Source organism: Marinagarivorans cellulosilyticus (assembly GCF_021655555.1).
GTDB lineage: Bacteria > Pseudomonadota > Gammaproteobacteria > Pseudomonadales > Cellvibrionaceae > Marinagarivorans > Marinagarivorans cellulosilyticus.
In genome coordinates this window covers 3,048,257-3,105,927 of record NZ_AP023086.1, presented here as the reverse complement: position 1 = coordinate 3,105,927, position 57,671 = coordinate 3,048,257, and the positions used below count along the sequence as shown (strand labels likewise).

Sequence of the window (57,671 nt, the reverse complement as noted above, 5' to 3'; positions counted from 1 at the left end):
TAAACGGGTTTTTTACGTAAGTTTTCGGGCAACGCCATCAAACCTATATCGTGTAATAAGCCTGCCGTTTGCGTTAGCTCGACATCGTCTTCGCTCAGTTTCATGGCTGTAGCTGTTTTTTGCGCTAACTCGGCGACAAAACGACAATGATTATTCGCCCGGCCTTCGTTCCAATCTAATAACTGGGTTACCACACTCAACGCATCGTGAAAGCTTTTTTTAGAACGCTCGTGCGTCATTTGCAATAATGTTAAAGCTTGCTCAATTTCAATTGTCCGTTCTTTGACAGTTTTATCTAAACTTAAAGCTAAACGCCCTAACTGACGGTTTTGCTTTCTCGTTAAATCTTCTAAACGTTTACGCTCGCGCTCTGACTCTTGAAAACGTAAAGCACCTTGAATGACCTCGCCTAGCAAGTGATCGTCCCAGGGTTTATTAATATAGTTATAAATACCCGCATGGTTAATGGCGTTTTCCAACGCTTTAACATCCGCGTGGCCGGTTAATAAAATCCGAATAACATCGGGGTATTGCTGTTTAATTTTGGCAAGGAAGATGTCACCGGTCATGCCGGGCATCCGCATGTCGGATACCACCACATCCACTTGTTGATCTGCCAGTAATGCTAGCCCCTCTTGCCCACTGAGTGCAGTTAAGACATTCCAGCCTCGGCCACGCGAAAACCGCGTCATGGCCTTTAATACGGGGGCTTCGTCATCCACAAACAAGACTGTCGGCTCTGAAGCCGGCGTGGCCATGCTATGGTTATTGTCGTCCTCGTCGTTTTTCAAGCGTGCTGCCACCATTATTAATTACCTTTATAAGTAATAGTACATATTGACTTTTCCAGCTGTATTTATGCATACAAGATTCAATAATTGCGCCTCTTATGCCTAATGGCATGGCGCCGACTCGTAACGGCATGTCATAGCTAGCTAACATTTTGACAACAGCAAAAAGCGAACCACTCCTTAAATTTAATTTTACAGTTCCAAATCCATCAATTAGGGAGTTTCAGCCTTGGCGCTTCCTAGAATGAAAATATAATTCTCATTCTGCAAAACAAATGTAAAAACATTAATTGCAAAATGCGAAAAAGATAAAATCATAGAAGCCAGCAGGGTGAATTTACGGTATATAACCGTTAAATCAGCGCACAAAATCCTTAAACCTGATAGAAATATTGAAATACTTTTGGCGCGATTCTAGCTAGGACGCACATATCATCAATAAAACAAGTTCACTCCTATGTTATATATAGAATCGACAAAAGCTTGGCTGAAAAATAGCGATCATCCACTGGCTAGTACTTTGCGCCCTTACATTAAAGGTATGCGAACGCTCAATGTACCGCTGCCACTTATGCCTTATCGCGTGATGGCACCTGTTTTTTTTCTGTTAAGTAATGGCATTAAAGAAGTCATCCGCATTTTTTGGTGGACGCCTCTTTTTAAAGCACTCGTCGATAAAGCACCGCGCCATCTTTACTTATACACCGGCATGCCATTTTTAGCGGGCCGCTTAGCCATAACATTAGGAGAAAACTGCAGAATTTCTGGCCAAACTACATTTAGCGGACGCAGCCAAAATAGTGACTGCGCACAACTGTTAATTGGCCACAACGTTGGTATTAGCTGGCAAACCACTATTGCCGTGGGTAAAAAAGTGATTATTGGTAATAACGTAAGAATCGCGGGGCGCTGCTTTTTAGCCGGCTACCCAGGCCACCCCATAAACCCCGTAGCTCGCGCCAATGGCGATGCTGAATTAGAAAACCAAGTAGGCGATATCGTACTTGAAGACAACGTTTGGCTTGGCACCGGCTGCACCGTGCTACCCAAAGTACGCATTGGCGAAAACAGCATAATAGGTACAGGCAGTGTTGTTACAAAAGATATACCCGCCAACGTTATTGCCGCTGGCAACCCAGCCAAAGTTATACGCCCTCTTAGCGAACAAGAGCTTGGCTTAACACGCGACAATGCTAAATGCGCTAACCACATTAGTAAGGAGCTTAGTCATGTTGCGTGATTTAATCGTTTTTGGTGAAGACTGGCATGGGCTTCCCAGTAGCACCCAGCATTTAATTAAGGCAATGGCTCACAACCGGCGAGTACTGTGGATTAACTCGATTGGCTTGCGCCAACCCAAGCTAAATAGCAACGATGTGCAGCGCGCGTGGAACAAACTATTTCCAAGTGCAATGCGCGCAAAAACCTACGACGAACCGAATAATTCTAAGCATTGTGAAAATACCTCTGGCAATATAACGGTTGCCAATATTAAAACTTGGCCAGCCCCACGCAACGCTGTAGTGCGAACACTGTGCGCTAAGACCATTGCAAAACAAGTTAATGCACTGTGCCAAAAACTGAAATTTGATAAGCCATTAATATGGACATCGCTTCCAACCGCCGTCGATAGCTTTGCGTATATCCCCCATTATGCCAGCATCTATTACTGCTGCGATGACTTTTCTGGGCTGGCAGGGGTTGACCATAACACCGTTACCGAGCACGAGAACAAACTGATCGACACGGCCAATTTAGTGGTTGTTAGCCAAAAAGAACTACAAAAAAAGTGGCCCGCACGTAAAATAAAGCTACTGCCACACGGGGTTGATATCACGCTATTTAAGCAAACAACGAAACCTGCGGCCGACTTACCCCGCAATAATAAACCTATAGCAGGCTTTTATGGCAGTATAGAATCTTGGTTAGATATTCCACTATTAATAAAAACTGCACAAGAAAACCCTAGTTGGGATTTCGTATTTATTGGCCAAGAAAAAATTAACGTAGAAGCCCTAAAAAAACTTAAAAACACCTATTTTTTAGGTCCTAAAGCACACCAGCAGCTACCATCCTATAGCCAACACTGGCAAGCATCCTTACTGCCGTTTGTTAATTGCGCACAAATACAACACTGCAACCCTTTAAAGCTACGTGAATATATGGCCATAGGAAAACCCATTATTAGCACGCAGTTCCCTGCTGTTGAGGAATACCGAAGCTTCGTTAATATTGCCAGCAACAGCGCGCACTTTAGTCAGATCCTATCGAGCATCGATACCCATCAAGCAGCCAACAACGCCCAGCAATACGCCGTGCAACACCAGAGCTGGCAAGTAAAAGCACAGGAATTAGACCTGTGGATGGGAGCACTATAATGGACATTTGGCAGCGCACCGTATGGCTTTTAGGTGTTATGTGGCGCTACCGCTACAGCATTGTATTGCCTATGCTCATTTTGCCTGTCTTGGGTTTAATTATTGGCCTTAAAATGCCAAAAAATTACGCCACGCATACTTCTATGCTCATTCAAGAAACAGCGAAGATGAATCCCTTTTTGGAAGATTTTTCGGTATCCCCGCTACTAGAGGAGCGCATTGGCGCGTTAAATACTCTACTCCATAGCCGACACATTTTAACCGCCGTTGCATTAGAGCTACAACTTATTAGTGAGCAAACCCCCGCCCCCGAAAAAGACAGGGCGATCGGCCAATTGTCAAGCAAACTTAAAATGCGCATTGTGAGTAAAGATGTCTATCGCCTAGAATATAAAGACAGCTCGCCACACAATATGGAGCAAGTACTAAATATTGTGAGCCGTTACTTTATTGATGAATTGCTAACACCCGAACGCTCTTCTATTTCGGGTTCGGCTAGCTTTTTATCGACTGAAATCGAAAAAAACCTCACCGAATTAAATATCGCAGAACAAAAACTGGCCCATTTTAAAAACCGCTACCCTAATGAATTACCCGAGCATCGCACAGCGCACATTGCACGCTTAGAACAGCTAAAGCACGACTATGCCGAAAAAAGTGCCCTACTTGCCGGCGAAAAGAAACGGCTCGGCAGTTTGGCCGAACAGCTTTCTTCAACCAACCCTATCATTAGCGGTATTGAAGACAAAATCATTCAAACAAAAGGTGATTTATCGGCTAAACGCGCACGCTACACAGAAGAACATAGCGCAGTGAAGCAGCTGGTTTTTCAACTAGAGCGCCTAGAAACCGAGCGCCAAAAAATACTCGAAACCACTGATAATATCGATAATTTAAAAAATCTTTGGGTCATGGCCAGCAACTATGTTGCCGCAGACAGCGGTGAGCTGACACTATTAATGACACAACTACAGGCTTTGCAAAAAAACCAGGGCGACGTTGCGCACCTAGAGGAGCAAACCCAGCATTTAAAGAAAAGCCTAGCGCAACTCGAAGCGAAACTTCAAGATATGGGTAGCCGAGAACAAGAGCTAACCACTCTTATTCGCGATATTGATATTAAACGCGCACTGCATAACGATTTACAAAAGCGGCATGAGATGGCCAAAATCACCGGATCACTTAGCGCTTTTGAAAGCCAAGATCGCGTCAAGATTATTGATAAGCCATATACCCCTACACAACCCACCAACCCTCCGGCATTTTTATTTGTGATTGCCGGCATTTTTGGCGGCCTAACCTTAGGTATTGGTTTAGCCATTATTGGCGAAGCAACCGACAGCACCATTCGCCGTGGCGACCAAGTGCTAGCCCTTACGCAATTAAGCATTGCAGCTAACATACCGCCACTCAATCACTCCAGTATGCGTAGTGCGCCATAAAACCAAATAATAGAATTTTTGATTATCACCAAAAAATAAATTCTAAGATAACGAAAAAAAGCAACAAAGCTGGGCCACAGATTGCAATAACACGAGTAATTACGCAAATGCAGTATTGATATTTTCAATTTTTTGCATTTTGCAAATAGATTCGCAATTTAATAAACGAGGCCATCATGACCAGCGCACAAATTGTACAGCACCTACAGCCCGGCGGCATTGAAGCCCTAGCGCTTACACTAATGGAGCAGCAACAAGGCAGTATTATTATTAGCCTAGAGGGCGCGCCACAACAAGCAATAACACAGTGGCCTCGTTTAGCGCCCTTCCGGGATCGTATTTTTTTCTTAGGTAAGCCCAGCGGTTTTTCCATAGGCACCATAAAAAAATTAAAAGAGATTTTGCTCAGCCATAAAGTTAACGCCATACACACTCACCACATTGGCCCATTTATATACGGTGGTATTGCAGCCGCCTTAAATGGCATTAGAAAGCATGTACATACGGAACATGATGGCTGGCACTTGCAAAATGCAAAGCACTCTGGCATTCAACGCTGCCTAAATGTATTGCTGCAACCAACACTGGTAGCCGACGCCAAGCAAGTTGCCCAAGCCATCAAAGCATCCACTGGCGCTAAAAGTCAAATTATCTATAACGGTATAGATACAGAAAAATTTCACCCCTGTGAAAGTGAAATCAATAAATACACCTTGCGTCTAAACTGGGGGCTAGAAAGCACACAGTACCTTTTAGGCTCCGCAGGACGATTAGAAACCGTTAAAGGCCACGAACACCTTATTCGCGCCGTGCAGCATCTGCCCGATACTATATCGCTGGCACTGGCAGGCACTGGTAGCTGCGAACAGGCCTTAAAAAAGCTAGCAACATCGCTCAATTTGCAACACCGCATTCACTTTTTAGGGCACATCGACCATACCGAAAATTTCTACCGCATGCTTGATGGCTTTTGCCTTCCATCGTTAAACGAAGGCTTCCCTCTGGCGCCCTTAGAGGCGCAGGCTTGTAACATTCCGAGCATTGTTAGCAATGTAGGTGGCGCCGCGGAAACGCTATGCCCATCCTCGGGCATCGCCGTGGAGCCTGCCAACCCTCGTGCACTGGCCGATGCAATTCTTAAACAAAGTAGAGCCCCAAAACACGCATCACCCCGCCCTTTTATCTGCCAGAATTTTTCGATCGATGCGATGACAAATGCTTACCAACAACTGCTTAGCGCTTAGGAAAAAACCATGACTCACTATTTATTACAACTTGCCGGATTCCTAACGCTGTTGAGTATTCTCTTAGTAATTTATCACCATGCCTTCTACCCGCTGCTACTTAAGCGTTTGGCACAAAGAAAAAGCCGAGACATACATCCTAACAATGTACAGTCTCAAGCTAAGTTAGAAAGCTATCCTTTTATTGATGTTATTATTCCTGCATTTAACGAAGAAAAAACCATCAAAGAAAAACTCTATAACTTAGCTTGCATCGATTACCCTGAAAACAAAATAGCGTTTCACATTGTTTTAGATGGTTGCACCGACAACACCGAAACCATTGCACAAAAAACATTAAACGACCCACTGTTTGAAAGCTGGCAATTTCATATCCATGCACATAAAGATAACGCAGGAAAAGTTGCCCGTTTGAACACTTACGCCACCAAAAGTAAAGCGGACCTCATTGCTTTTAGCGATGTATCTGCTTTGATTTCTTGCGATGCATTTAGCCTTTGCGCCAAGCACTTTGCAGATAAAAAAGTTGGCGTAGTCACTGGCTATTACCGATTACTCTCACCTGCCACCCAAGGTGAAAAAGCCTATTGGGATTTTCAGTGCCAGCAGCAACTTGCCGAATCGGCTATGGGCGCAGTACAAGGCGCGCACGGTGCATTTTATGCCATACGCTCGGAGCTATACACACCTCTTCCAGCTGATACCATCAATGACGATTTCATTATTCCAATGCAAATTGTCGCTGCGGGGTTTCAGGCGATTATGGAACCCAACATTAATGCCCTTGAGTTAGAACAAACCACAAGTGAGCTTGAGAGCCACCGCCGTATTAGAATTGCAGCGGGCAATACCCAACAGCTGTTTCGCTTGCATCATTTATTGCACCCTCGCTACCGCAACATCGCATTTATGTTTGCATCCGGTAAAACGCTTCGCGTCCTTATGCCGTATTTAATGCTTATTGCGCTGCTAGGCTCTGCCCTACTTGCGCCCTTAAGCGCATTATTTTTATTAGCCTTTGCCGGCCAAGTTAGTGGTTATATTATGGGGATTTTAAGTTTATGCAATTTCCCCTACACCCGAAAATTGTCCCCACTGGGGTATTTAGTGCGCGGGCATTACTGCAGCTTATTAGGTAGCAGCCGCTACCTTTGGGATGCACTACACGGCAAACACCGCGCGGTATTGCGCCACAAGGCCCGTAATAATGATAACGATACATTCTTTGGGATTGATCGCACGACGGCAAAAGCCAAACGTATCTTTGATATTGTCATTGCTGGCAGCGCGCTAGTCATCCTCTCACCATTACTGCCATTACTGGTGCTAGCGATTAAACTGGAATCGCGCGGACCCGCTATTTTTAGCCAAGTGCGCATTGGCTTGTGCACCCCCACCCAAACGCAATATTTTACAATGTATAAATTTCGCAGCATGGTACAAGATGCCGAAAAAGCCACTGGTGCTACTTTGGCGCAAAAGAATGATGCCAGAATCACCCGAGTTGGGCTTTTCCTACGAAAAACTCGGCTTGATGAAATTCCACAATTAATTAATGTTCTACGCGGTGATATGTCAATTGTAGGCCCTCGCCCAGAACGCCCCGATTTTTACGGCAAGCTCGAAAAAGCAATTCCATTTTTTGCTGAACGCACTTACGGTGTTATGCCTGGCATTACCGGCTTAGCGCAGGTTCACCAAGGCTACGATACATGCATAGAAGATGTGCGCAGCAAAGTGGGATACGATCACGGCTACGCACTTTCACTGCACAACGTGAGTACTTGGCTGCGAATGGATTTATGGATTATGTTTAAAACGATTGAAGTTATGATTATGGGGCGCGGACAATAACAGCCCGATATTTAGGCGAAAAAAAACCGGCAGCCGCCGGTTTTTTCGTAATGCCTTATTTTAACTTTAAAACCTACGCATCCGATTGGTATCATCTTCCTGAATAGACAACTCATCGGCGGCATTCGACAAGTACTCCGCATCCGATTCAGAGCCCAATTTAATAAGCAGGCGTAAATCGTTGGCAGAGTCAGCGTGCGCCAATGCATCCTCGTAGGTGATTTCACCGGCGTCATATAAATCGTATAACGCTTGGTCAAAAGTCTGCATGCCCAGCTCGGTTGATTTTTTCATTAACTCTTTCAGCTCGTGTACTTCGCCCTTACGGATAGTATCTGCTGCTAATGGCGTATTAAGCATAATTTCTAAACACGCGCGGCGACCATTGCCGTCGGGCGTGGGAATTAACTGCTGCGCCACAATGGCTTTTAAGTTTAGCGACAAATCCATCCACAGTTGCGTATGACGATCGGCGGGGAAAAAGTGAATAATGCGATCCAATGCTTGGTTAGCGTTGTTAGCGTGCAGTGTACACAAACATAAGTGGCCGGTTTCAGCAAAGGCAATGGCGTTTTCCATTGTTTCGCGCGAACGAACCTCACCAATCAAAATCACATCGGGTGCTTGACGCAATGTGTTTTTCAAAGCTACATCAAAAGATTCAGTATCAATGCCCACCTCACGCTGCGTAATAACGCAACCTTGGTGCTGGTGAACAAATTCAATAGGATCTTCAATGGAAATAATATGGCCTTTCGAGTTGCGGTTGCGGTGCCCAATCATCGCCGCGAGCGATGTGGATTTACCCGTACCGGTAGCGCCCACAAAAATAATTAGGCCGCGCTTTGTCATAGCTAGGTCTTTAATGATTTCAGGCAAGCCCAATTCATCAACCTTTGGAATTTTGGTTTCAATGCGACGCAAAACCATACCAGCAAGGTTGCGCTGATAAAAAGCACTCACACGGAAACGGCCAACACCACGGGCGCTGATGGCAAAGTTTAGCTCTTTTTTATCAACGAACTCTTCGCGCTGTTTTTCGTTCATGGTGCTAAGCACCGTTTCACGCGACTTTTCGGGCGATAAAGGCGTTGTTGTGACTGGGGTAATTTTACCGTTTACCTTCATTGATGGCGGTACACCGGCAGTAATAAATAAGTCGGACGCTTGTTTTTCCACCATTAAGCGGAGGAGTCGATCAATTTCCATCGTAGCTCTCTTACTATCGTTGTTCGTCTCAAGGCTTGCGCGGCTGCGCTAAGCAATAAACCGGCGCACAGCGCCGGCACCGGCCAATCTTAGAAATTTTCTGGCATTTTCGCTTTTTCGCGCGCTATATCGCGACTAATAATGCGACGCTCGACGAGGTCTGCCAAGCATTGATCCATCGTCTGCATGCCCACAGCCGAGCCCGTTTGAATCGATGAATACATTTGTGCAACTTTATCTTCACGAATCAAGTTACGGATCGCGGGCGTACCGCGCATAATTTCATGTGCTGCAATACGGCCGCCGCCAACACGCTTCATAAGGGTTTGCGAAATTACAGCCTGTAACGATTCCGACAGCATCGAACGCACCATGGCTTTCTCGTTAGCGGGGAATACATCTACAATACGGTCGATGGTTTTAGCAGCTGAGGTAGTGTGCAAGGTGCCGAAAACTAAGTGGCCCGTTTCAGCAGCTGTTAGCGCCAAGCGAATGGTTTCTAGGTCTCGCATCTCACCAACAAGAATGATATCGGGATCTTCCCGCAGCGCCGAGCGAAGCGCTTCAGCAAAGCCGTGAGTATCGCGGTGTACTTCGCGCTGGTTAACCAAGCATTTTTTCGACTCGTGAACGAATTCGATAGGGTCTTCGATGGTAAGGATGTGTTCGTACTTACTTTCGTTGATAAAGTCGACCATCGCTGCCAGCGTTGTAGACTTACCCGAACCAGTAGGCCCTGTTACCAATACTAGACCCCGTGGCACAGAGCAAATATCACGAAACACCTGCCCCATACCGAGCTCTTCCATCGTCAGTACTTTCGATGGAATGGTACGGAAAACCGCACCGGCACCGCGGTTGTGGTTAAAAGCGTTGACACGAAAACGCGCCACGCCGGGCACTTCGAAAGAGAAATCGGTTTCTAGGAACTCTTCGAAATCTTTGCGCTGCTTGTCGTTCATGATCTCGTAGATCAACGCATGCACCGATTTGTGATCCATCGGCGGCAAGTTAATGCGACGCACATCGCCATCGACACGAATCATTGGCGGTAAGCCTGCCGAGAGGTGTAAGTCGGAAGCACCCTGCTTGGCAGAAAACGCCAACAGTTCAGTAATATCCATAGTGAAAACCTTTGCTGTTCTTATCTCGTTCAAATCAATTGTTTATACACCGTTGTAAGCCTAGCTGAACGGCTTGAACAAACAAACTGATCTGTCTTTACGTTATTGTTATATCTTAACCACGCAACACATGGGGCGTGGGGTTTAGCCAAGCAACTTGATAAACTAGCTTGTACCACCACTATTTATCAAGCCTTTGTATTGTGAGGCCTAAAGCGTGCAGCCTGTACTCTAAGGCGACGCGCGCCACTAAAATACCGAGTGTACCCCACTCGAGAGAGACTAAACAGCCAGTATATGACGAACATTTCACACAACCTAGCGCAAATCCACCAGCTTATTGAGCAAGCCGCACATAAGCATCACCGAGCATCAAGTGATATTCTTTTGCTTGCGGTGTCTAAGGTGCAACCAATTAGTGCGCTAGAAGAGGCTTACAACGCCGGCCAGCGCCACTTTGGCGAGAATTATGTACAAGAGTTAGAACAAAAAGCGACAGCGCTCGGCAACCTCGGTATTATTTGGCACTTCATCGGCCCTATTCAGTCCAACAAAACACGCATAGTGGCCGAGCACTGCCACTGGGTACACTCCCTAGATCGCGAAAAAGTGGCTAAAAGGCTGAGCGATCAACGCCCAGCCCACCTGCCACCGCTGCAAGTGTGTATTCAAGTGAATATTGATAATGAAGAAACAAAATCTGGCGTTAGCACATGCGAATTACCGGCCTTGGTTTCGGCTATAGAGCAACTACCGAATTTAAAGCTTAGAGGCTTCATGGCGATCCCGAGCAAAGCCGCCCCTAAGGCGGCATTCCAAGCCATGCAAGCTTTAGCACAACAATACCAACTGCAGACACTATCCATGGGAATGTCTGCCGATATGGAGGACGCCATTGCCGCCGGCAGCACAATCGTGCGCATTGGCACAGCATTGTTTGGCCCTAGGCAGGCCGCGGCACAGTCGTCTCAATAACCCAAACACTAGACTAACCTAAGGGCTTACGCGCCGTACCCTTGACCTAACGAGATAATAGCGATTATGAGTAATATCTGTTTTATTGGTGCCGGCAACATGGCACAAAGCATTATTGGCGGCCTGCTCAAATCAGGCTCACGCAAAGAGTCCATTTGGGCAACGGCACGCAGCGAAGACAAGCGCACTAACCTTGCAGATAACTTTGGCGTAAACACCACAGACAATAACGTCGCCGCCGTAGAGGCCTGCCGTATTATCATTCTCGCAGTAAAGCCACAGATGATGTTTGGCGTATGCGAAGAAATAGCCCCCTACATCCAAGGCAAATTAGTGATTTCTGTCGCCGCTGGCATCAGCTGCGAATCACTAGAAAAATGGCTGGGTAAGAACGCAGCCATCGTAAGGTGCATGCCAAATACCCCTTCACTGATAGGCCAAGGTGCCTGCGGTTTATACGCAAATGCAAATACAAATACCTTACAAAAACAAGCTGCCCAAGCCATTTTAGAAGCAACAGGCAAAGCGGTATGGGTCGACGATGAAGCGCTGATGCACACAGTAACCGCCGTATCGGGCAGTGGCCCTGCCTACTTCTTCCTCTTTTTAGAAGCCATGACACAAGCTGCAGTAGAACAAGGGCTAGACCAACACACAGCGCAATCACTGGCTATCCAAACGGCTAAAGGCGCCGCGCTATTGGCAGAACAAAGCGATGACAACCTCGAAACACTGCGCAAAAAAGTGACCTCCCCTGGTGGCACAACCGAGCAAGCCATCTTAAGCTTCGAACACAGCGGCCTGCGCGGCACTATTAATAAAGCCATGGCAGCATGCGCTGAGCGCTCAAAAGTTATGGCAGAAGAACTTTCTTAACACTTCACTTTTAACACGTACCGAATTTAAGGGTTTCTTATGCAAGGCACGTTCGTACAAATCGCTATATTTATCATAAACACCTTAGCCACACTCTACGTCGGCGCCGTACTGTTGCGGTTTTTACTGCAAATTGTGCGGGCAGATTTCTACAATCCGTTATCTCAGCTTATCGTAAAAGTTACCAACCCTTTGTTAAAGCCACTGCGAAAAGTAATTCCCGGGATGGGCGGGTTTGATATTGCCGCGCTTGTACTTGCCTTTATCGCGCAAATCATTTTTATTTGGTTAATACAGCTAGTCGCAGGTGGCGCTGTAGGCTTATACGGCGGTTTGATCTTTATCTGGGCTTTGCTCGCGCTACTGATGCTAATACTTGGCATTTATATGATTAGTATGTTTATTGTTGCAATCGCCAGCTTTATAGCGCCTTACAGTAGTAACTTTGCCTTACTGTTGATGCGGCAAATAATCGAGCCTATTTGTGTTCCTGTACGCAAGCTAATCCCCCCGATGGGAGGTTTTGATTTCTCCTTTATGGCAGTGGCTATGGGCATTTATATTTTGCGCATGCTTGTGATGGGCGTCGCTCATAGCTACGGCATCCCGCTTTAACGAACACAACCCTCTATTTGATTTACCGCAAAAAACCCCTTGCCTGCTATTGCGGTAAATCAAACCCTTCTCTCCTCCTCCGTGTAATCCTGTAAACAGAAATATTGACCGCAATATTATTTTGTAACAGACGGAGAATTGCCATGATCCAAGCTACCATTGCCACCCTTGCTGTATTCGGCGTTTTATTAGTTTTAGCCGCCGCGACCACAGGCCTTGCATTTATTGACCGATACGCTGATAAACAACGAGAGCATTAATAGTCTGCTTCTTATACTTTTTTGCTAGAAGGCTGCCATTTCGTGCCTGTTTCTTACAATACCGTGCCTATACTCAAATAAGACCAGAAATCTGGAAGCAAACTGGAGGCAGTGTGAGGAAGGCGGTACGTACAGGTGGCAGCTTTGATAATCAAAAGCTCTCATTCTCCGGCTTGGCACTGCAGCCATTGCAATTAAGCAGCCTTGGCGGAGATTTTTATTGAAGTTTTCAGCCGTTAAATCCCGCTTATTCACAACCGCTTTGTGCCTGCTTGCAACGGCAGCACCATTAAGCGCGTTGTTAATGGTGTTATTCGACAGTGCAACGGCGCCGGTGTGGCTAATACTGTTAGCGCTTGGGGCACTGGCATCACTTGCCATAAGCGGCATGTTCTATACGTTGCATTTAAAACATCGACGCACAGAGCAACAACTTAACCTGTACCGCGAAGCGGTTGCGGCGACACCTTATGCGCTATCTATTTTTGATCACAACGATCAATTTATTGACTGCAATGAGGCCTACCGAAAGATACACCAAGCCGCCTTCGAGCAATACGCGGACGACCTAACCTACGAACAACTGATGCGCGCCACTGCTAAGCAATTCACCGCAACAGATAACATCGAGCAATGGGTTAATCGCCGTTTAACTCTTCATAGAGCAGGCTCAGGAGAGCACAAAGACGAATACTGCCCCGACGGCCGCTGGCTAAGAGTTTCTAAGCACCGCACAAATAGTGGCGCCACCGTGAGCTACGGCATTGATATAAGCGACCTAAAACACCGCGAATTGCAGCTTAGCGATAGTGAAAAACGCTATACGGCACTAACCCAAGTAGCCCCTGTGGGCATTTGGCAAATAGCTAATTCAGGCAGCACCCTATTCCACAATAATGCCCTTATTGGTATTTTGGACTGCAGTGATGAAACCCAACTACTCGATAACAGCGCGCTAAAAACCCTACAAATTTACCAAAACGATAAGCTTCTTAGTCATAAGGAGTCGCAAGCGCGCCTATTGCGCGGCAAACACCCTCTGTACGTTGAAGCCACTGTAGATAAACACCCCGAAAAAACGCTTTATATTGCACGCAGCAAAAACATCGAAAGTGTCGATGGTGAGCAATCGTACATGATGGTGATACTCGATGTTAGCCAGCGCAAACAGGCCGAACGGGATATTCGGTATTTAGCGGAACACGACCCTTTAACTGGGCTATCTAACCGCAACATGCTCAATTTAAAGCTGCACTATTTACTGCAAGAAAAGAAAGACTTCGCCATAGTACTACTCGATTTAGACCACTTTAAAGACGTGAATGATAGCTTAGGTCACCAAATAGGCGACCGCCTTATTAAAGAGTCTGCCGAGCGCATAAAAAAAACATTACGCACTAACGACTTTGCCAGCCGGTTAGGCGGTGACGAATTTGCAATTGTGCTACCCAATGTCACTGATTTAGCCAGTGCCCACGCCATTATTAAGCGCATATATTCGGGCTTTAAAGAGCCCGTTATTATCGAGAACAACATCATCCCCATTAGCGCCAGTGCAGGCATTGCGCTTTATCCTGAACACGGCAATAGTGAGCAAGAGCTTATTCAACACGCCGATATTGCGCTGTACCACCAAAAGAATTTAGGCCGAGGATCTTTTACCCTTTTTGAAACTGCGCTAGCCAACGACATACAAGCCCGCAAAGAAATCGAACAAGATCTGCGCCGTGCGTTACATAACCAGCAAGAGCTATCCGTTAATTATCAACCACAATTTAATATTCAAACATCGGAATTAACCGGGGTAGAAGCCCTTGTACGCTGGAAAAACCAACGCACCGATCAATGGGTATCCCCTGCCGACTTTATTCCCATTGCAGAACAAAGCGGTTTAATTTACTTATTGGATAAATGGGTCTTAACTACCGCGGCAACCCAAATACATAAATGGCATCACATGGGCTTTGGTCACATCGTCTTAGCCAGCAATTTATCGACGGTGCATTTTCGTGGCGATACATTAACAACAATGATTAACGATGTGATTAAAACAACCAGTATTAACCCCGCCAGTTTAGAACTAGAAATTACCGAAGGGCTTTTTTTGGAGGAGCAATCACACGCAACCGATCAGCTGGATCTATTGCGCAGCCAAGGTATTCGTGTAGCCGTAGACGACTTTGGTACGGGTTATTCAAATTTGGGTTATTTGAATAACCTGCCAGTAGATAGCCTCAAAATAGATCGCTCGTTTATTGATAACTTTGATAAAAATAACTATTACCGCTCAATTGTTAATTTCATTATTGAGCTGGGTAATAATTTAGGGCTCGACATTATTGCTGAAGGCATCGAAACGCAAAACCAGCTAGACGCCTTAGTCGACCTAAAATGCTCCCACGGCCAAGGCTATTTCCTTGCGCGGCCACAACCGGCAGAAGTTATCGAAAAACTGTTGATCGATACCGTATCACCTATGGAACCGCCAGCCTTCGCGGAAGACCCTATTGCCTCTCACTCACAGCACTCAAGCTAAGCGGGCAGCTCGGTTATTAAGTGCTATAAGCGTTCAACATTAGCATTAAGCATGCTCGGGTTTTATCTCATCATTTGGCGCAAGCACACCCGTTTCACCTTCCGCTTTTGCCATAATCACAGCGCAGCAACTATCACTAAAGACATTCACAGCAGTCCGCATCATATCCAACACTCTATCGGTAACCAATAACAAACCAATGCCTTCTAAGGGCAAACCTATAGCCCCCAAAATAATAGCAATTGCCACTAAACTCGCCGATGGAATCCCCGCCACCCCTACAGAGGTTAATAATGCAATTAATACCACCATAAACTGCTGCGCAATGGATAAATCCAAACCGTAGGCTTGCGCGATAAACATTGCCGCAACACATTCGTACAGGGCCGTACCGTCCATGTTTACCGTTGCCCCTAAAGGGATAACGAAGGATGACGTCTTATTGGAAACACCTGCCTTTTTTTGCAAGCAATCCATCGTTACCGGTAATGTTGCCGACGAACTTGCCGTTGAAAAAGCCGTTAACATAGCAGGAAACATTGCTCGATAATGCAATATTGGATTTACCCCACCCAAGGTTTTTAATAATAACGCGAGCGTAATGAACATATGAAAAGCTAAAGCAAACACAACGGTTAAAAAGAATACCGCCAAAGGTATAAAACTTTGCACTCCTGTTGCCATCGCTGTTTTTGCCACCAAGCCAAAAACACCTATTGGCGCAAACTTCATAATAAACATTGTTATGTGCATCATGGTATCGAAAACACCTTGCCAAAAATTGGCCAAGGTTTCCCGACCTTTGGCGCCAGCCTTATTCATAAACAGGCCAAATAAAACGCCAAAAATAATGACTGCCAACAACTGATTACTATCACCAGCAGCATCGACTATGTTTGTAGGTAACATGCGTAAAAAGACACCAGCGATGTCTTCAGTGCTCTTGCCGCTGACTTTATCCAATGCGCCATCTAACTCTTCAGGAGCACTTAAATTCAGCTGCTCGCGAGCTGGCTCACCATCAACAATACCCGGCTGAGAAATATTAACGGCAGCCAAGCCTATGCAAATAGCCAACAAGCTAGATAGCATATAAAAGCCAAGCGTCTTGCCCCCCAAGCGCCCAACATGTTCGCCAGAACCCAAGCCATACACACCGCAAATAATCGAGGCTAACACCAAGGGAACAACCACCATTTTCAAGCCACGTAGAAATAGCGTGCCAACAAAATCAAATACCGCATACAGTGATATCCCAAACACCTCTGCACTAACAGACAGCGGTAGGCTAATCAACAATGCAGCCGCTATGGCTATCAATATTTGCCAGTGTAATTGCAACTTAAACATTGCCCTGCCCCCCATTAATAGCGACCTTAAGTGCACTACCGGCTTTAAAACCGGGCGAGTTATGCGCCGCGATAGTGATCGCCTCACCGCTTTGAGGATTGCGCCCAGCCCGCGCAGCAACATGTTTAATGGCGAAACTGCCAAAGCCTATCAAGCTAACCTTTTCTCCTCTGGCCAAAGCGTTGGTTATTTGCTCAATAAAGCTCGCAACGCATTCGCTGGCTTGGCGTGATGTTAGGCCTGCATTTTCAGCAACTAAGGCCACCAACTCTGTTTTTAGCATGGGGAAATATCCTCTTTTCGGGAAATTAAGCGGGAATTATCAACAACAGGCTAATTGCCAACTCGACTATTAGCAAGGTAAAGGCATATGCACCGTGCGTGAACGCGCCAGATTAATACCCTCGCACCACTCAATACACCAAGATGTGCAATGGCTTTAGCATTCGCGAGCTGTTGCGGGCTATAATCGCTCTTTTCGCTATACCATTCACAATGATAAAGACGCGCTTACACATGATAAAAACACATATCGCCATGGCAGCTGCGCGCGTCAAAGTTCCGCCCTTACTGGCGCACCCTGCCCTTAAGGCCAGCATTCAATTGATGCGCTTAGACCGCCCTATTGGTATCTATTTAGTCCTGTGGCCAACACTGTGGGCACTGTGGATTGCCTCTGAAGGCGTACCCCGTTGGCCAGAGCTGTTTATTTTCGTTTTGGGCGCAGTCGTTATGCGCTCGGCCGGCTGTGTGATTAACGACTATGCCGATAAAGCGATAGACGGTCACGTGCAGCGCACCAAGAACCGCCCGCTCGCCACAGGGGAGCTAGACCCTCGCTTCGCACTTTACCTTTTTGTAGGCTTGCTGTTTATTGCACTATGTCTAGTGCTGATGACAAATACCACAACGGTAATCACCGGGCTCGGCGCGGTTGCACTGACGACTATTTACCCCTACATGAAGCGCCACACCTATTTACCACAAGTGGTTTTGGGCGCTGCTTTTGCTTGGGCCATCCCCATGGCTTTCGCTGCCGTGACAGAAAACTTGCCCAAACCTATGTGGACGCTCTACATCGCTGTGCTACTTTGGACAATTATTTACGATACTTTTTACGCCATGGTCGATCGAGAGGATGATCTCAAAATTGGGGTTAAGTCCACCGCCATTCTCTTTGCTGAAAACGACCGCCTCATCACCGCTGCACTTCAAGCTTTTACCTTGATTATTCTGCTCACTGTGGGCAGCAGCTTTAGCTTGCACTGGCCCTACTACCTAAGCTTGATGGGCACTGCGGGGCTATTTGGTTATCAGCAATTTTTAATTCGCGGGCGTAAACCTGCCCGCTGTTTCGAAGCTTTTCTCAACAACAACTGGGTTGGAATGCTGATTTTTATCGGCATTGTTTTGAGTTATAGCGTCGCTCCCAACTAAAGTGCTCGTGGCCAATATGCACGCAAAATGGTCGTTTACGGTGCTCAGTGGCAACAGTAATCTGGGCGCTGTCATAAAACAGCAACAAAAGATTTATTTAATCTTCACCTTAATTGAAAACCTAACAGCAGTTACAGGTGGTTAAAAATGGTATCAAAAACGATTTTGATCGTTGACGACGAAGCTCCAATCCGCGACATGTTGCGAGTGGCTTTAGAAATGGCAGAGTACAGTTGCCTAGAGGCGGGCGACGCGCAAAGTGCACACGCGATCATTGTGGATCAAAAACCCGACCTTATTATTCTAGATTGGATGATGCCCGGCACTAGCGGCATGGAGCTAGCTCGCCGCCTAAAACGCGACCAGCTGACCTCTGAAACACCCATTATCATGCTTACCGCCAAAGGCGAAGAAGACAACAAAATTCAGGGCTTGGAAGCCGGCGCCGATGATTACATCACCAAGCCCTTCTCTCCGAGAGAGCTTGTGGCACGCCTGAAGGCCGTTTTGCGCCGCACCGACTCATTATCGACTGGCGACCCCATAGTGGTAGACGCGTTGCGCCTAGACCCTTCTAGCCACCGCGTCACCATTGGCGAGACCCCCGTGCAAATGGGGCCAACCGAATACCGCTTACTGGAATTCTTTTTAACTCACCAAGAGCGCGTTTACACCCGCAACCAACTGCTAGACCATGTATGGGGGGGGAATGTGTATGTTGAAGAGCGCACAGTTGATGTCCACATTCGACGCCTTCGCAAGGCTTTAACACTTGAAGGGCACGACCGTTTTATTCAAACTGTGCGCGGCGCTGGCTACCGCTTTTCGCCCAAGATATCAGCCTAAGCAACAAAAAAATGATAGGTACCTATGTTACGTAGAGGGTTAAAAGCCGAATTTCGGTGGTTTTGTATTTGGCTTTGTGTTTTTTCGCTTATGGGTTTTTTGACAGGTCACACTGTAATGGCCCTGCTAGCGTTTAGCTTTGGCTACATTGCCTGGCAGTTTACCCGCTTGTATCAACTAGAAGCTTGGGTTAATCAAGCGCGGCGCAACGAACCGCCCAATGAAGAACTCCAAGGTGCATGGGCAGATATCGCTGACGATGTGCAGCTGATGTACAACCGCCACGAAAAAGAAAAACTGCGTTTAGAGGCAGTGGTACACCGCGTACAAGAAATGACAACCGCCCTCAATGATGGCGTTATTCTTGTTGACGGGCGCGGTAATATTGAATGGTGGAATCGCGCTGCCGGCGAGTTATTTAACTTTCAAGCAATCGATTTAGGGCAAAAAATAACCAACCTTATTCGGTTCCCCAAATTTACCCGCTACTACGAAACTGGCGACTTTAGCGAGCCTCTTGATCATACTTTAACGCAAAAAAATTCTATGGAAGTGGAGTTTCTGGTACATAAATTTGGCCAGAACGAGCGCTTAATTGTAGTGCGCGATATTTCGCGCTTAAGTAAACTGGAGCAAATGCGTAAAGATTTTGTTGCTAACGTTTCCCACGAATTGCGCACCCCTTTAACCGTGCTTCGCGGCTACCTAGAAACACTAGAAGATGCCGACAACATTCCGCCGGTGTGGAACAAAGCCCTTTCCCATATGCAAAGCCAAGCGGGGCGAATGACCTCGCTTATTAACGACCTCATCACCTTAAGCCGGCTTGAAACCGATGAAAAAGAGCACGGCCAAGAGGTTGTATCACTAGTCACACTTGCGGATATGGTCGCTGAAGACGCAAGACAGATAAGCACAGAAAGTAAACACTTGATTAGCGTTAACGGGCCAAAAGAAGCCTTTATTTATGGCCGAGAGCAAGAGCTACGCAGCGCAATATCCAACCTTGTGTTTAATGCCATAAACTACACACCTAGCGAGGGCATTATTCTTATAGATATTGCACAAGGCCCCGATGGCACCACCGTGAGCGTCAGCGATAACGGCGATGGCATAGACCCTAAACACATCCCCCGCTTAACCGAGCGTTTTTATCGTGTGGACCCGGGTCGCTCGGTAAACTCTGGTGGCACAGGGCTTGGGCTTGCCATCGTAAAACACGTACTACTTCGCCATAACGCAGAGCTTACTATTAAAAGTACGCCTGGCCGCGGTAGCGAATTTATTTGTTATTTCCCACCTGCGCGCTCCGCTGCCAAACCGTTAAAACATAGCGCATAGCACGCCACTGCGTACCCTTAATGAAAAAAATAAAAACGATTATCTTTTTGGTCTTCGTGTTGTGCGCTGTTTTTGCAATAAACACTGGGTTATTTCAAGGTCAACTTAATCGCTTTGGCATTATGCCACGCGAACTAAACGGCTTAGCCGGTATTGTCTTCAGCCCTTTTTTACACGGGAGTGTTAGCCATTTATTAAATAATATTGTTGGCTTAAGCATTTTTGCGCTGATTACCATGGCGCACGGTATACGCTACTTTTGGCGTGTGAGTTTTTTAATTATTGTGCTTGGTGGATTTGGAGTTTGGCTGTTTGGCCGCAACAATATTCACATTGGCGCAAGCGGCTGGATTTTTGGATTATGGGCGTTAGGCATTGCTAACGCTTGGTATAATCGCAGCCTAAAGACCTTCCTTATCGCCATTGTAGTTATCCTATTGTGGGGCGGTATGATTCTAGGCGTATTACCTTCGCAACCACAGATATCCTTTGAAGCGCACTTGTTCGGAGCGCTAGCCGGCGTTTTAATCGCCGCCAAACTGCCAAGGCAGTGGCGACGTAAATAAACGTTACCTAAGCTTCATCACCCCCAAGCTCTTCAAATTCATCGCTGTCTTTCTTTTTACCTAATCGTTCTGTAGAAAAAGCCCGCAACTCTGCCGATAACTTTGTTATACGTTTAACGATCGTGATATCAAAATCAATGGACTTTTCAACGGCTGAGGTTAACTTGTCAGCCGCGCTTTCCAACACATCAGCAACGCGGCCCAATTGATCACCTTGGCCATTCGCTAAGTGGCCAGTATCAATCTTAATGCCTTGATCGCCAACAACGGATTCTAAGGCACCAAATTTATTCGCTATAAGCTCAAGAGGTTCAAGCCATGCAGGTGCCTCTCCCACCGCCTTTTGTGAAGACTGGCTAATAGCCGCGCCAGATTGCTCAATAGCCGACGCAATGGCATTGAGCGCTTGCTGGGGCGGCTCTTGCAATTCTATACGCAAAGGGTCCGATGATAATTGCCCTTGTAAACTGTGCAACTGCTGACCGATAGCTGCCAAAGGCGCCACCACGGCAGACTCCTGCGAAAATACAGCACCAACACCTTGCAGGGCTTCTGTTACCTCAGCAATTTTTAGCGCAATGCGCTGAGCGCCGTCTGCATCGCTATCGGCATCTTTGTTTTTAAGGAAGTCGGCTTTAATTGCTGTCCACCGCTGCTGTTGCTCGGGTGTCATGTTGCCGCGAAGCTCGGCTAACTTAAGCAGGTTATCTTCTGAGCCACTGGTTAAAAGCTGCGATTCCCCCTGGTAATGATCATCGATCATCGCCATTAACTCATCGCGAGTCATCACAGCAGAGATTTTCTCAGCCATTTTATTCATGTTCCGATAACTACCTTGCAACTTAAAGGGTGGCTCGACTCGGTATTTATCATTTTGCGCAGCTGAGGCAATGTACTGTTGATTTATTTTAAGAATCACATCGCGTACGACAAACATCTTTTTTAACACATCACAAATTTCAGCAATTTCAGCACCACTGTACGCATGGCTTAAATCTGTTGCCGCTATATTTTCGCCTTCCGCTTTGGCGATCAGTTTGTAAACATCATCCAAAGAACGCAAAGCCAGAGGGGCCAACACCGAATTGGATGTCAAACTATTTTCGATGTAACTCATGGCAAACTGCTGATCCATACCACCTAAGATATCACCCAAGTTATAAATATCGGCGCGGTTTGCCAGCATATCTGGCACTTTAAAGACTTCACCCGACTCTGTGTACGGGTTACCCGCCATAACCACACAAAACTTTCGACCACGCATATCGTATGTCTTTGTTTTACCCTTCCACACACCATCGACGCGACGAGTTCCATCGCATAAAGAAATAAACTTCTGCAAAAATTCGGGATGGGTATGCTGAATATCATCGAGGTATAACATAACGTTATTGCCCATTTCCAGGCCTAGATTCAGCTTAATTAACTCTTGTCTCGCTGTGGCATTGGGCGCATGCTCTGGGTCTAACGACATCACATCGTGCCCAAGCGACGGGCAGTTGATCTTCATAAAGATCAGCCCCAAACGGCTTGCAACATATTCCATTAAAGTTGTTTTACCGTAACCCGGTGGCGATATCATCATCAATAAGCCCATCAGGTCAGTACGCTTACTATCCCCCACGGTACCCATTTGTTTGGCTAGGTTATCGCCAATAATCGGCAAATACGATTCATTGATTAAGAGGTTGCGAACAAATGAGCTTAATGGGCGAGGCTTGAACTCCTCCAAGCGAAGCTTATCCCTTTCTTGCTGCATAACTTCTGCGCGCAATACTAAATAGCGATGATAACTTGGAACATAAACTTCTACATGATGACGCAAAGTTTTAAGAAAGCGATTAAGGGATAGCTTTAGTGTTTGTTGATCTAACTTTTGATGATCACCCAATAAGCCGTCAATTTTAACATCGAGATCTACCACAACATTCCTGCGCGGCACATCCACACCAGCATTCATTTTATCGGTAGCGAGAATAACAGCGGCTTCATCGATATAGGCTGCAATATCGGGCAAGGCTTTACTTTCGGTTAAGGCCTTTAGCCAAGCTTGGCTTAGCGCATAGGCCGCAGCGGGCTCGGCCGCTAAATGCTTTAAATTACTTTGGTAATTATCCCAAACACCGATATCAACTGCAGAACGCAAATGCTCAATAAGTTTTTGTGCATAGGATGTTGTCGCAAATGCAAGATCGTCTTTAGCAAGCTCTGCAACACAGTATTGCGCCGCCACTTTACAATCGCCATCAGCAAAGGACAGCGAATAATCCCCAACAAATTCTTTGATTGCGGCAGTCACTTCACGCTCTAAAAGCGTCGTCGCTTCAAGGCTGCCGAATAACGCACTCAACTTTGCAGCCGATTGCGCACGCGAGGCCCAAACCTTCCATTGAAACTTTTCTTTCTTTGCTACCTCAGCACCATTCACCATAGGCTGCGAGTAACACCAAAACAATTGAGCCAGCGCTCTTACATTGGGCTCGTACGTTAGCGTATCCGCCTTTTGCATAGAGGGCACAATTTTTTGCAATATACGTACAGCATCATGGTCGTGAACACCTTTTTCGTAGGCTTCTTTGTAGCGTGGGCCAGCAAATTCCCGCACCAGTTGAGTCAACGCGTCGACATCTGTTATAGCGCCATACAGCACTTTATTCGACAGGGATCCTTCATTATTTCTCGCCGCTTGGATAATTAAATAAGCTAAATATTCCGAGCGATAAACCGCTTCGCTTTCTGACTCCAACGATACAGACCAATAAGGCTTAAGCGCTGTAAGGCCATCGTGCTCGATTTGCTCATAAAAATCGGTACCGCTTAAATGTATATTGAGCACATCGTTGCGGGGTAAAAGGGTTAAATCTAAATCCTGCTGATTAACACTGAATTTATGGCGAGGGCCCAATTTAATAACTTTTCCGCCATCTTCAAAAATATCCGTTTTATCCCGAAGTGAACGCACCGCTTGTTCTTTAATCGCTTTAAACTTTGCATCAATATCGTCTGCTTGAACCGCAGCATTCAGCTCGCGCAAACGCTCTACCATGTCTCGCACTTTAGAAACCAGCACGTCAGATGCAAAGTACGTATTAAGATCATTAGCCTCCGTGAATTTGAGCGATCGCTTTTCAATACTGCTCAATATACGAGAGGCTGCATCAACCACTGAGCCCGCTTTGCGTTGCTGTTCATCCAATAACTTTTGCTTTTGCGCCTCAAAAGCTTCTTGCACCTCTTCTCGCTTAGCCATAATATCGGCTAAAAATTCGTCCACCTCGCTAAACTGGCTTTCAAATTCCTCTAACTGAACCAACAGCCGAGCATGTTGCTCTTCGCATTTTTCTGGCGTTGTAGACTGGCCCAAAGCGTTGTTAATTGTCTGCGAAAACAATTTAAACTGAGCCGAGAATTGAGCCCGCGTTTCTTTAGAGCCAACATTCTTTTGCTTGTTTTTTATTCGCGCTTTAGTTTGATTTAAACTTGAGTAAACCGTGGATATCGCATCAATAATTTGTGTTCGAACATTAGCATCGGCAATATTTAATGTCGCCATCAACTCAGATAACAAATCTAAGTTCTCGGCCAATGCAGAAACCCGCTCTAAAAGTGGCTCTAGCTCTAGGCTAGTAGCTACTTTTTCAGCTTGCTCATCGAGTTGAGATATTTTTTGCGCATAAGGTTTTAGTGCATCAGCACCAGATAAAAACGAGACTGTCTTATCGCTTAATTCCTCGCTAACTTCAACGATTTCACGGTCAAGTTCTTCCAGCTTAACGAGATCGATATAGCGATAATCTTTTAATGTTACCAATAAACCACGATGTTTACGCAGCTTACCAATGGTTTCAATGTAGCCCTCTACGGTATCCCATTCGTTATACTTAGCCACCGACAATAAACTTTCTTGCTGGGCTTGTGCATCCTGCATAGCTTTAGAGGACTGCTGACGAATACTTTCAACCTTCTCGAATTCATCAATAACCAATTCAGATGTTTTCTCAATCTGCTTTAGCGTGTCCCCTATTTCAGATAACTTTTCTTCAGCTAACCAATAGTGGTTATCGAACATCTTATGTGCCGTACGGCTAAGCTCTTCGTATAGCTTAAGGGACACAGATTGATTCTGAATAATGCGGTGAATACTATAAAGATCGGACACACCACGAACCAATTCGGCATTACCGATACGACCATAAAAGCTCTGGCTCACCGGCTGCTTACTTGCGTACTCTGGCGAGGCAAATGGACTTTGCCAAATTTGCATGGGGTGTACCCGCGCAGGCTCTTCTTCGGCCGTAAATATAACAATTCGGCCATCCTCGAATAGCGCATAGCCATGCCCCAATATAGGGTTTTTCAAGCTTTTATCGATAAGGTTATAACTTAGCAGCGCCACAACACCCTCAACGGGCTCATAAAAAACATATAGCGCATCTTCACCATTAGGTGAACGAATCATACGTTTGAAGCGCAAACCCTCAACAGGATCATCAAATGACTTATGTTCCCCAGTTTGTAAATAGAAACCACCAGGGAAAATAACACCGTGATCTTCTGGCAACTGCAAACAACTTTCACCAATCGCATCGATGCGCAATGCACTTTCTGTTAGTGTGTTATAAATAAAATAACGCCATTGCTGCTCACGATAAGGCAATATTTTAATTAAAATTAAAGCACCCACTTTGGCGTAGTGAACAGAGGCATCATCTAAAGATTGGGTCTTATCTTCAACACTTTCCCGGTATATCCCCAATCCATCTTCGGTATTATTTTCTATTTTAATCGTGAGATCGCCGCCAATGGTATCGACAAACACCGTATCGGCAATATTGATGTGCGCATGGCGGCCATGTACAACATCTTCACGGCGTGTTTCAATCCATTCAAAGTCATAGGCATTTGGCAGTTGAATATCGCGTTCGCCACGATTATCTATATAGGTGAGTGTCTTACCATCGGCCGATATAGCCCAGCGAAAAACTCGCACGTCCTCTAGCCGCTCGCCAATTTGAAAAGCTGCTAGCAGACGTTCATTTTTAACTGTCAGCTGGGTTAACTTGGTATTTTTGTAATAACGGTACAGCTCTTCAAAATCATTTTTGAAGCTACTTTCAAACAGAAAGTTATCACTTTGTGCAACAGGCTCTAGGTTATATTCACCATCGGCCTCACTAAAACAAAATAAAGATAATACGTCTTCAACTTTAGTTTCTTTTTTTAAACCAATAAAAACGTTATAGCCGAATAATAAATACTCACCAACCTGGACAATATCCCTCGCCACTGAATTATTTTCGGTACGCACACGAACACGGGCAACAACATCCATATCTGTACTGCCAAACTCTTCTAAACGCTCGGCATTAATCGCATCTGTCGACTTCTTTAGAGCCTTGCCCTGCTCAAGCAGACGCTGACGGATAATTTCATAAGCCCCTCCTTCTGCAACAGCAGAATCAACAAGAGCATTTTTTTCGTCAACAGACTCAAGCGTAGACATGGCGCATTCCTTTTTCTAACAGACAAAAAAACCTAATTCAGGCTATATATAACGAACTAAAATTTTCAGACAGGAGGGCAAGCGCAAAAATAGCGCCCGCCCTTGATATGACAAGTATTAAACAGTTTCAGCGTCATCCGCTTTAGCGACTGGAGCATTTGGCGCACTGCCTTGACCATGGGTCGGTATTGGCAGCTTAATGCCCGCAAATCGTTCTAACAAACCCGCAATGGTGTCACTTTTACCGGCCAAGCCATCGATGGCTTTCCCCATAGATAATGCTTTACCGAAGTTGTTAAACAGGTGATCTTCGCCACCAACAATATCAATCTTGGCATTTTGCAGGGCTGTGGCCAATACTTCGGCATTTTCTTTCGCGATTTCTTTGCCTGCATCAATTGACGCTAAGGCCTCTTTCAAGGCCGTTTCTAACGTCATGCGGAACTCTTCGTGCGAACGCGCATCGGCACTCATCTTACTCATGGCATCGAATTTCTCGACTAAACCATCAGCCTCTGCACGGAATTGTTCACGGGTAACATTAGCGCCCGCTAAACCAATTTCACGATCAGATGTTGCTGTTGACTCACCTTTCGCAGAAATAACTTCAGCTTCTGCTTTACCAGATTGCAATAGAGCACTGGCTTGGGCGTCACCTTTAGACTGAATAACTATCGCCTCTGAATCACCTTTTGCTCTAATAACAGATGCTTGCGCAAGACCTTCTTTTTCCAAAGATTCCGCTTTAGCTGCCTGCACACTTGCCTCAGCAAGCCCTGGCGCCGCGCGTTCGACACGTAAAGCTTCAGCCATTTTCTTTTTCGCCTCTGCCTGTTTAGAAGCGGCTTCCAACTCGGCCTCTGCCATTGTCGTCACTTCTATAGCCTTGTGCTTAGCTGATATTTCTTCAGCTTCAGCCGCTTTTACTTGCTTGACTTTATCTTCTTCCGCATCAGCTTCAGCAGCCAACACTTTAACTTGCTTAAGGCGATCCGCCTCCGAAACTTCACGCACCTCATTAATGCGCTCTTCTTCAATAGCTACCGTTTTATCGACAGCAACACGCTCACGAATCACATTAGCAATTTCTTTACGCTCAACTTCAATGGCCTTCTCAGCTTCAATTTTTTGTATTTCAACTTCGCGCTCACGGGAAACAACTTCCAAAGCACGTGCGCGCGTCACTTTTTCTTCTTCAATAGCCACTGCACGCAAGCGATTTTGCTCCGCCACTTCTATTTCTCGGCGCTGGTTTTCAGTTTGCACTTGAAGATCTTGCTCCACTTGAATAGTGGTCGAGTCGGCACGGCGGCGCTCTTCTTCTTGTACCTTTTTAGTTTCTGCTTCCTCTCGAGCTTTTAAGGTCGCTATTTCGCGTTCTTGACGCGCCTCGGCATCGGCTTGTTGACGTTGGAGCTCCAACATTGCCTCTGTGGTCTCAACGTTCTTTTTCTTGATCGCCAACTCTTCATCGCGCTCAAGATTGTTGGTAAATACATTTTGGCTTGCGGTAAGTTCGGTAATTTTACGAATACCTTCGGCATCCAGAATATTATTCGGGTCTAGCGATACTTTGGGCGTTTGTTCAAGGTAGTCAATTGCAACATCTTCTAGTACATAACCATTGAGGTCATTGCCGATTACCTCAACAATTTTGTCTCGAAACTCCTGCCTGTCTTCAAACAACTTAACGAAATCAAGCTGCTTACCAACCGTTTTTAGCGCCTCCGAAAATTTTGCATTAAAAAGTTCATTCACCGCCGCCTTATCACTAGCGCGCGCAGAGCCAAGAGATTTTGCAACCTTAAGAACATCTTGCTCGGTTTCGTTAACGCGCAGGTAAAAAGCAACTGTGATATCGGCGCGCATATTATCGCGACAAATCAACCCTTCTTTGCCTCGGCGATCGACTTCTAAGGTAATCAGCGATATACGCATCAATTCCTTTTTGTAGATCAACGGATAAACAATGGCTCCGGTAAAATGCACTCGAGGCACCGCCCCAAGGCCGTTGACTATTAACGCCGTCCCCTGCTCGACCTTCACATAAAGCTTAATAAGCGAGATAAGCCCCATGATAATGAAAAAGACAACAACAGCCCCAACGAGGAGCCCTCCCATACCAGAAAAATCAGCCATATTAGTTCTCCATTGTAGAATTGGCTTTAAAACACATTAAATATTTATTGGAAATAAATTACTGAGCAGCTCCGCCAAGCGAGAATTCGGATTCTGCAATAACTTTATAAAAATTTTGCTCGGCAACGTATTCAAGCAAAATAACACGATCGTTACGCTTAAACACCGCACCATCAAAAGATCGGACTTTAAGAATTAGGCCTGCACCACCATCATTAAATTCTGCTTCGCCAAACTTTTCGTCCACCCGCGAAGTACGCACAACGGCGGCCTGCCCTAGGATTTTCTTTTGTATATCATTAGACATACTTTTAAATAACGAGCGCAACGGCTTAATCACCTGAGACGTTATGAGAATGGCAACGTAAAGCGATGCAGCAAAAATAGCGACGTTAGCGACCCAACGGATAGGCGCCATCAAATCAGATATCTGAAAAAAATAGACGCTATAAAAACTAACAAACCAGCCGAACAAGGCTATTAGCGTAATAATAATAGTGATAGGGACGCCATTTAAACCCAGCTTAAGCAGCACGGTGGAAACACCGTTTACCATACCCTCTTCGCCGCCGGTTTCTGCTTCGGGCAGATCGAGGATTTCGATATCAATCATTCCCATGATTGATATCGCCCAAAAAAGACAAGATACGATAAGAAAAAAACTAAAAAAGACAGTCGGAAAGCTACTGACATTTTGATAAAAGGGCGTCATGCCTTCGCTAAATAAGATGGCAAACATAATAACGAGACTCCTTGTACACGCCCTTTATTACAAGGGCTTTATTGTTGTTTGTTTTTCAGCCTAGCAAGCACGCTCTGTGCGCTATTGCCTGCCGGCGTTATACCTGCATCCTTAAGCTTCGCTTCAAGCCCATCACCCGATGTATCTCGCGCTAACTCGGCAGCGACTTTCATTTGAGCTGACTTCAAAGCTTGCTTTTCTTTAATTCGCTCTAGCGACTCCGCTGCCGTTAATAGCTTGGCGTTAGTCCCACTATGCTTAGCCGATACAGCAGCCTGTGCTTTTTGAACGCTTTCGGTCGCTTTAACCGTATCTACTTCGTGCTTAAGTTGCGCCAAATCATCGTCGGCTTTTTGAATGGCTTGGCGTAAATCCGAAGCACTGCTGGCATAGCTTTCACATGATGCACTTTCGTTAGCCAGCCGGTTTTCAATCTCAGCGATTTTTTGCGCAACTTCAGCCGCTAGGCTTTCATTGTCTTGCTCTAGCGCTTTAAGTGCATAGCTTTCATGCTCTGCAACTTTTTCACGTAATTGATTACATTTTTCTTCACTTACCTTTTGGCGCGCCATAATAGAAGCCAAACTGTCTTTCGATTGTTGTAACTCAACCGAAGCGTCACGAATTTCCTGTTCCAATATACGCAGCGCCTGGCTATCCACAATCGCCTCGCCAGCTTCATTAACGCCACCGCGTAACGCTGTTACCAATTTTGACCAAATATTCATTTGTTGTCACCTAAAGATAAAGAGTTAATAAGTTTGCGATTGGGTAAGGTAGCCAATTATAGGCTATTTATATCACGCTAAATCCAAACACCAATCCTTAGCAATACATCCATTTGTACCCACTGCCGGCACCCTGCCGATAAGCGCTTTGCATCCTCTCGCAATCCTTTGTGAATAACAAGCCTCACCACAACCGCAAAGCTAGATTACTATTATTACATGTAATGAGTCAACATCTTTCATGTAAGATTATTTGTCTTACCGCTTAGCTAATATCCGAAACCGGCACAATCCCTGCTACCTACGGGTAAGACTTGCTTTTACGCAAGCAACTAGCGGCCTTGATCAATAGTTAACCGACCATCCATCAAGGCCAACAGAGCACGCTAATCAAAGGAGACTCATATGTTTTACCCATATAAAGACCTCAAAGCACTGTCCGCCATCACCAGCGACGGAAGTCGCTTTAAGGTAAACGACATACTGTTTGATGACCTGCACTGGACAGCTAGGTACCTAGTGATCGACACGCATAACTGGCTTCCTGGCGGCAAAAAATTACTAATCAGCCCTATCTCCATCGATACTGTCGATGCTGACAACCAAGTTTTACAACTCAACATTAGCAAGGACCAGCTTTTGAATGCGCCGTCACTTGATGAGCACGCGCCAATCTCCAAGCATTACGAGAAAACATTCTTTCAATACTATGGTTATGGTTTTTACTGGATGTATGGAGGCATGTGGGGAGCAACAGCAAACCCCATGACACTGCGAGAGCCCATGAATACCGGCATTTCAGACGGTGAAAACGTTGATTACCATCTACGCTCAATTAACGAAGTGTTAGGCTACAAGCTGCACGCCAAAGACCGCAGTTTTGGCCACATCGAAGACTTTTTATTGAGTACCGAGCACTGGGCCATCGCCTTTATTGCCGCCAATACCCGAAATTGGCTACCCGGTGGCGAACACGTTTTACTGGCCCCCGACCACTTCACCAGCGTGGAATGGGCAGATCAAGAGATTATGCTCGGCATGACAAAAGAGGAAATAAAAAACAGCCCACCTTACGATCCGCTCCAACCGAATCGTTCAGCCATATTCGCACTAGAGCAACAAGCGCAACACAAAGTCAGCTAGTGCCTAAGGCTTATCGATACACCTGAGATCAGCAGGTGTATCGACATCTCTCAAAGCCGCTTGATCACCGGCTTTAAACGTCATCAGTGCTCGATCATCAATAAGACTGGCCGCTCCGCTATCACCCGTTAGCCCGCGTAATGCATGCACGTATGTCTTATCAAAAAAAACAGGGTGTCCGCGCCTCTCACCAATAATGGGCGCAACTTGCTTTGCAGTGCCAATACACGATAGTTGCCACACTCGCTGGTAAAGGCTTGTATCAATCCAAGGCATATCCCCCAAACAGACAATCCACCCCGCCCAATGCTGTGTTGCTGCAACGCCATAAGCGATGGACTCACCAAGCCCTGAGGAGTCGATCGGCATTTTGATAACGCCAACCCGCTTGCGCTCGGCAAGCGCTAACACTCCAAGCTTGGCTTCAGATGTTACGACACAAACCGGCGCCCCTACCGGTGCGATATGATCTAATACCTGACCGAGCACCGTCTGCACCGGCGTAAGCCTTGCCGTAAGCTTACAGCGGCCAAATCGGCGTGCATGACCTGCAGCTAGCACCAAGAAGCCTATGGGCGCTATTGCGCTCATAGAGCAACACCCGGTGCGACCTTGGAAGCCGCCATAGCGGATACACGCTGCGCCGAATAACATTGCACCAAGTGCGCGGCGATGCTCATCGCTATTTCGCTAGGCGTTTTGCTGCCAATATCAATGCCAATGGGGGCATGTAAACGCTGTAAACTTTGCACACTAAGGCCTAAACTTTGTAACCTTTGCAAACGTTTGTGCGATGTTGCGAGCGAGCCCATGGCCCCGACATAAAACGCCTTGCTCGGCAGCGCCTCTAACAATGCCATATCATCAATGCGCGGATCATGGGACACCGTCACAACCGCTGACTGCGCATCGCCAAAATCTTGAGCAACGAAACCATCTGGGTAAGCCGGCTTAAACGCGCAAAAATTGGCCTCAAACCAATACTGACCAACATCACTAGATGGGTCGCATACTGTCACGGCAAAATCTAACGCGCTCGCAAATTCAGCCAAGTGATATGCCGTAGGGTTTGCCCCTACAATGAGTAATTTGCGCGCAGGACCAGCAAAGTAACTCACGACATTATTTTCGTAATGCAAATCGAAAGAGGCTGAGCCTTGCCAGCGCCAATGACCATGCGTGACATCCACAAAGCGCGCTATACCTTGGCGACTGTTTAGCGCTCGCAAACACGCCTCCCAAGCGGTAATAGCTTCTTCCCCGCCACTTAATGGCTCAACTAAAACCGTTAATTTTCCACCACAAGGCAACTTAAAACGCTGGTCGCCTTTGCCACCGTAACTGAGCTGGCTGGGTCTATCGCTTGGCAATTCATCAGCGCGAATTTTTTGCAGGACATCCTCTTCAATGCAGCCGCCAGAAATAGAGCCCACCACCCCCGTCAAACCGGACCAAAACATCATCGAACCTGCAGGCCTAGGCGAGCTACCCCATGTTTCGATAACCGTTACTAACCACGCTTTAGGCGCACTTGTATCTTTTAGTGCAGATAAAATGGCAGCGATTAACTGCTGCGCTGACGAGCTCGCCACCCAACTACACCGTTAACACTTTATTCACCGGCAAGTCTCGGATACGGCGACCCGAGGCATGATAAATGGCATTGACAATGCTTGGTATAACCGGAGGCAACCCTGGCTCGCCAACGCCTCCAGGCGCCTCTTGGGATTTTGCAATATAAACAAACAACGGCGGGCACTGGTTAATACGCGTCGACATATAATCATAAAAATTATTTTGCTCGATAACGCCATCGTTTACCGTAATTTCACTGAGCAGTGCTGTACTCAAGCCCATAATCATCGCGCCTTCCATTTGCGAAACAATACGATCAGGGGTCACAGCTATCCCGCAATCAATAGCGGTATGCATTTCTAGCACCGTTAGTTTATCGCCGTCTACGCGCACCTTAGTGGCCGCGGCCACATAGGAATTAAAACTGTGCGCATAACTAATGCCCCAACCTTCATTTTTTTTCACTTTTTTATCTGCGCCAGATTCCTGAACCACGCGATTTAAAATTGCTTTCATGCGCCGTGTATCTAACGCGTGAAGCTGCGTTTTTTGGCCGTAATTATCCCATTCATCAAAACCTTCTTTTGCAGGGTCTACGATGCGATCTTTACCCAACAAGTTCAGCCACATTTTATGGGTTGAAATACCCGCCTTAGCCGCCAACTCGTCTACAAAACACCCCAATGCAAAAGCATTATTGATATTCGCCACCGAGCGAAACCAACCAATGCGCACATGCGTTTCCACATCGTGAACTTCACAGGATAAATGCTCAAGCTCAAAAGGAATATCAGCAAACCCTAGCGATAACTGGCCAAAACTGGGGCGCTTCGCCTCTAGATTAAAGGTCGCGCCAATTGGTGGGTAAGCAACGCGTTGCAGCCAGTAATCGGCACTTCCTTTAGCGTTGACTTCTGCCTTACAATAATTAGCCGATATTGAATGGTAAAAGCCATGTTTAACATCATCTTCTCGCGTCCATACCACTTTTACCGGCCGGCCTGCCGCCTTCGCTAACTCAACAGCTTCCAAGGTAAAATCATTTTTACCTTTACGCCCAAAAGCCCCGCCCATCGAAGCCATATTCACCGTCACTTTAGCGGCATCAATCCCCAACTCTTCAGCGATTAACCCTTTGGCCCACTGCGGCGCTTGTGTGCCCGTCCATACTGTGCACTCATCAGCACTAACAACTGCCGTGGCCGCTGGGGGCTCCATCGACATATGGTGATGGTAAGGCACGGTGTAAGTGGCCTCGACTGTTTTACTGGGGTTATAAGAATGCTGATAAACATCGCCTTCTTTGCGAACTTTATCACCTTGGGTATTCACCGCAGAAACCAGCTCGGCCAAGTATTCAGCTGAATTATGCTTTGCATTGAGAGCAACGCGCTTATCACTGGTATCCCATTGGATATCTAATTTTTTTCGCCCTTCATGAGCCGCCCAAGTATTGGTGGCCAACACCGCAACGCCAGAAACAGGCTTAACATTGGTCGGCAAGCTACGGTCTTTTAATTGAATAACATCAACCACACCGGCCACCTTTTTGGCCGCTGCAGTGTTCACGCTTTTAACTCGGCCACCCACAACAGGGGGGCGTTCGATACTGGCAATCAGCATATTAGGTAGCCGAACATCTTGTGCGTATACCGTTTTGCCACGGACAATGTCTTCTTGACCAGCCAACCGAACATCGCGCCCGATTAAAGAAAATTCAGCCGTATCTTTTAACTTAACCGATTCAATATCTGGCACCGGTAATTTAGCCGCTTGCTCGGCCAAATCGCCAAAAGCCAGAGCTTTTTTGGATTTAAGGTTAATAACTTGATGGCTCTGTGCTTTTACATCTTTCTTTTGAACCTGCCAAATATCCGCTGCCGTTTGCTCAAGCATGTCGCGCGCAACAGCTCCCATTTGGCGAAGATATGGAAAATGGTTTCGAATAGAGGCCGAACCACCTGTCGATTGATTACCGTATTTTGCATCCCCCTGGGCTTGCACTACAGATACACGCAGCCAGTCGGCGCCCAATTCATCGGCAATAATTTGCGGCACACTGGTTAAAATGCCCTGCCCCATTTCCGCGCGATGATTAACAATCGTGACATCACCTGTTTTTGCAATGCTAATAAATACACCTAAAGCAAAATCTGCTGATGCTTTATCGCCTGTGTCTGCCTGACCCAGCATTGGGGCCATCAATATTAAACCCGGCCCTTGCAGGCCGACTGTTTTTAAAATACTGCGCCGCGTAATTTTAGCAATCATGATTGCGCTCCTTGCTCTGTAGCTTGCACATTCACAGCCGAACGCTTCACTTCTTGAATTCTAACGCCAGCTTGCTTTATTGCCTTTTTAATGCGCGGATAAGTGCCGCAGCGGCAAATATTGCCCTGCATATGATTATTAATTTCATCGTCACTTGGGCTGGGGTTTTGGGCCAATAAAGCCGCGGCACTCATCATTTGGCCAGCTTGGCAATAACCACACTGCGGGACGTTATGATCTAACCACGCCTGCTGCACAGGGTGAAGCTCTGCCCCGTGGGCAAGCCCTTCAATTGTTGTAATGCTTTTTCCTGCCGCGACCGATAAGGGCGTAATGCACGAACGCACTGGCTCGCCATCAATGTGAACCGTACACGCTCCACACTGACCAGCACCACAACCAAACTTAGTACCGGTAAGCTGTTGTATATCGCGAATTGCATATAAAAGAGGCATGTTAGGGTCAGCATCTAACGCAACCGATTGGCCATTAAGCCTAAGCTTTAACATAAAAATCCTTGCTCTATTTTGAAGGATAAGCCGCGCAATACACTCACATAACGGCTTATAGAATATTGGGTAGTATTATCTAACGAATATTGCCAGCTAGTGACGACACCAAGCAACCAATACGGTTATTCCACATTAAGAACCTAACAAACCTTTAATACTCGCCAAACCAGCGCCGTCAGACACAGAGCCAGTGCAATAGTTCTCGGCAAGCAAGAAAATTCCCTCCATTAAAAAGCAATAACAAAGGGGCTTTATCAATTAATGAGAAAATGACACCGAGATCAAAAATTGCAAAGCGGTGTTTAAGATAAGCCAATTAACAACAAAAAAGGGTGGGATTTGAAACAATCTAGGCGCGCAAGCCAAACGAAATACCAACAAACAACACCACTGAGCATTTGTTGGTGTTCACAAAAAATATGTTTTAGTTTTTAACTAGCACTTCAATAGCCTGTATGCCCGACCATGTTGCACCTTTAGCAAGTTGAACAGGCTTGTCGACAATAGCCGCTTCCACACACAGCATACCGTGGTATTCATTATCACCCATATCTTTTAACCCTTTGGCGCCCTCTGGGCCAGGGTTCCACACCACTACATCGGTAAAGCCTCGTTTAGTAATTTTTTTGCTTAATGCTCCGTCATCTAAAACGAGCGCATCAGGCGCATCAAAATAGACACGATCTAGCGCACCATCAAGCGAAAGCACACTCTGTTCTGCTCGTTTTTTATCGCTTAACTCGGTGCCATTATCCCAGTAGGTAATACCGGATAAATCACTAACCTGCACATCGGTATACCGCGAAACGGCAAAATAAGTATGTAGCGCCCCGCTAAACTCAAAGGCTTTATCATCAGTATTATTGACGGTTAAGGCCATCACCAACTTTGTTGGCTCAAGCGTAACCGTTAGTAGGAGCTCAAATTTATGCGGCCAAAGCTCATGTGTTTTTTCATTATTGGCCAAGCTAAAAACGGCTTCGGTTTGATCATCGCTAATACTTTTCACTTGCCAATCGATATTGCGCGCAAAACCATGCTTTACACCAGAACCAAATGCCGCGAATTGAGGAAAGCAAACAGGCACGCCACCACGAATGGCTTTACCTGTCGAAAACTCGCTTTGCTTGGCTACAAACATTTGCTCCCCTAAGGCTTCACTCGGGACCCAAGATGTCACGTGCGCACCTTGATGGTAGATTGTTGCTTTGGCGCCAAAAGGAGTTACCAATTCTGTTTTTTGCATAATTCTGCCTTTACTCTCTTTGCAATAAATTCTGTGAATCCGAACAGCTAAAACCAACGATTCGCCTCCTCAACAACGATGGCATGGCGCTTAGCCAAAGCTAAGCTTGCATCGGCACGGCTCGAAAGGCCGTCATAATAGCCACCGCCGATCACAGTGGCTATAGGGATATTCCGCCTAACACATTCCTCTAGAACCAATTTGTCCCGCGCGCGAATGCCTTCTAACGAAATATTCAGCAAACCCAACGGGTCGTGCTCATAAACATCTACACCGGCATCATAAAAAACAAAATTGGGCTGAAATTGCTCCAGCACCTTGCTTAAGGCGTTATCGAGTACCTCTAAATAAACCCGATCTGTCGTTTTGGGCGCCAAACCAACGTCTAAATCGCTAACAGCTTTACGTGCAGGGAAGTTTTTTTCGCAATGCAGTGAAAAGGTAAACACGGAGGGGGTATTGGCCAAGATCGCCGCGGTACCATCGCCTTGGTGAACATCGCAATCCACAATAAGCACACGCTGAACTTTGCCTTGCGCAATCAATGCCTGCGCCGCTACCGCTAGATCATTAAAAATACAAAAGCCCGATGCATAATCGTAATGTGCGTGATGCGTGCCACCCGCCAAATGACAAGCAATACCTCGGTCCAAGGCCAATAATGCAGACAAGAGCGTGCCATTGGGTGAAATTAAGGTGCGCGCGACCAACGGCTTACTCCACGGCAAGCCCATTGTGCGCAACTGGGCTGGGGTTTGGGTGCCGGCGATAAAGCGTTCGATATAGTCACTATCATGCCCTAATGTCAGCAACTCTAACCTAGCGCGCCCTGGGCGGTATGTGTTTTTTGTAGTAGCAATGCCCTTTTCCTGTAAATAAGCGTGTAACAAGGCAAACTTATCCATCGGAAAGCGATGGCTTGCAGGGAATTCGAAGCTATAGCAAGGATGTGTTACAAGTGGCAACACCGCATTACCCTCTTAAAATCGCTAGTTTGCCACAGTGCGCGCTCTATACATGACAATGTCTTACAGCCTGTTTAGACACCCCCACCCTTTTAAGGTAAAATCCGCGCCCTCAATTGGACACTTCTAGGAAAACATGCTGAGTAGATCAGCATTATTGAATACACTTCGTGCGGAATATCGGTGTTCAACTACACTGCATGGCTTATTCATTGCATCTTCCCGATATTCGTACCACGATTGATAGCGTTACTGGATTCGTTATTAATGCCTCGGCAAACGTATTTGTTGCAAACAACGACAAAGCGTTAGCACGAGCAACCCATTACAAGAGAGGATTACTCCGTGTTAGAAGCTTACCGTGCACACGTTGCCGAGCGCGCTGCTCAAGGCATTCCCCCCAAGCCATTAACTCCCGAGCAAGTTGCAGACCTTGTTGAACTGCTTAAAAGTCCCCCCGCCGGTGAAGAAGGAACACTGGTAGAACTACTCAGCACCCGCGTTCCACCTGGGGTTGATGAAGCGGCTTATGTTAAAGCGGGCTTTTTGTCTGCGCTAATAAAGGGCGAAACCTCGTCGCCGCTCATCACAAAAGCGCAAGCCGTAGAGCTGCTCGGCAATATGCATGGCGGTTACAATATCGAAACATTGGTTAGCCTACTCGATTGCCCAGACCTTGCATCACTAGCGGCAAAAGAGCTCAAGCACACCTTATTGATGTTCGATGCCTTCCACGATGTAGAAGAAAAAGCCAAAGCCGGCAATGCTTTGGCCAAAGAAGTTATTCAAAGCTGGGCTGATGCCGAGTGGTTCACGAGCCGCGCCGAAGTGGCACAAAGCATTAAAGTGGCCGTGTTTAAAGTCACCGGTGAAACCAATACCGATGATTTGTCGCCAGCCCCAGATGCATGGAGCCGCCCAGACATCCCATTGCATGCGCTAGCCATGTATAAAATGCAGCGCGACGGCTTAACCCCCGACGAAGCTGGCATAACCGGCCCTATGGCGCAAGTTAAAGCCGTGCAAGATCAAGGCTTGCCTGTTGCCTTTGTTGGCGACGTTGTAGGTACTGGCTCTTCGCGCAAATCGGCGACCAACTCCGTTTTATGGTTCTTCGGTGACGACATGCCCGGCGTGCCCAACAAGCGCGGTGGCGGCATTTGTATTGGTGGTAAGGTCGCACCTATCTTTTACAACACGATGGAAGATGCTGGCGCCTTAGTTTTCGAAGCGCCTGTCGAGAAAATCGGCATGGGCGATGTCATTGAAATCCGCCCTTACGACGGCAAAATTCTGAGCGAAAGCGGCGACGTACTGAGCGAGTTTGAATTGAAGTCTGACGTACTATTAGACGAAGTGCGTGCAGGCGGCCGTATCAACCTTATTATTGGTCGCGGCTTAACGGCCAAAGCACGTGAATCGCTTGGCCTACCGACATCAACGCTTTTCCGTGTCCCGGCCGCGCCAGTAGATACCGGCAAAGGCTTTACCTTAGCGCAAAAAATGGTTGGCCGCGCTTGTGGTTTACCCGAAGGCCAAGGCATTCGCCCTGGCACATACTGCGAGCCCAAAATGACGACTGTGGGCTCGCAAGATACCACCGGCCCAATGACCCGCGACGAGCTTAAAGACCTCGCCTGTTTAGGCTTCTCTGCCGACCTGACGATGCAGTCGTTCTGCCACACTGCGGCATATCCAAAACCTGTTGATATCACTACGCAACACACCCTGCCCGATTTCATTATGACGCGCGGCGGCGTTTCTTTGCGCCCTGGCGACGGCATCATTCACAGCTGGCTTAACCGCATGTTACTGCCCGATACTGTCGGTACTGGCGGCGATTCACATACTCGCTTCCCAATGGGCATTTCCTTCCCGGCGGGTTCTGGCTTAGTGGCTTTTGCCGCGGCAACTGGCGTTATGCCACTCGATATGCCCGAATCGGTATTGGTTCGCTTTAAAGGAGATATGCAGCCAGGCATTACCTTGCGCGATTTAGTGCATGCAATCCCGTTATATGCCATTAAACAAGGCTTGCTCACCGTAGAGAAAAAAGGCAAAAAGAATATTTTCTCCGGCCGAATTCTTGAAATCGAAGGCCTAAAAGACTTAACCGTAGAACAAGCTTTCGAGCTTTCAGATGCCTCGGCCGAGCGATCTGCAGCAGGCTGTACGATTAAGCAATCCATCGAGAAAATTTCTGAATACTTGCGCTCGAATATCACACTATTGCGCTGGATGGTAAGCGAAGGTTATGGCGATGCTCGCACCCTTGAGCGTCGCGCCAGCAAAATGGAAGAATGGCTAGCCAACCCAGAACTACTCGAAGGCGATGCTGATGCCGAATATGCCGCCGTCATTGAAATCGACTTAGCTGAAGTAACCGAACCTGTCGTTTGCTGCCCCAACGATCCAGACGATGCTCGTTTATTATCTGAAGTCGCTGGCGATAAAGTTGACGAAGTATTTATTGGTTCGTGCATGACTAACATTGGTCACTTCCGCGCAGCAGGCAAATTATTTGAATCCACCAAAGGCACACTCAACTCACGCTTTTGGATTTCGCCGCCCACAAAAATGGATGCCCACACCTTAATGGAAGAAGGCTACTACAACATTTTTGGCGCAAAAGGCGCCCGCATGGAAATGCCGGGCTGCTCGTTATGCATGGGTAACCAAGCTCGCGTTGCCGATGGCGCAACCGTTCTATCAACATCAACGCGTAACTTCCCTAACCGCTTAGGTAATGGCGCCAACGTTTATCTCACCTCGGCAGAGCTTGCCTCCGTAGGTGGCATATTGGGTCGGCTACCAACCCCCGCGGAATACATGAAATATGCGAGTAAAATCAATAGCATGAGCGACGAGATCTTCAAGTACATGAACTTCGACCAGATCAAAAGCTTCCAAGATGGCGCCGAAGAAGGCAAGCGCATAGCCGCCACGGAAATTGTTGAGGTTCGCTCTTAACAGCTAGCTTTTAGTAAGTGAGCAGCAAAAAAGCCCGCACTCTGCGGGCTTTTACGTTTTGCGCTATCAAAATTTCACAATTACTCTGCCACCGGCTGCGAGCTACTCGCCTCCATTAACTGAAGACTTAAACTCTGGAACAGCGCATCGAACTGGGCATCTTCAAAGGCTTTAAGCTGCACAAGCTGAACTGGGCTTAGTACGGCCGCACCGTCACTGTAATAAGCGGCTTTAAAAGCACTTAGCGCGTCTTTAACCTTTTCAGCATCAGCGGCTTCGCCCAGCTGCGCCAGTTGTTGTTCAAACTTCTGCTGGTATTGCAGCTTTGATAATAACAGCTGTCCTTTTTGCTCGCCGGTAACTTGGTTTTCTGCCGTTAGGCTTTGGCTAAATTGTTCCAGCTGATACTGCTCGAAGCCAGAATCATTTAACAACTCATATTTGTGGTAAACCTGCTCACCTAAAAGCTCGCGCACCTCAGCGTCAATGTTGGCCAACAAACCTTGCTGCTCATCAATCACTGCTTGCAGCTCCTCTGGCTGCGTAAAATAGCCTTGCACCGGCGCATTAAGAACGCTTTCGCGCTCTATCATTAAACGGCTTAACTGAGCGGCATCTTGCTTCCCCAGCGTGATCGCCTGAAACAGAAATGCATACTTCTGCTGTATGTCTTGCTCTAGGCGCACAGAGATTAAGGACTCTATGCCTTTATCGTTGCTTTGCGCATAGGCCATATACGCACTGCAAATTTGCTGCAAGGTTTGATCCGCTAAAGGTAACGATGCTTGCGGGCAGCTTTGTGCTGACGATGCTTGTGCCCCTTGCTCGGCAACCCAAGCATCTAAACGCCCTTCTATATTGTGTAATTGCCTAGCCAACGCAGCACCTTTGTGATGTTCGCGAAACCACATAATTACAAGCACCAAAGCTGTTAGCGCAAAGAGCCCAGCCAACGAAGGCCAGAACCCAGCACGATATGCGCGCTGTTTATTCATTATCTGCCGTCCTAGCAACAATTAACGTAATACTCACGAACTACAACACTCCTTTACCCATTCAGCCTACCCAATTTAGAGCCCCCAACAAAGTCAAAGCCGCCCCTCTGACATGCGCCAGCTTAAGCCACAACACATTAATACGCACATAATAGCCTAGCAATGCCGCTGTCACCGCGACACAAACCACACACTTATGGTACAGAATGCCATTATCATGCGCCACAAAGTTGCACCCCCTCTAAACGCCTCAAATCAGCGCGAAGATATAGGCCGCGCACCAATACTGAAGCGAAAAGAAACCGTGACAGCACAAAAAATCAATTGCAACTCACCATAAAAGAACGTCAGCACCAAGACTGGCACCGCATTGGATCACACAATACTTCTCATGCAATCACCTCGTCGTGCCGTAACTCAATAAGTCACCCCGAATCAGTGCATCGAAAAAAACAGTACCGACAGAAAAAAACAACGAATAAAAAACACTAGCCCATTGATTCATATGACAAAAAAATATTTTTTATTTAAAAAAACCTATCTGGCAAGCTCCTTGCGATAGCGTAATTAAGTTTTTTTGATTTCGCACATATACCCACAGGAGATACCCATGCACAAAAAAACACCTTTTAACCGTGTACTTAAAGTCTTTGCCACTGGTGCACTTAGTGTAATAGCGAGCATGACAGTGACCAGCGCGTTTGCCGAGCTAGAGCTAGAAAAGGATGAATTAAAATTCGGTTTTATTAAATTAACCGATATGGCGCCACTAGCAATTGCCTACGAAAAAGGTTTTTTTGAAGACGAGGGGCTGTTTGTCACCTTAGAAGCACAAGCCAACTGGAAAGTTTTGCTCGACCGTACCATTGATGGCGAGCTCGACGGTGCACACATGCTCGCAGGTCAACCGTTAGGTGCAACCATTGGTTTTGGTACCCAAGCACATGTTGTGACAGCTTTTAGCATGGATCTCAACGGGAATGGCATCACCGTTTCCAATAGTGTGTGGAAAGAAATGAAAAAAAACATCCCACACAAAAATGGCAAGCCTGTTCATCCGATTAAAGCTGATGCATTAAAGCCGGTTATCGATGATTATAAAAAAAATGGCAAGCAATTTAAAATGGGCATGGTATTTCCTGTTTCAACTCATAATTATGAGCTGCGCTACTGGCTAGCGGCTGGCGGCATTAACCCAGGTTATTATGCTCCGCACCAAGGTGATAGCTCAGGCACTGTCGCTGCCGATGCCTTATTATCTGTAACCCCACCACCTCAAATGCCCGCCACCTTAGAGGCCGGTACTATCTTTGGCTATTGCGTAGGCGAACCTTGGAATCAACAAGCCGTATTTAAAGGCATTGGCGTCCCGGTTATTACCGATTACGAAATCTGGAAAAACAACCCAGAGAAAGTTTTTGGTGTATCGAACGAGTGGGCCGAGAAATATCCAAACACCCACCTAGCCGTTGTTAAAGCACTTATTCGCGCCGCGAAATGGCTAGACGAAAACAATAATGCAAACCGAGAAGAAGCGGTAAAAATATTATCTAAATCTGAGTATGTCGGTGCAGATTACGAAGTGATTGCAAACTCTATGACGGGCACCTTTGAATACGAAAAAGGTGATAAACGCGAAGTGCCAGACTTTAACGTATTCTTTCGCTATCACGCCAACTACCCCTTCTACTCTGATGCGATTTGGTACTTAACACAAATGCGTCGCTGGGGACAAATTAGCGAAACAAAACCTGACTCTTGGTACTTTGATATTGCTAAAAAAGTCTATAAGCCCGAAATTTACAAGCAAGCTGCTGAGCTTTTATTAAAAGAAGGGAAAATTGCTAAAAGCGATGTGCCTTGGGAAAGTGATGGTTTTAAAGCGCCACAAAACGAGTTTATTGATGGCATCACATACAATGGCAAGCAACCAAATGCTTACTTATCTAACTTCCCTATTGGCTTAAAAGAAAATGAAACAATAAAAGGCAGCGCGGTAGTATCCTCCAAAAAATAGATTCTTCGATACCCACGAGCACAAGGACGTGCCGCCCAACATTACTCCATCGCTTCACCTTAAAATAAGGGCCTAGGCCCACCATCCTCAATATAGATAGCAGGTCGTTTGTTATGATTAACAAAATCACAAACTTTTTTAACTTAGCAGGGCTTACTTGGTTTGTGCCGATTACCCGTATGGCTGCTGGCGAAAACCCAAAAGAACAACTCAAACAACTCTGGCTGGTTATGGGCATACCTATAGTTGCTTTTGCATTATTCTTGATGCTTTGGGGCCAACTAGCTAATAGCGTAGAAACAAGCCTAGGTAAAATACCAGGCCCGACAGCCGTGTATGAAGAAGCCAAAGGGCTTTGGGCTGAACACAAAGAAACACGAGAAAAAGAAGCAGCGTTCTACCAGCGCCAAGAAACGCGCAACGCCAAAAAATTGGAAAAAAATCCAGATGCCGAAGTAAAATGGCGCACATACACAGGAAAATCTACTTATATCGATCAAATTTACACCAGCTTGAAAACCGTTTTTATGGGTTTTTTAATTGCGACAATTATTGCAGTTCCACTGGGCATTTTTTGCGGCCTTAGCCCCATTGTTAGCTCTGCTTTTAACCCTATAATCCAAATATTCAAGCCGGTATCTCCCTTAGCTTGGCTCCCTATTGTTACCATGGTTGTTAGTGCAACCTACGTCACCAGCGACGAAGCTTGGTTTGAAAAGTCATTTTTAACATCGGCTATTACCGTAACGCTTTGCTCACTCTGGCCAACACTGATCAATACCGCTGTAGGCGTTTCTTCGATCGATAAGGACTTAATGAACGTTGGTAAAGTTCTTAAGCTTGGCTGGTGGACAAAAATAACTAAGCTTGTTCTCCCCTCTTCTTTACCTCTTATTTTTACCGGCTTACGTTTATCACTCGGTGTTGGTTGGATGGTATTAATCGCCGCCGAAATGCTTGCACAAAACCCAGGGCTTGGTAAGTTTGTATGGGACGAATTTCAAAATGGTAGTTCGCACTCACTTGGCAGAATTATGGTTGCAGTTTTAACAATTGGCATTATCGGTTTCTTATTGGATCGCGTGATGTCTACGTTGCAAACGCTATTTACCTTTGACGTGAACCGTTAATTCTTTTTAAACCATTCAGTATCAAGCGAGAATTGTCTTATGCCGACTTCCTCAACTCCTATACTCGACATTAAAAATGTCAGTAAATCCTACGGCTCCGGTAATAATATCACGCAAGTACTTGACGATATTAATCTCACAATGCGTGACGGTGAGTTTGTTGCCATAGTGGGTTTCTCCGGTAGCGGAAAAACCACATTAATCTCTGCCATTGCAGGCTTAATAAAACCAGACAGCGGTACTTTATTATTTAAAGGGGAATCCATCGACGGGCCAGGCCCAGAAAGAGGTTTAGTTTTTCAAAGCTATTCATTAATGCCCTGGCTTACTGTCTACTCCAACATTCAACTTGCGGTAGATCAAGTATTTGGCAGTTGGTCCAAAGCAAAGCGCCATGAACATATTATGTATTACATTGACATGGTAGGCTTATCTCACGCTGTTGACCGAAGGCCTGCGGAGCTTTCCGGCGGCATGCGCCAACGCGTGTCGGTTGCTCGTGCACTCGCCATGAAGCCAGAGCTTATTTTACTTGACGAGCCGCTATCGGCATTAGACGCATTAACACGCGCCAAGTTACAAGACGAGATTGAAGATATCTCTCAAAAAGAAAAGAAAACAATTATTTTAATTACTAACGACGTGGACGAAGCCATTTTGTTAGCTGATCGCATTATTCCATTGACTCCAGGCCCTTGCGCCACCTTCGGCCCCGAGTTCAATGTAAATATTCCTAGACCTCGCGATAGAACAGCAATGAATCACGACGAGGAATTCAAAACTCTACGTAAAGATATCACCCAATATTTAATGAAAGTCGGCATGGAAAAATCTGCCGCTGACGACAAGAAGGAATTGCCAGCAATTCGTCCGAATACTGCCAATCCAGAACTACCCAATGCCTTGGCAGAGAAGGCAGCCAAAGCGCATAACCCAGCGCTAGATAAGTATGTCGAATTCTCGCAAGTTACTAAAATTTACCCTACTCCTAAAGGCCCTTTAACGGTTGTTGATGAATTTGATTTAAAGATGAAAAAAGGCGAATTTATTTCCATTATTGGACACTCGGGCTGTGGGAAATCTACCGTTTTATCCATGGTTGCAGGTTTAAATAGTATTAGTGGCGGCGGCATTATTTTAGATGGCAAAGAAGTCACCGATGCAGGGCCCGACAGAGGCGTTGTATTCCAAGCCCCAAGTTTGTTCCCTTGGTTAAGCGCCAAGCAAAATGTTGCACTAGGAGTAGAAAAAGTTTACCCGCATGGCACCAAAAAAGAGCGCAACGAAATTATCGAATACTATTTATCGCGCGTAGGCCTTGCTGATTCAATGCATAAAAAGGCTTCTGAGCTATCTAACGGCATGAAACAGCGTGTTGGCATAGCTCGTGCTTTTGCCCTTTCGCCTAAGTTGCTATTGCTGGACGAACCCTTCGGCATGCTAGATTCTTTAACCCGCTGGGAATTACAAGAAGTATTAATGGAAGTCTGGACACGAACACAAGTTACCGCCGTGTGCGTCACCCACGATGTAGACGAAGCTATTTTATTAGCCGACCGCGTCATCATGATGACAAATGGACCGAACGCCAAAGTCGGAAAAATTATGGAAGTAAATTTACCTAGGCCGCGTACGCGTAAACAATTGTTGGAGCACCCTGATTACTACGCTTACCGTGAAGAGCTATTAAGCTTTTTGGAGGACTGTGAAAAAGAGCATCACACCGCTCCTACTGAGCCCAACAATGCTCAACCGTCAACACAGAAAAATACTCAACAAATACAAACACCGCAAGCTGATAAACAAAAAACAGCTGCTATTGCTTAATTAAAAACTTAAAGATTACTCTTTTGACCATTTGGAGTCGTACCATGAAAAAAATTCACGCGTTAACATTAGCTTCAGCCATCAGCGCAGCATACGCTAGCCCCACTATTGCCGAAGAAGCAAGCTCGATAACCGAGGCCTTAAAAGGCGGCGATGTTACTCTAAGCCTGCGCATGCGCTATGAAGATGTGACAGTTGCAAACCCCGTTGCTGGCGAAAAAGACGGTACAGCCGATTTACTCTCTTTAAAAACCCGCCTAACTTACGTATCGCAAGATTTCAAAGGCTTTGGTTTAGGGCTAGAAATGGATGATGTCACTCACCTACAAGACTATGAACCCGAAGGTGCAGGTATCGGTGATCCAGAAGGCACAGAAGTTAACCAATACTACCTTTCCTTTAAAGCCGCTAAAACAACCGCTAAAATGGGTCGCAATAGAATATTGTTAGACAACCAGCGTTTTGTGGGCGGCGTAGGCTTTCGTCAAAACGAACAAACCTATGATTCGTTTACCATCCAAAGCAAAGATGTAGAAAACCTAACGCTATTTGGATCTTATATCACAGCGGTTAAGCGCATTTTTGGAGAACAAAGTGCAGCAGGCGTTCACGACACCCAAACTGTGTTATTAAATGCTAAATATGCGTTTAACGATGCAATTAACTTGACGGGTTATTATTACGATATTGATAATTACTCTAAAGCTGATTTTTCAACATCAACCATGGGTATTCGCGCAACAGGTAAAGCTGGAGGCTTTGGCTATGAAGCAGAGGTTGCAACTCAATCCGAATCAGGCGATAACCCAGCTGAATACTCAGCGGGCTACTTCTCGGCCAATCTATCTTATGCCTTTAAGCCAGTCACAATAAGCGGCGGCTATGAAAGCTTAGGTACAGATGAAGACAAAGGTCGATTTATTACCCCCTTAGCCACATTACATAAATTCCAAGGTTGGACCGATGTTTTCCTTGGCGGCGGTTCAGGTAACGTCGAAGGCGGCATCAACGATATATATTTTAAAGTTGCCGGCAAAGCAGGTCCCGTAAAACTCGCGGCAATTTACCATCAATTTGATGTTAACGATTCAGATCAAACGGGCTTTGATAGCTTTGGTAGTGAAATCGGGTTTGTCGTTTCTGGCAAAGTAAAAGGTGTAGGTTTATCACTAAAATATGCTGATTTCTCAGCGGATGAAAAAGCAGAAAACTACAAAGATACCCAAAAACTTTGGTTAACCGCGGCAGCGAGCTTTTAAGTTAGCCGCCAGCAATACATTTTGAGGACTTGGGGAGCCTAGGCTCCCCCTTTTTTAACCGCTCACTTTCTTAATTAAATTTTCCCAATGTAATAAAGCCACTTTACGAGGAGCTTCTAGCTCTGCATTAACTAGCGTTTGCAATGCCCCGCTGGGCTCAAGCACAACCGTATAATTTTTTTGGCTAATGCCACCCCACGAATAAAGCTGTAAGGCAACCACCTCCGGTTGCAAGCTATAACCTTGCGAATCAAACCCCAACGGCTCACTACTGTCGATGCGCCCACCTTGGTCTAACGCTACGTATTCCGAATGAAAACTGTAAAACTTCAGCGGTAAACGATCGCCATTGGCCAGCACTTTTACACTAAGCCAACCCGCCACACCATCTTCGTCACCTATCGCTTTTTCAGAAAGACAACGGTACGCATTATTGGCCTGGCATAGCTCTACGCGCACTTGATGTTCCCATGCGTAATTTCGCGAATCGACCAAACCTGTCAACAAGGCTTGATGAGCCTCCTCAACCCAAAACTGATCCAAGTGCCGGCTTAAATGTTGCGGGCCTAAAATACCTGCTGCGGCAAAACAGCCCGTAAATAACGCCACCTTTAAAAACCGTGATACCGACTGAGCATTCATAACCTAATACCTCTACAGTTTACCCATCATGCTGCAACGAACCGAACCTTGGCTCTATTAAAGGTATGTTACGAAACGGTATAGCACTAGCATCAAGCTATAGGAGGGTAGCAACCGCGATAAATGGCGTAAGGGTGCCAGCTCGATATAATGACTTATTCTAAATATTGCAGGCTTAGTCCCGCAAAGCAGACTTAAGTCCGCTACGATCTAAAAAACATGGATTACCTATGCAAATGAACGCTACAAATAGCCAGCCTACCGCTTATCGTGCTAGCAGCTCAATTATCACCTCTAACAACCGCTAGTCCCGCTTAAACGCCTAGCATCCTTACAACGAGGCTGGCAATCGCGCTTTAGCTTGGCATAATGCAAAGGATGCGACTAACCAAGCTTTCGTTTACTGACTCAGGAATAAAAAGAAACCACCCATGAATACTGCGCCCCATATTGATAATTCGTATTTTGCTGCCGTTGACTTAGGCTCGAATAGCTTTCACTTGCTAGTGGCGCGATTTGATAATGGCTTTCTCGAGAAGGTCGACCGTGAAAAAGACATGGTGCAATTGGCCCAAGGACTACAAGAGGATGGCAATCTAAGTCAGGATGCACGCGAACGCGCCCTTGCCTGCCTTAGTCGCTTTAGCGAACGCTTACGGGATATCCCCGCAGCTCAAGTGCGCGTAGTAGGCACCAAAACACTGCGCGATGCCGATGCGGCAGGTGACTTCCTAATGCAAGCCGAAGAAGCACTGGGCCACCCTATTGCGATTATTTCGGGCTATGAAGAAGCCCGTCTTGTTTACTCGGGGCTTAGCCATAGCGTTATTAACGATAACAACCTGCGCTTGGTCATCGATATTGGTGGCGCCAGCACGGAATTTATTATTGGCTGCGATCACTCACCTGAACTGCTCGAAAGTTTAGATTTTGGCTGCGTTGCTATTACGCGGGAATTTTTAAGCGACGGCATTACACGCAAAAACCTGCATACCGCCTATATTGCTATTTGCGAGCGCATTGAATACATCCGCGCGGCCTACATTCAACATGGTTGGTCTATGGTATACGGTACATCTGGCACCATGCGAGCCATAGCTGAACTCACTCAACCGCAAGATGGCGGCGCAGTGATTAACAGCAGCAGCCTTAACCAACTGATTACCGACATGGAAAACGACGGCGGCATCAGCAAGGGGGATTTTTCTAAACAACGCCGCGCTGTACTTCCTGCAGGCATAATCATTTTAAAGGCCATTTTTGACGAACTACACATAGAAACTTTGCATGTCGCCGACGCCACTTTAAAAGAAGGCTTAATTTTTGATACTGTTGGCCGCCTCGGTGAAGACGACATACGCAACCGCGCAATCGATAAGCTGCAACAGCAATACCGGGTAGATACACAACACGCCACACGCGTTAGCCATTTAGCCTTGCATTTGTGGCGTCAAATCGATGGCCCAGTATTACCTGGCGCCTCGCGCACCAAGCTATTGAGCTGGGCGGCCGAGCTGCACGAAATCGGGCTAGGTATTTCTCATTCCGGCTACCACCACCACGGCCATTACGTCCTACAATTTAGCGACATTGCCGGCTTTGGCCGCTACGAACAACACCTACTTGCAGAACTTGTTGGCTGCCACCGAAAAAAAATTATTGGCAAACTAGATAAACAAGATCCACGCGTCTTCAATGCCATGATGCCACTACTGACTTGTTTACGTATCGCGATTATTCTGCATCGCGGCCGCGATGGCATAGATAGCACAGTGGATATCGAACTGGACAACAATCTGATTAAACTCACGTTTAGCCCAAGCTGGCTAGACGAACAACCGCTGACAAAAGCAGGTTTGACTCAAGAAGCCCGTTATTTAAACGCTGTTGGGTTTAACCTACAATTTGGCCCAATGACAGCGCCATAAACTGACTAGACATACAAATTTCCATGATAATAAAACTACTGTTTGGCTTAGCCATTATTTTCACGCTTTTTACGCTGATCCATAAATACAAAAAGGCGGCACCAGCCGAGCGCCGCAGCTGGGCGATTAAAATCGTCATCGCCATAGTGGTTATAGCCATTATTATTGGCAGCATGACAGGCCGAGTGCCCATAGTGGCAGGTTTGCTGGCAGCAGGCGCTACCCTGGCAAAATTCGGCCTGCGCTGGGGCTTGCCCATGGCCAAAATGTGGCTAGCTAAGAATAATGGCAACGCGACATTTCGCAGCCAATATTTGATTATGTCGGTGAATGTCAGCAGCGGACAAATGACAGGCAAAGTCATCAAAGGGGAGTTCGCCGAGCAAATGCTGGGTAACTTAAGCGACTCACAACTGCAAACACTGCAAGATTTTTTTAGCCTTAACGACAAAAAATCTTATTATTTACTCGCCGCTTATATCCGCAGCAAAGGCTTTGCTGGAGCCGCAGGCAACGACAATGACAGGCAACGCGAAAACACCCAAATGCCTTCAAACAATGGAGTTTCTGTTGATGAAGCTCTAGAAATTCTCGGCTTTAAAACGATGCCAACCAAAAAAGAAATTATTGATGCTCACCGCCGCCTTATGAGCAAACTGCACCCCGACAAAGGCGGCAGCGATTATTTAGCTGCGCGCGTTAACCAAGCCCGCGAGGTATTAATTAACGCGCTGTGACACTTGCGAATTACCGCAAGCTTTGTGCGCTCTACTTTTTAATTGGCGCCTGGGCCTGGGCCAAATGGCTCCATTCGCTCAAATTCAACAACCCGCGCGACCCAGTCACCACTACCAGGTAACCCTGCTGCCACAATATGGACTTGATCACCAAGACGTAAGTCGCCATACCAAGCACCACGAAAACCAAACTCTGGCCCGCGCCCCACAAATATGGTGTAGGCATTCACAATAAAGGTTTCGCCGCCAGCGCTGACAGTCCCCCAATAGAACGGATCATAACCGATCTCCCCTGGCGCAACGCCCACTGGGTCGATATCTTCTACAAGCCCGTCAACAGTAATAAAGTTACTATCGCGAAAGCGAATCACATTAGCCTGTAACTGCCCTTGTGCATCCACATCGCCTTCTACAACAACAACTGCGCCTTCCAGCAAATCAAAAGCGCTGCCGTCACGGTATTGGGTATCGACCAGCAATTTAACGCGCTGGCCATTAATATCAAAACCCGTCTGGCTGACATTCTCAATCAAACCTTCTAACCGTGACGCTGTACCCTCAGTCAGAGGTTGCCTATCTTGGCGCTCCCGAATGCTTTGGGCAATAAAGGAACCTGTTTGCGCACTCAGCGTCCCTACCACCGAAACCCACTGGCTGTCGGGTAAACTGAAGTTTAAAGTTGCTTGAGAGTAATCAACCTCATTGCCTGATAGCATGAACGTTTGCGCGCTAGTATCTAGGCTGGCAATGCGCCCAGAAATCAAATCGGTGTTGCTATCGCCCTTGTTAATACGCGTAGCATAAATATTGCCCGAGCCAGCACTGGCACCGCGAACCTCCACGGTATCACCAACACTAATATCCGAGATATTGCTAACGGCAAAATTTGCGTCAAATACCGTATCGCCTGAAATGCGAACCCGCTGATTCACAACATCAATAGTGCCATCAGCGTAATTAATGCCAGAAACTTTACCCAAAACCGCCGATTCAGCATAAATAACACTAACATCAAGCTCATCATCGTTCTCATTGGCAAAAAGCGTAATAAAATCGCCAATACTCAATGCCTCTTCAGAGCTTAGCTCACCATTAATGTAAACCTCTGCACTGTCTGTTTCGTAGTGCACGCCATTAACAATAACGCTGCCAAAACCCGTAATGGCTCCACTGACCGCCACATCAGGTACCGGCGCCCCGCTACCATCAATAATGCTAGCTACTTCATCGTCATCTTTCTCACTGCCGCAAGCGGCTAAAAAAATACACGCGGCATACATCATTACGCGCGAAAACTTAATCCACTGCATTGCCAACCTCTTAATTTTTACGCTCAATACCGTAAACACCCACACCCAAACGTACCGTCTTTGACGTGTCCTCGGTCTCGATTTGATGATCGTTAATCCAAACGGCAACGCGCTCCAAAAACGCCTGCCCTTCGATATTTAAAAACGCTTTAAATGCTTCACTATCTTTAACGTTAATATCATTACTGCTTGCACGCCGCTCAAAACGAGGCGTTTCTTTCTTTTTATTTGGGGCAACATATAAATTGTGCAGTAGCGTATTAGAAAGCTCATTAATCACCGTGCCAGCACGCAGTAACGCTTCAGGGTTAGACCCTGGCGGTGAATAATAGGGTTTTAATACACGCAGAATATCGTTATCTAACACTTTGATGTTGCCTGCTGCCAGCAACTCTTTCAGCACCGCTTTAAAAGGTAAACCGCCGCCGTGGCGACGCACTAATTCTTTAAACGAAATCTCGCCGTCTTCAGTTGGTAATTGGCTTGGGTGGCCGTGCTTATCCAAAAAGTCAGCATCTTCATACCAACCACGCACGACACGAGACATCCGATCTTGTGACTCTCTGACTTGGCCAACTGGCGATTCGCACGCCAGCAAATCTTTGATGCGGCCGACTTCACGGCGATCTATGCCTGTCATGGCGGAAATGCGTGAACTGTTGGTCGGGCGGCCGCGCACGCCAAAGTCCCGCTGGGCGACGGACACAAAGGTATTTTTAGAGAAGGTCGCAAACTCTTGATATGTCACACCGTTACGCAAAAGCATCGCAACAATGGGCTCGAGTAAGTTATCCAATGCGGCTTCTATTAGTGCCTTGTCATCATCCTGCGCCATAGCTCTCACAACTGCTGTTTATCAAGGGCGCTACCTTAAACGAGAGCCACTCTAAGACCAAGCCCTCAATGAATGGCAGTGCAATACATCGTGAGGTAGTCCGCAGCAAACACATGCCGCCTTTCACAACGGACATAAACCCTCACGCTTAAAGCCTTACCTTGCGCTAACACCTCACTTGGCGGACTATCACAAACCCTAAAGGGGCCATATTTTGCCGCATATGCACATTAAGGTGTCAATATAGGTAATCTAACAGTATTCTAACCGCTTTACCGCAAGCGATGACTGCCAGACGGTCAAGCTGAGATCGCCTTCTCACTTATGGGCATCTCTAAAAATGCACTTTTTCCGCGATAGCGGCGTCAGCTCCGTCCTCGAGTCCTCATTTACACCACGTAAACTGCGGCTCTCGGCTTTGGCTTCCTGCGTCGCCCTACCTCCTGAATCCATTCAGTCGTCCGGGCGGTGCTTCCTTGCTCTCACACAAAAATTACTATTTTTAGAGGTGCCCTCATGTAAAACAGCGCAGGACAATATCTCAAAAACAAAACATTACCACATATGGCAAAAAATGGCGCATACTCAGCCTACTTGTTGTGCATATGTTTGAGAGAGTCCCGCACGAACTACACCAAAGACGAGCCTTAGAAATCCGGCATTAACTTCAGCGACGGTTGCTCTAGGGCAAACAGCTGCTCGCGTAACTCATTGATGTGCTGTGCCCAATAACGCTCAGTGTTAAACCACGGAAAGTGCATAGGAAATGCCGGGTCGTTCCAACGCCTCGCAAGCCAGGCGACATAATGCATAAGCCGCAAAGACCGCAAGCTTTCAATCAGCCCGAGCTCCTTGGGTTGAAAATCACAAAACATTTCATAACCTTCAACCAAGTTCGCCAACTGAATATGCTGCCGCTCCGGCTCGCCCGATAGCAGCATCCACAAATCCTGAACCGCCGGCCCATTGCGGGCATCATCCAAATCAACAAAATTGGGTTTGTCATCGCGCCATAATATATTGCCGGGATGGCAATCACCGTGTAAACGAATTGGCGTGTAATCAATAAGGTCAAATCGCGCCGTGACCTTTTCTAACAACTGGTCCGTAATGGTAGTGTACGCCTCCAGCAAACTGGCCGGAATGTAGTTATTCGCAAGCAAAAACTCGCGGCTTTTCGAACCAAAACTTTCCACTGTTAAGGACGGTCGATGCTCAAAAGGTGTTGCCTGCCCTGCCGCATGAATACGCCCCATGTATTGCCCTAAAGAATACAAGGTATCCTCGCAATCCAACTCTGGCGCGCGGCCACCTCGGCGCTCGAACAGCGCTATACGGTACCCCTTATAATTCAATAACGTATTGCCCTCGTGCAGCATCGGCGGCACAACGGGAATCTCTAGGTCCTGTAGTTCAAAACTGAACGCATGCTCCTCTAAAATCTGCTTGTCGGTCCAACGTTCTGGGCGGTAAAACTTAGCAATTAGCGGTTGACTGTCTTCGATCCCCACTTGGTAGACACGGTTTTCATAACTGTTTAGCGTATAAATTCGTGCATCACTGACAAAACCCATGGACTCAACAGCATCCAAGACAAAATCAGGTGTAAGGTTCGAAAAGGGAGTTTCTGCTTGCGAAACCTCTTTAGGCGATGCTTCAGTAACGTTCATGGTGCAATATCCAAACAACAGTAAAGCCGCAGTATACAGAAGCCCTAGAGGTATCCGTCACACGCCCGGTAAAATAAACCGACTGCAATGCAATGGCATAAAAAACAACGCAACTGAACAAAACGGTATTTGTTGATTTATGCGCCAAGCACTATCTTGGTATTAGGCCATATCGCCTTAACGGCACGTAACCGCCGCGCAATCAAAGGGCTCTGACCAGAAAATTGCGCACATGCGCTACGTCCCTGTAACAGCTTAGCTGTGAGGTAACCCTATGAACCAATTTTGGCACCTACATTATTCAATTGAACAACCGCTACACTTTGTCGTTGTTGCTTTAATCACCCTGTTCTTGGCATTCGGCCTACTTTTTACTACAGCTGTGCTCAGCGAAAAGTCAGACGCCGGCGTAAAGCATGCTCAGCACACACTATTGAGCACAAGCGAGCCGCGAAAAGCTTAAAAATGGGTAACTATTCAGACATCTGCAAAATTGAGGGCTAATTGTGCAGATGGCTGAATAGCTACAAAACATGAATAAACGGCGGGTAAACCCCCATATTCCGCAAACTACTGGATATTCACTACACTTAAAGGAGTTAACGCACGAGAGAACAGAATGACTGGGGGCCGGCATGCATGCATACGGAAAACAGGCGGCCGCGCATCCGTGCAGCGCCGTTTTTTCGCATGCCTACATCACAAGCAAAGCCAGCTAACAGTGGCTTTAACTATGATATTGCTCAGCTTAACAACTTTAAGCTGGGCCGCAGAGACTCCCCCCCACCCCAAGCAAGCCTCCGCACTTGAAATTAGCGCAACGCAAACCCGAGCCAGCACGCATTTTAAGCGCCTGCTTCACAACCCTGAAACCAATAACGCGGTACAAACCATACTAACAATGCGCCAAGATCATCATGGTTTTATGTGGTTTGGCGGTGAATATGGTTTAGCCCGCTACGATGGTCACGAACTTCGCCGCTACCTCTACGATGCAAACAACCCACAAGCACTACCCAGCAATGCCGTCTGGTCTCTAGCTATCGACAAGGATCACACCTTATGGCTAGGAACCAATGAAGGCCTAAGCCGCTATAACCCCAATACTGATAGTTTTATTAATTACCGCTCAGATCCGCGCTTTAAACACAGCTTACTGGCCCAACCGATACGCGCGCTGAGTGTTGATGGCGATAACCGCTTAATGATTGGAGGCGAATCCGGTTTCGCTATACTCGAAGCGGACCGTACAGCACTTAGCCCCCTGCCCGCCGCAGTGAAAAAAACAGGTCGATAGTTTGTCTGTTCGCGCCCTTCATATTGATCAAGACAATACCCTATGGCTTGGCAGCGCCACTAAAGGACTATTGCGGCTAGCTAGTCGCGACGGCCATATCATTGAAGCCACACACTTCATGCACGACCCTAAAGATACTGCCAGCCTGGGCCATAACAGCATTACCTCAATTGTGCGCGACCACACAGGAGATTTATGGATAAGTACGCTCGGCGGTGGCGTGTCGCGCATGAATCCCAACACACAGACATTTCAAAACTATCGCCATAGCACCCACGATGATTACAGCATTGGTCAGAATACCGTTTGGCAAATCTATGAAGATAGCCAAAACACTTTATGGTTTTCGACAGATCACGGCGGCCTCAACCGCTTCAATCGCGCGACCGATAATTTCTTGCGCATCACCCATAACCCGCACGACAACGGCTCTTTGCTTACCAATAATGTACGCAGCCTATTTGAAGACCGCGACAACAACCTCTGGGTGGGCACTTACCCTTTAGGCGTCAATGTCTTAACAGCCGGCAGTACCCAGTTTACCCACCTAAAACACACCCTCGACCAACCCGCAAGCTTAAGTCACTCGGGTATTCTTACGCTGGCAAACAGCCAGCAAGGTCATATTTGGGTAGGTACGGAAGGCGGCCTTAGCGCCCTTGACCCTCACAGCCTTAAAAGCTGGCACTACACCGCACAACCCGGTACGCCCGGTGAATTACAATTTAATGCTGTACTCGCAGTCGCCGAGCGAACAACCGGCGAACTCTGGGTGGGCACTTGGTCTGGCGGCCTACATCGGCAAGACCCAACAACAGGCCGCTTCGAACATTTTGCCCCCAACCCGAGTGGTCACAATGGAAGCAGCATCAACAGCGCGTATATTTGGGCGCTGCATATTGACAATGATTCGCTATGGATCGGAACCGAAACCCACGGTATTAACCGCTACAATTTTAAAACACAACAATTTGACTATTTTTTACCGCAAGTACCTGCAGATTCAAAACATATCTCTGGCCCGCACATAAAAGATTTTGCCATCGACCACCAGCAGTATATGTGGGTGGCAACATCAGGTGGGCTAGATGTGTTTGACCCCACCCGGCAGCACATAAAACACTATTATCACAACGCGCAAGACCCAAACTCCATTATTAGTAACCGAACCTCTGCACTACTGGTTGATAGTAACAATCAATTATGGGTAGGAACACAAGACGGCTTAACCCGCATTAATCCAGAGCGCGATCAATTTACCGCCGTTACCATTAGCCATGGGCTGCCTTCAAATAACATTGCAAGTTTAGCCGAGGATAACGACGGCAATATTTGGGTAACAACAGACAACGGCCTTGTTAAAATTCACGCAGAAACCTTACACCT

General features: G+C 46.6%; 44 protein-coding genes (2 of these 44 running past the window's edge). 24 read left to right on the top strand and 20 right to left on the bottom strand.

The features are described from left to right. Nucleotides 1–806: the 5' portion of a response regulator c-di-GMP phosphodiesterase, NosR family gene (nosR, locus tag MARGE09_RS12445; protein WP_236982362.1), read on the bottom strand. Its footprint begins 547 nt before the window's first position; 806 of the gene's 1,353 nt are visible here — the first part of the coding sequence; its start codon is at nt 804–806; its stop codon lies off the left edge, out of view. Nucleotides 807–1,248: 442 nt separating this feature from the next. On the opposite strand from nosR, the gene MARGE09_RS21570 reads away from it, so the two are divergent. The 5 genes from MARGE09_RS21570 to MARGE09_RS12415 all read left to right on the top strand — a co-directional run bounded on the left by MARGE09_RS21570 (nt 1,249) and on the right by MARGE09_RS12415 (nt 7,709). Next, nucleotides 1,249–2,031 carry an acyltransferase gene (locus tag MARGE09_RS21570; protein WP_255711638.1) on the top strand — a complete coding sequence of 261 codons (783 nt, stop codon included), beginning with the start codon at nt 1,249–1,251 and terminating at the stop codon, nt 2,029–2,031. Beyond that, a complete protein-coding gene (locus MARGE09_RS12430; RefSeq protein WP_236982361.1) occupies nt 2,021–3,169 on the top strand; it encodes a glycosyltransferase in 1,149 nt (382 codons plus the stop codon). Before MARGE09_RS21570 ends, MARGE09_RS12430 begins: the two co-directional genes overlap by 11 nt. Next, nucleotides 3,169–4,611, top strand: coding sequence for a GumC family protein (locus tag MARGE09_RS12425; RefSeq protein WP_236982360.1), 1,443 nt, complete (start codon nt 3,169–3,171; stop codon nt 4,609–4,611). Before MARGE09_RS12430 ends, MARGE09_RS12425 begins: the two co-directional genes overlap by 1 nt. A gap of 176 nt (nt 4,612–4,787) precedes the next feature. Beyond that, entirely contained in the window at nt 4,788–5,855 is a 1,068-nt protein-coding gene (locus tag MARGE09_RS12420) for a glycosyltransferase (protein WP_236982359.1), read from the top strand. Nucleotides 5,856–5,864: 9 nt separating this feature from the next. Further along, on the top strand, nt 5,865–7,709 hold the full coding sequence (locus tag MARGE09_RS12415) for a sugar transferase (protein WP_236982357.1): 1,845 nt from the start codon (nt 5,865–5,867) through the stop codon (nt 7,707–7,709). 66 nt (nt 7,710–7,775) lie between these two features. On the opposite strand, the gene MARGE09_RS12410 is transcribed toward MARGE09_RS12415, so the two are convergent. Further along, nucleotides 7,776–8,918, bottom strand: coding sequence for a PilT/PilU family type 4a pilus ATPase (locus MARGE09_RS12410; protein ID WP_236982355.1), 1,143 nt, complete (start codon nt 8,916–8,918; stop codon nt 7,776–7,778). A gap of 89 nt (nt 8,919–9,007) precedes the next feature. Further along, nucleotides 9,008–10,042 carry a type IV pilus twitching motility protein PilT gene (locus tag MARGE09_RS12405; RefSeq protein WP_236982353.1) on the bottom strand — a complete coding sequence of 345 codons (1,035 nt, stop codon included), beginning with the start codon at nt 10,040–10,042 and terminating at the stop codon, nt 9,008–9,010. Between the two features lie 297 nt (nt 10,043–10,339). Here MARGE09_RS12405 and MARGE09_RS12400 point away from each other — a divergent pair, with 297 nt between their 5' ends. From MARGE09_RS12400 to MARGE09_RS12385, 4 genes are all read left to right on the top strand, one after another. Beyond that, nucleotides 10,340–11,017 carry a YggS family pyridoxal phosphate-dependent enzyme gene (locus MARGE09_RS12400; protein WP_236982351.1) on the top strand — a complete coding sequence of 226 codons (678 nt, stop codon included), beginning with the start codon at nt 10,340–10,342 and terminating at the stop codon, nt 11,015–11,017. 66 nt (nt 11,018–11,083) lie between these two features. Next, complete coding sequence (gene proC, locus MARGE09_RS12395) at nt 11,084–11,893, top strand: pyrroline-5-carboxylate reductase (protein WP_236982349.1); 810 nt, start codon at nt 11,084–11,086, stop codon at nt 11,891–11,893. A 39-nt stretch (nt 11,894–11,932) separates the two neighbouring features. Beyond that, nucleotides 11,933–12,508: a YggT family protein gene (locus MARGE09_RS12390; protein ID WP_236982347.1), complete on the top strand. Its 576-nt coding sequence runs from the start codon at nt 11,933–11,935 to the stop codon at nt 12,506–12,508. A 480-nt stretch (nt 12,509–12,988) separates the two neighbouring features. Beyond that, the gene (locus tag MARGE09_RS12385) at nt 12,989–15,304 is read left to right on the top strand and encodes a sensor domain-containing protein (RefSeq protein WP_236982345.1); all 2,316 of its coding nucleotides are present in this window, start codon (nt 12,989–12,991) and stop codon (nt 15,302–15,304) included. A gap of 45 nt (nt 15,305–15,349) precedes the next feature. Here MARGE09_RS12385 and MARGE09_RS12380 read toward each other — a convergent pair whose 3' ends face one another. Then, the gene (locus MARGE09_RS12380; RefSeq protein WP_236982344.1) at nt 15,350–16,654 is read right to left on the bottom strand and encodes a dicarboxylate/amino acid:cation symporter; all 1,305 of its coding nucleotides are present in this window, start codon (nt 16,652–16,654) and stop codon (nt 15,350–15,352) included. Further along, the gene (locus tag MARGE09_RS12375) at nt 16,647–16,937 is read right to left on the bottom strand and encodes an HU family DNA-binding protein (protein ID WP_236982342.1); all 291 of its coding nucleotides are present in this window, start codon (nt 16,935–16,937) and stop codon (nt 16,647–16,649) included. The genes MARGE09_RS12380 and MARGE09_RS12375 overlap by 8 nt, the downstream gene beginning before the upstream one ends. Nucleotides 16,938–17,191: 254 nt before the next feature. Here MARGE09_RS12375 and ubiA point away from each other — a divergent pair, with 254 nt between their 5' ends. The 4 genes from ubiA to MARGE09_RS12355 all read left to right on the top strand — a co-directional run bounded on the left by ubiA (nt 17,192) and on the right by MARGE09_RS12355 (nt 20,844). Further along, nucleotides 17,192–18,091, top strand: a complete 900-nt coding sequence (gene ubiA, locus MARGE09_RS12370; protein WP_255711988.1) for a 4-hydroxybenzoate octaprenyltransferase — start codon at nt 17,192–17,194, stop codon at nt 18,089–18,091. 147 nt (nt 18,092–18,238) lie between these two features. Next, on the top strand, nt 18,239–18,937 hold the full coding sequence (phoB, locus tag MARGE09_RS12365) for a phosphate regulon transcriptional regulator PhoB (RefSeq protein WP_236982340.1): 699 nt from the start codon (nt 18,239–18,241) through the stop codon (nt 18,935–18,937). A gap of 24 nt (nt 18,938–18,961) precedes the next feature. After that, entirely contained in the window at nt 18,962–20,278 is a 1,317-nt protein-coding gene (gene phoR, locus MARGE09_RS12360) for a phosphate regulon sensor histidine kinase PhoR (protein WP_236982338.1), read from the top strand. Nucleotides 20,279–20,298: 20 nt separating this feature from the next. Next, entirely contained in the window at nt 20,299–20,844 is a 546-nt protein-coding gene (locus MARGE09_RS12355; protein ID WP_236982335.1) for a rhomboid family intramembrane serine protease, read from the top strand. 7 nt (nt 20,845–20,851) lie between these two features. Here the strand turns inward: MARGE09_RS12355 and MARGE09_RS12350 are convergent, their stop codons facing one another. The 4 genes from MARGE09_RS12350 to MARGE09_RS12335 form a co-directional block, all read right to left on the bottom strand. After that, nucleotides 20,852–26,347, bottom strand: a complete 5,496-nt coding sequence (locus MARGE09_RS12350) for a DNA repair ATPase (RefSeq protein WP_236982333.1) — start codon at nt 26,345–26,347, stop codon at nt 20,852–20,854. Nucleotides 26,348–26,464: 117 nt separating this feature from the next. Then, on the bottom strand, nt 26,465–28,486 hold the full coding sequence (locus tag MARGE09_RS12345; RefSeq protein ID WP_236982331.1) for a flotillin family protein: 2,022 nt from the start codon (nt 28,484–28,486) through the stop codon (nt 26,465–26,467). 58 nt (nt 28,487–28,544) lie between these two features. Next, nucleotides 28,545–29,225, bottom strand: a complete 681-nt coding sequence (locus tag MARGE09_RS12340) for a DUF1449 domain-containing protein (protein ID WP_236982328.1) — start codon at nt 29,223–29,225, stop codon at nt 28,545–28,547. 41 nt (nt 29,226–29,266) lie between these two features. Next, nucleotides 29,267–29,956, bottom strand: coding sequence for a PspA/IM30 family protein (locus tag MARGE09_RS12335; protein WP_236982326.1), 690 nt, complete (start codon nt 29,954–29,956; stop codon nt 29,267–29,269). A 405-nt stretch (nt 29,957–30,361) separates the two neighbouring features. Between MARGE09_RS12335 and MARGE09_RS12330 the strand changes: the two genes are divergently transcribed. Beyond that, entirely contained in the window at nt 30,362–31,099 is a 738-nt protein-coding gene (locus MARGE09_RS12330; RefSeq protein WP_236982324.1) for a PRC-barrel domain containing protein, read from the top strand. 3 nt (nt 31,100–31,102) lie between these two features. Here MARGE09_RS12330 and MARGE09_RS12325 read toward each other — a convergent pair whose 3' ends face one another. From MARGE09_RS12325 to MARGE09_RS12300, 6 genes are all read right to left on the bottom strand, one after another. Continuing rightward, nucleotides 31,103–31,690, bottom strand: coding sequence for a nucleotidyltransferase family protein (locus MARGE09_RS12325; protein ID WP_236982322.1), 588 nt, complete (start codon nt 31,688–31,690; stop codon nt 31,103–31,105). Then, entirely contained in the window at nt 31,687–32,691 is a 1,005-nt protein-coding gene (locus MARGE09_RS12320) for an XdhC family protein (RefSeq protein ID WP_236982320.1), read from the bottom strand. Before MARGE09_RS12320 ends, MARGE09_RS12325 begins: the two co-directional genes overlap by 4 nt. Nucleotides 32,692–32,695: 4 nt before the next feature. Next, entirely contained in the window at nt 32,696–34,945 is a 2,250-nt protein-coding gene (locus MARGE09_RS12315) for a xanthine dehydrogenase family protein molybdopterin-binding subunit (RefSeq protein ID WP_236982318.1), read from the bottom strand. Next, nucleotides 34,942–35,454, bottom strand: a complete 513-nt coding sequence (locus MARGE09_RS12310; RefSeq protein ID WP_236982317.1) for a (2Fe-2S)-binding protein — start codon at nt 35,452–35,454, stop codon at nt 34,942–34,944. Before MARGE09_RS12310 ends, MARGE09_RS12315 begins: the two co-directional genes overlap by 4 nt. A 427-nt stretch (nt 35,455–35,881) precedes the next feature. Next, nucleotides 35,882–36,703 carry a D-hexose-6-phosphate mutarotase gene (locus tag MARGE09_RS12305; protein WP_236982316.1) on the bottom strand — a complete coding sequence of 274 codons (822 nt, stop codon included), beginning with the start codon at nt 36,701–36,703 and terminating at the stop codon, nt 35,882–35,884. A gap of 47 nt (nt 36,704–36,750) precedes the next feature. Next, entirely contained in the window at nt 36,751–37,671 is a 921-nt protein-coding gene (locus MARGE09_RS12300; protein WP_236982315.1) for a histone deacetylase family protein, read from the bottom strand. A 342-nt stretch (nt 37,672–38,013) separates the two neighbouring features. Here MARGE09_RS12300 and acnB point away from each other — a divergent pair, with 342 nt between their 5' ends. Further along, a complete protein-coding gene (acnB, locus tag MARGE09_RS12295; RefSeq protein ID WP_236982314.1) occupies nt 38,014–40,638 on the top strand; it encodes a bifunctional aconitate hydratase 2/2-methylisocitrate dehydratase in 2,625 nt (874 codons plus the stop codon). Between the two features lie 80 nt (nt 40,639–40,718). On the opposite strand, the gene MARGE09_RS12290 is transcribed toward acnB, so the two are convergent. Next, nucleotides 40,719–41,633 (bottom strand): hypothetical protein, encoded by a 915-nt coding sequence (locus MARGE09_RS12290; protein WP_236982313.1) that lies wholly within the window; start codon nt 41,631–41,633, stop codon nt 40,719–40,721. A gap of 610 nt (nt 41,634–42,243) precedes the next feature. Between MARGE09_RS12290 and MARGE09_RS12285 the strand changes: the two genes are divergently transcribed. From MARGE09_RS12285 to MARGE09_RS12270, 4 genes are all read left to right on the top strand, one after another. Further along, complete coding sequence (locus MARGE09_RS12285) at nt 42,244–43,650, top strand: CmpA/NrtA family ABC transporter substrate-binding protein (protein ID WP_420828068.1); 1,407 nt, start codon at nt 42,244–42,246, stop codon at nt 43,648–43,650. A gap of 116 nt (nt 43,651–43,766) precedes the next feature. Further along, nucleotides 43,767–44,780, top strand: coding sequence for an ABC transporter permease (locus MARGE09_RS12280; protein WP_236987363.1), 1,014 nt, complete (start codon nt 43,767–43,769; stop codon nt 44,778–44,780). 39 nt (nt 44,781–44,819) lie between these two features. Continuing rightward, nucleotides 44,820–46,607 (top strand): ABC transporter ATP-binding protein, encoded by a 1,788-nt coding sequence (locus tag MARGE09_RS12275; RefSeq protein WP_236982312.1) that lies wholly within the window; start codon nt 44,820–44,822, stop codon nt 46,605–46,607. 44 nt (nt 46,608–46,651) lie between these two features. Beyond that, nucleotides 46,652–47,866 (top strand): alginate export family protein, encoded by a 1,215-nt coding sequence (locus MARGE09_RS12270; protein WP_236982311.1) that lies wholly within the window; start codon nt 46,652–46,654, stop codon nt 47,864–47,866. Nucleotides 47,867–47,920: 54 nt separating this feature from the next. On the opposite strand, the gene MARGE09_RS12265 is transcribed toward MARGE09_RS12270, so the two are convergent. Beyond that, nucleotides 47,921–48,508: a hypothetical protein gene (locus MARGE09_RS12265; protein WP_236982310.1), complete on the bottom strand. Its 588-nt coding sequence runs from the start codon at nt 48,506–48,508 to the stop codon at nt 47,921–47,923. Between the two features lie 431 nt (nt 48,509–48,939). Here MARGE09_RS12265 and MARGE09_RS12260 point away from each other — a divergent pair, with 431 nt between their 5' ends. After that, nucleotides 48,940–50,436, top strand: coding sequence for a Ppx/GppA phosphatase family protein (locus MARGE09_RS12260; RefSeq protein ID WP_236982308.1), 1,497 nt, complete (start codon nt 48,940–48,942; stop codon nt 50,434–50,436). 23 nt (nt 50,437–50,459) lie between these two features. Continuing rightward, on the top strand, nt 50,460–51,173 hold the full coding sequence (locus tag MARGE09_RS12255; RefSeq protein WP_236982306.1) for a J domain-containing protein: 714 nt from the start codon (nt 50,460–50,462) through the stop codon (nt 51,171–51,173). A gap of 38 nt (nt 51,174–51,211) precedes the next feature. On the opposite strand, the gene MARGE09_RS12250 is transcribed toward MARGE09_RS12255, so the two are convergent. From MARGE09_RS12250 to MARGE09_RS12240, 3 genes are all read right to left on the bottom strand, one after another. After that, nucleotides 51,212–52,483, bottom strand: a complete 1,272-nt coding sequence (locus MARGE09_RS12250) for a DUF5666 domain-containing protein (RefSeq protein ID WP_236982304.1) — start codon at nt 52,481–52,483, stop codon at nt 51,212–51,214. A gap of 10 nt (nt 52,484–52,493) precedes the next feature. Further along, nucleotides 52,494–53,318: a DUF6502 family protein gene (locus MARGE09_RS12245; protein WP_236982302.1), complete on the bottom strand. Its 825-nt coding sequence runs from the start codon at nt 53,316–53,318 to the stop codon at nt 52,494–52,496. Between the two features lie 647 nt (nt 53,319–53,965). Then, nucleotides 53,966–54,988: a serine/threonine protein kinase gene (locus MARGE09_RS12240; RefSeq protein ID WP_236982300.1), complete on the bottom strand. Its 1,023-nt coding sequence runs from the start codon at nt 54,986–54,988 to the stop codon at nt 53,966–53,968. A 274-nt stretch (nt 54,989–55,262) separates the two neighbouring features. Between MARGE09_RS12240 and MARGE09_RS12235 the strand changes: the two genes are divergently transcribed. From MARGE09_RS12235 to MARGE09_RS12225, 3 genes are all read left to right on the top strand, one after another. After that, nucleotides 55,263–55,451, top strand: coding sequence for a hypothetical protein (locus MARGE09_RS12235; protein ID WP_236982298.1), 189 nt, complete (start codon nt 55,263–55,265; stop codon nt 55,449–55,451). A 270-nt stretch (nt 55,452–55,721) separates the two neighbouring features. After that, a complete protein-coding gene (locus tag MARGE09_RS12230) occupies nt 55,722–56,285 on the top strand; it encodes a ligand-binding sensor domain-containing protein (RefSeq protein WP_236982296.1) in 564 nt (187 codons plus the stop codon). Between the two features lies 1 nt (nt 56,286). Then, a protein-coding gene (locus MARGE09_RS12225; RefSeq protein WP_236982295.1) for a hybrid sensor histidine kinase/response regulator crosses the window boundary here: on the top strand, nt 56,287–57,671 show its beginning. Its footprint extends 1,873 nt past the window's final position; the window shows 1,385 of its 3,258 coding nt (coding positions 1–1,385); it begins with the start codon at nt 56,287–56,289; its stop codon lies off the right edge, out of view.

Coding starts and splice junctions, on each gene's coding strand:
- MARGE09_RS12420 (WP_236982359.1), top strand. CDS start 4,788: ATGACCAGCGCACAAATTGTACAGCACCTACAGCCCGGCGGCATTGAA.
- MARGE09_RS12250 (WP_236982304.1), bottom strand. CDS start 52,483: ATGCAGTGGATTAAGTTTTCGCGCGTAATGATGTATGCCGCGTGTATT.
- MARGE09_RS12400 (WP_236982351.1), top strand. CDS start 10,340: ATGACGAACATTTCACACAACCTAGCGCAAATCCACCAGCTTATTGAG.
- MARGE09_RS12340 (WP_236982328.1), bottom strand. CDS start 29,225: ATGTTTGCCATCTTATTTAGCGAAGGCATGACGCCCTTTTATCAAAAT.
- phoR (WP_236982338.1), top strand. CDS start 18,962: ATGTTACGTAGAGGGTTAAAAGCCGAATTTCGGTGGTTTTGTATTTGG.
- MARGE09_RS12330 (WP_236982324.1), top strand. CDS start 30,362: ATGTTTTACCCATATAAAGACCTCAAAGCACTGTCCGCCATCACCAGC.
- MARGE09_RS12345 (WP_236982331.1), bottom strand. CDS start 28,486: ATGGCTGATTTTTCTGGTATGGGAGGGCTCCTCGTTGGGGCTGTTGTT.
- MARGE09_RS12410 (WP_236982355.1), bottom strand. CDS start 8,918: ATGGAAATTGATCGACTCCTCCGCTTAATGGTGGAAAAACAAGCGTCC.
- MARGE09_RS12285 (WP_420828068.1), top strand. CDS start 42,244: ATGCACAAAAAAACACCTTTTAACCGTGTACTTAAAGTCTTTGCCACT.
- MARGE09_RS12425 (WP_236982360.1), top strand. CDS start 3,169: ATGGACATTTGGCAGCGCACCGTATGGCTTTTAGGTGTTATGTGGCGC.
- MARGE09_RS12265 (WP_236982310.1), bottom strand. CDS start 48,508: ATGAATGCTCAGTCGGTATCACGGTTTTTAAAGGTGGCGTTATTTACG.
- proC (WP_236982349.1), top strand. CDS start 11,084: ATGAGTAATATCTGTTTTATTGGTGCCGGCAACATGGCACAAAGCATT.
- MARGE09_RS12245 (WP_236982302.1), bottom strand. CDS start 53,318: ATGGCGCAGGATGATGACAAGGCACTAATAGAAGCCGCATTGGATAAC.
- MARGE09_RS12375 (WP_236982342.1), bottom strand. CDS start 16,937: ATGCTAAAAACAGAGTTGGTGGCCTTAGTTGCTGAAAATGCAGGCCTA.
- MARGE09_RS21570 (WP_255711638.1), top strand. CDS start 1,249: ATGTTATATATAGAATCGACAAAAGCTTGGCTGAAAAATAGCGATCAT.
- MARGE09_RS12430 (WP_236982361.1), top strand. CDS start 2,021: ATGTTGCGTGATTTAATCGTTTTTGGTGAAGACTGGCATGGGCTTCCC.
- MARGE09_RS12235 (WP_236982298.1), top strand. CDS start 55,263: ATGAACCAATTTTGGCACCTACATTATTCAATTGAACAACCGCTACAC.
- MARGE09_RS12305 (WP_236982316.1), bottom strand. CDS start 36,703: ATGCAAAAAACAGAATTGGTAACTCCTTTTGGCGCCAAAGCAACAATC.
- MARGE09_RS12290 (WP_236982313.1), bottom strand. CDS start 41,633: ATGAATAAACAGCGCGCATATCGTGCTGGGTTCTGGCCTTCGTTGGCT.
- MARGE09_RS12310 (WP_236982317.1), bottom strand. CDS start 35,454: ATGTTAAAGCTTAGGCTTAATGGCCAATCGGTTGCGTTAGATGCTGAC.
- MARGE09_RS12390 (WP_236982347.1), top strand. CDS start 11,933: ATGCAAGGCACGTTCGTACAAATCGCTATATTTATCATAAACACCTTA.
- MARGE09_RS12380 (WP_236982344.1), bottom strand. CDS start 16,654: ATGTTTAAGTTGCAATTACACTGGCAAATATTGATAGCCATAGCGGCT.
- MARGE09_RS12355 (WP_236982335.1), top strand. CDS start 20,299: ATGAAAAAAATAAAAACGATTATCTTTTTGGTCTTCGTGTTGTGCGCT.
- ubiA (WP_255711988.1), top strand. CDS start 17,192: ATGGCAGCTGCGCGCGTCAAAGTTCCGCCCTTACTGGCGCACCCTGCC.
- MARGE09_RS12275 (WP_236982312.1), top strand. CDS start 44,820: ATGCCGACTTCCTCAACTCCTATACTCGACATTAAAAATGTCAGTAAA.
- MARGE09_RS12270 (WP_236982311.1), top strand. CDS start 46,652: ATGAAAAAAATTCACGCGTTAACATTAGCTTCAGCCATCAGCGCAGCA.
- MARGE09_RS12415 (WP_236982357.1), top strand. CDS start 5,865: ATGACTCACTATTTATTACAACTTGCCGGATTCCTAACGCTGTTGAGT.
- MARGE09_RS12255 (WP_236982306.1), top strand. CDS start 50,460: ATGATAATAAAACTACTGTTTGGCTTAGCCATTATTTTCACGCTTTTT.
- MARGE09_RS12230 (WP_236982296.1), top strand. CDS start 55,722: ATGATATTGCTCAGCTTAACAACTTTAAGCTGGGCCGCAGAGACTCCC.
- MARGE09_RS12350 (WP_236982333.1), bottom strand. CDS start 26,347: ATGTCTACGCTTGAGTCTGTTGACGAAAAAAATGCTCTTGTTGATTCT.
- MARGE09_RS12335 (WP_236982326.1), bottom strand. CDS start 29,956: ATGAATATTTGGTCAAAATTGGTAACAGCGTTACGCGGTGGCGTTAAT.
- MARGE09_RS12315 (WP_236982318.1), bottom strand. CDS start 34,945: ATGATTGCTAAAATTACGCGGCGCAGTATTTTAAAAACAGTCGGCCTG.
- MARGE09_RS12325 (WP_236982322.1), bottom strand. CDS start 31,690: ATGAGCGCAATAGCGCCCATAGGCTTCTTGGTGCTAGCTGCAGGTCAT.
- MARGE09_RS12240 (WP_236982300.1), bottom strand. CDS start 54,988: ATGAACGTTACTGAAGCATCGCCTAAAGAGGTTTCGCAAGCAGAAACT.
- phoB (WP_236982340.1), top strand. CDS start 18,239: ATGGTATCAAAAACGATTTTGATCGTTGACGACGAAGCTCCAATCCGC.
- MARGE09_RS12405 (WP_236982353.1), bottom strand. CDS start 10,042: ATGGATATTACTGAACTGTTGGCGTTTTCTGCCAAGCAGGGTGCTTCC.
- MARGE09_RS12260 (WP_236982308.1), top strand. CDS start 48,940: ATGAATACTGCGCCCCATATTGATAATTCGTATTTTGCTGCCGTTGAC.